Source organism: Methanosarcina sp. KYL-1 (assembly GCF_024372725.1).
Lineage (GTDB): Archaea > Halobacteriota > Methanosarcinia > Methanosarcinales > Methanosarcinaceae > Methanosarcina.
Genome location: NZ_VOUA01000028.1, coordinates 1 through 53347, shown reverse-complemented (window position 1 = coordinate 53347; position 53347 = coordinate 1). Strand labels below are relative to the sequence as shown.

Below are 53347 nucleotides of genomic sequence, written 5' to 3'. Positions count from 1 at the left end.
AATACGTGGCAAAGAAGCTCAATGTAGACACAATGGACCTCTCGGACGAACACGTTATGCGCGAACTCCGTGAGGAGCTTGACATCGGCGTGATCACTTCCGTGCCGGGAGCTGCAAAGGGCATTGCTGCAAAGATGAACATAGAAAAGCTTCTCGACATCAACATCAACTCCTGCGACCTCTTCAGGAAACAGACTGCTTAAAAGCCGACTGCTTAAAAGCCGACTGCTTAAAAACAGGCTGATTGAAAAAGGCTGATTGAAAAAGGCTGATTGAAAGCTTTTTGAAAAAAGTATTCGTGGAGATTACTTTCAAAGAGTATTGTTTTTTAAAACGGTGTCGGGTACTGGAATATTTCCAGGGACCGGGCCCATTTTATATTCATTTTTTGAACAATCCTGGTTTAAAAACTAAAAGTATAAAAAAGGTGATTTTTATGGACGAAGATACCCATCCTCCCTATTCGCAGGTAGACTGGCAGCACGGGTCGGAATGCAGCCGGGCGAGCTGCGACCCGAAAGAACTGGAACGGAGTATTGACTGGAAACAGGGCCTGGCAATAGCACTTGGTGTGCCGCTGCTGATCCTGCCTTCCATAGGCTATTTTACCAGTTATGTCTGGGCTTTTTCTATTATTGTCTGGGTCCTGACCATCTTCCTGGGATTTTTCCAGAACTTTGCATTCGGGGAGCTTGCAACCGTTTTCCCGAAGGCTTCGGGGCTGCCAGGCTATACGCAAACGGTTTTTGGCTCGAATTCCGACAAAAACAATAGAGGGAAATTCAAGTTCGGAAAATTCATCGGTGGTTTCAGTGCCTGGAGCTACTGGTTCGGCTGGAGCCCGGTGCTTGCGATCTATGCAATCCTCATAGGGAGTTACCTGCACGGCCTGATCCCCTCTTTTTCCGCCATTCCCGAGACCCTGCTCTCCCTTACGGTCGGGGCAGTGATTTTCGGATCCCTTGCCGTTATAAACTCAAAAGGGCTCAAGAACGGGGCAACGGCCGGATATATCCTTGCAGTGGTGTCCCTTGTTCCCCTTCTGGCAATCACCGTTGCCCCCTTCCTTACGGGAGACTTCCACCTGGCCAACATTACCGGTTCCTGGTTCCCGACTGACTGGACCTGGGACATGAAACATATCCTGATCCTCTTCGGGATTTTCGCAATGGCCGAATGGAGCGCCTGCGCCTGGGAAACCGCAGCAATCTACGGGCCCGAGTATAAGAACCCCAACACCGACACCCCAAAAGCCCTGCTGGTCTGCGGGGGGATCTGCCTTGTGCTCTATGTGCTGGTCCAGACCTCGGTTATCGGGACCCTGGGAGTCGAAGGCGTACTTGCCGAACCGGTCTCCCCGATGCTTCCGATTGCCAACATGACGCTGGGCAGCCTTGGGGCCTCGATTTCAATCATCATGCTGATAGGGGCAATGCTCCTGATCATCCAGACCGCCTTCCTCTCCTCAGCAAGGTCGATCTACTCGATGTCAGTTGAAGGCAACCTCCCTTCAGTCCTTAGCAAACTGAACTCCCACGGGCACCCCATGAACGCAATGCTTGCAGATGCCATGTTCAACATGTTCCTGATCCTGCTCGGGACCCCAACGGCAATCCTGGCGGCTTCCGCAATAGGGTACATCTTTGCAAACGGGATCAGCCTCTATACCTACGTCAAGGTGAGAAATGACCCCGAACTCTCAAAGCTCGAAAGGCCTTTCAAAGCCCCCCGCGGCTGGAAAAACGTAGCCCTGGCAACCGCATTCCTGAACATCCCCTTCTTCCTGATAGGAATCATCTACCTCAACAGCCTCGAACTCGGCTGGGCAACGACCGGCGTAGGCTTCTTCGTGCTCTGCCTCTACATCCCCCTCTGGTTCTATTCCCAGAGAGAAGCAAAAGCAAAAAGCAGGGTAGAAAAAGGAGTCTCAGAAAAAGAAGCTGTTCTTGCCGAAATTAGCGCCTGATTTTCTACAAGGAAAGTTTCTACAAGGAGAGCTCTGGCGCGGAGGGTTTCTGCGCGAAGAATTTCAGCCGAAGAGGTCCGAAAATGTCCCCGGAAAGTTCCACCAGTCCAGAGGGACAGGTCCGGACCCCGAATTTGTGTCCCGGATCACAAAGTGCTCCGGGCTTCTTTCTGTTCTACATCTTTGCTTTTATTTTTTGTGCCCTGGAAAATTCCGGTTTCCTCCATGTGTCCTCCATTAAACTGTTGATATTTTCGAAGTATCCTTAGATGGCATCTCTTATTCTTTAAGTGGAGAAAACCTGAATATTACAGAGAAATACTCCGCCTGGCCTGAGAGCCTGAAAGCTTGGAAAGTACTTCCATTGACCCCGAAAACCGGTTTTAATCCTGGCTTTATGGGATACCCCCGCCAGCTTGCCTGGCGGCGCCTCCCCAAAAGAAATGAAAAAGATACTTAAAAGCGAATATTTTTCGAAAAGACATGGGATGATGAGTTTATTATTCCAGCCCATATCCTATTTCAATTCAGCATCCACTTCCACACCGGCTTAACCACTATTTTCCTATTCTCTTTCCCACCCCAACCCTCACATTCCAGCTCCAGAACCTCTTCATCAGCCAGGGTCAGGATAAGCCCCTCTCCAAGCCCGTACTCCTTCATCGCCCCCAGAAGCCCTGCAAGCTCCCTTTCCCTGACAGCAGGGTTCCCGAAATAAGTCGAGACCTGGATCACCTCTGTGATCTTCGCAGCTCCTGCTTCCCTGACCACGAAGTCGCATTCCTTCCGGTCCCTGAAATAGGATACCTCTTTCCTCCGCCTGAGCAGTTCCAGAAACACCAGGTTCTCAAACCTCAGCCCCAGGCTGTCCGGGTAATTGGAAGCCACTGCTTTAAAGAAACCCGTGTCTCCGGCATAGACCTTGCGGGAAGCCGCCTTTTCTGCCGCCCCTGGTCCCACTGCCATCCCTGATCCCTCTTTTTCCGGCGAATGGTTGAGCATCGGGACCCGGTACAGCAAAAAAGCCTCCTCCAGATAGTCCAGGTAGCGCCTGACAGTCCCCTCACTCCCGATCCCGCTCACTCTTTTCAGCGTTTCGAAAGAATACTCCGAAGCCACGTTTGAAATAAGGAACACTGCAAGCTCCCTTAACCCCCCGGGATCCTCAATGTCATACCGGGCAATGACCTCTTTTTGAAGAATTTCTTCAAAATATTTCCCTGCAAGTCCGGCATCATCATTTTTGATTACAGCCGGAAAACCGCCGTTTTCGAAATAACGGAGGAACAGGGAGAAGATTCCATCTTCCCCGGACGGGTCCAGGGAGTCAGAGGAGCCCGGTGAATCCGGGGGGTTAGGGGAGTTAGGGGGGTTAGGGGGGTTAGGGGAGTTAGGGAAGTCAAGGTAAGGTATTTCGATTCCTTTCAGGCGCAGGGATTCTTTAAAGGAGAAGGGAAGAAGCTTGAGCTGCCTGGCCCGGTCCTGAAGGAAGGTTCCGTTTTCGGAGTTAAGGAAATTTGAGTTAGAGCCGGTAACAAAAACCTTTATGCCGTCTTCATAAAGGTTGTCCAGCCACCTCTCCCAGAGCCTGATATGCTGGATTTCTTCCAGAAAATAGTAGACCTGCTTTTCTCCATTCTCTTCACTCTCTTCAATCTCTTTTCCAAAATTTCCGTAAAGCTCTGAAACAATATCCAAAATGTCCTGAAAATTCCAAATATCCTTAACATCCCGAATATCCTGAATATTCCGGAGTTCTAAATCTTCCTGCCGGATGTCTTCAAAGTTAATGTAAACTTTTATCCCATCCACCCTGTCCGCTATCCACTTAAGAAAAGAAGTTTTCCCGCAGCCTCTGATCCCGCAGATCATGACTGTCTCGTTGCCCTCCAGGTGGGAGTCTATTTTCAGGTCGCGGGGGATAATGTCCTGTTCCTTTTGAAAGAAGGACTGCTGGGAGAGGATTATGCGGAGGAGTTCGGGCTTTTGCATTGTATCCACGTGGAATTCAGAATTATGTGGAAAAATGTTCACACATTATAAAACGATGTTCTTCAACCTATACTTTTCACCAGGTACAGAGTATCAACAAAAGGCCCCCGGGCATTTTTTATGACCCTGTCCGTTGAAAAACCTTTTTTTTCGTAAAGTGCCAGAGCAGAATGGTTCGTTGACCAGGTGCAGACGTACATTCGTTCCATTCCGGCAGACTGCATCTGTTCTTCCAGCAGGGATATGAGTTTTGAGGCTATCCCCAGGTTTCGGAACTCCGGGTTCACTGCAACAAAAGAGATGTATGCATTATTTTCCCCTTCCCACTGCCGCTCGTAACTGATGAGGCCTGCGATCCTGTCAGGTCCTGCGGTTCTGTCCGGGTGGGAGACTGACACCGGGCCGGGCTCTGAATTTGAGCTGCCTTCCGCTATGAGGAAGTTCGCATCGGGTTTTGCGAGGGAATTTTCGATCCTTCCGTCAATTCCTCCGGGCCTTTCGGAAAGGGGCGGATAAAACTCCGGGTCCACGAGTTCTATGAAGGCCTGGATTTGAGGGTGGTCTTCTATTTCTGCTTCCCGAAAGAAGATGTCAATACGTTCTTTTTCAGTATTCATGTTATTCCCGTGAGACGTGAGTACAGGCACTTTTGCAAGAAACGTTCATAAGCATTTCGTCTGTTCCCATGATCGGATGGAAACTTCATTTCGCGCTTTTTCCTTACTTCTTCGGCCAGTGCTATGCCCTGACAGAGGGGACTCCGGCTCAGGTATAAAAATCAGATCGAAATTTATATATATAAATAAGTAGGAAAGAAGCTATCGTATTCTTTCGATTTAATGGAAGATGCGGGGTTCTTCGCCTTGTGTATCCACAATAAACCTTCCACAACAAACAAACCGGTAAAATTTATAACACAAAGCTGCGAAGAACCCAAAAAACGTCTCTTTAAAGCTTCCCTTTAAAGCTTCCCTTTAAACATTCCTTTCTTTTGCAACTCAGCATTTAAGCTCAAAGCCCAGACTTTAAAGCCCAAACTTTAAAGCCACCCAGCAGAGAAAACGTTCAAGCGTTAATGCTGACCCGGGTAAATTGGTTAGGATTTTTTTATTCTGTAAATTTATATATATTAGATATAGGAAATAAGATGTTGTATTCCGAATATAAAGGAATGCAGGAAGAGTTCTTCGCCTTATCACCCGACCATCGCTCCGCCCTGGCTAATGGAGGAGTCTTTCCGGTAATGGGCGAGGGACAGGAAAGGAAAAAACGGCCATCAGGCACTCTGAGTGATAGAAGAGTGAACATAAGAGTGGACATGCCTCACATGATCCTGCAGACCTGATGGGGCCGGGAGGAAAGGCAAAACAAAAAGGACGTGAAGCAAAACGGAATCTTTTCCTGAACGATGCCTCAGCATGCGGTACAACAAAAGATGTCTCCCAACAGTACAGCAAGTTCAAAGATCCCGGACTTTCAGCCCTGCTTCATAAATTTTTTCTGAACCATTCGGGTTGAAAACCGACCTGCTTTTGCCTTTATTGTATTTGCTTTTTCGACCTTTCCACTTCATTCTTTTTTTCATTCCAAAACCCGAAAAGGGACCGGTTTTACAGACTCTCCGGAGAGGGGGCGAGTAACACGTAACTTTATAAAATGTCGTTTTTATAAAAAACTATATATATCTGAAATATCTATGAGCCTTCGTGTTTCTGCTGTGCAGGAATACGAAAGGTTCTTTCACTCATATCCTGAATATTCACACCCCCTGGCGTAACTGAGAGTGTGTCAGTTCTGGCTATGGGCAAAGAACTGGGAAAGAAAAACAGGCATAAGCTTAATGCTTTTTGTGGTAGAGAAGCAAAAGCCGGAACTTGCCTGCGGGAAGAAAAATAGAAAGGAAAGCAAACGAAAACATTTCTTCAACGATGCCTCATAGGCTGTGCAGCACCTTTGATGCCTCAAAGCTGGCAAGCCTTTCAAAAAAGAAGAGTTTGCTTTCAGCGGTACTATTTTTCAGACCTTTCCCATTTCTTTTCCATATCTTGCATAGTTCCAGTTAGATAACTATATTCCCATTTTCCCAACTTTTCTCATCTCCTGCGACTTTTAGCCCTCATCTCCTGTGACTTTTAACCCCCGTAACTATTTTTCGTCTCTTACAACTCCTCGTTTCCTTTATTATTTCAGGAGTTAAATTCAAAAATTCTATATGCAATGAGCCGGAATCAATCGAACGGAATACTAAAAATTACAGAGTGTGCAATAATATTTTATCCTGTCAAAAAGGATTTTGTAAAGTCAAGCTAAATTGAGTTCATAAAAATTCAAATGTGGAAAAAATATTTATAACAATAAAAGCCAATCTTGTTTGTATTTCCGGGCGCGGAAATACAAAGGAAAGTTCTTCGTCATATCGTAACGATCATCACTCCACCCTGGCGTTTAAAGAGTGGGTCGTTTCTTTTGATTGGCGAAGAAGATTAAAAGAAATTGGGCAATTGGTGTATAAGAAAGTGGTAGATAAGGCCCCATAGGCCTTATTGGATGCGGTGGAAAGGTAAACTGAAGGAAGTTTGGAGTAATTCTGTATCCTGAAGCCTCAAGTGTCGTATAGCGAATGCCTCAAATGTTTATGCGGCTCTAATGGATACGCGCTTTCAGCCTCTGGAATCCGGCACTCAAGGAATAAGAGGTATGAAAAGTGGTTTGCATCCTGCTTTTCAGTGATTTAGAACCTTTCCACCTTTACCCGCCAACCTCGCTTCACACCGTTTATATAAAAAGAAGAAACTGCAGACAGCCTAAAAAAACTTGAGCTTTTCACTGCAGTTTTTCACTATGGTTTTTCACTATGGTTTTTCACTATGGTTTTTTACTATGGTTTTTCACTATGGTTTTTCACTATAGTTTTTCACCGGTTCTTCAACCAAGTTTTTCTCTAGACCATTCCGCAACGGCTCCGGACCATAACTTGAGCCTGTCCGGGGTGCTGAGAGAAGGAGTACCGCAGCCTAACATACTTGCTTTTGCTCCCCCATCGAGTCCCTTCCGGGTTTCTGCAATGATCTGTTCTTCCGTGCCTTCAACCATCATGAGAGGGGTTACGTTCCCGGCCACGGGCACATCTCCTGCGATCTCGACAACTTCCCTCATATCCACGGCCTGTTCAACGCTCAGGCAGTTTGCCCCGGTGGAGGCCATGCCTTCGATAATTGGTATGGTGTTTCCGCAGATGTGCAGTTCCCAGGGACAGCCGAGACAGTGAATGAAATCCCCGAGTTCCTTTTCCGCAGGCACGCCTACACGGTAGTAGAAATCGGGAATGACCAGGTTGGGGGAAGCCGAAGCATCGGAGTAATAAAGGGCGTCAGCCCCGGAATCGATGCAGGCCCCGGCATAAAGCCGGTTGATCTCAAGCGCTATGGAAAACCACTCGACAATCTCGTCCATGAGCTTTTCGTCATCCAGGCACCTGTAACTCATCTCGGAGAGTTTTTCTACCCCCATAAGGTAGCCTGCAAGAGTGACAGGCCCCACGAGGAAAGGTGTAACCGCAACATCGGGAAACTTTGCTTTCGCAAGCTTTGTTGCCTTGAGAGTGGTCCGGACGTATGGGTCATTCAGGAACCTTTCGCATTTCACGTCCTCAGGCCTTTTGAAAAAACCTTTGACCGAGGGCTGGATAGTGATCCTTCCCATATTGACCTCAAGCCCGAGGGCAACAGCCTCCACAAACATGCCAAAAGGCACGACAATATTATCCATTCCGGCATCCGTATGCATCATGCCGGCCACATCGACCATCATTTCCGCATTGCTGTGGTATTCGGGCCAGAACCCCCCGCTTCGATTTATGTATTCCGCAACCATGCAGGACCCCGTAATCACGGGAAACCTGTCCACGGGCTTCCTTTCAAGCATTGCAAGGACTCTTTCCCTGGATGTCATTTCGACAGACACGTTTTAACTCTCCTTTTCAATATATTCAACAATTATACAAGCAATATATATTTAATTCGTTTTTTTCAAAGTTGAAAGCGAGCCTGAAAACTCACGGAAATCCATAAATCCGTAACCCAGTTAACTTTCCATCCTTTCTTTTGACCATTATTTTATCCGGTTTTCGATCCCTTTTTTAGATCCCTTATTACTCCCTTATTACTCCCTTATTACTCCCTTACTACTCCCATATTCCCCGGAATACTGCAAACCTTAACTGCGAATTAAACCGTACCTTAAAAAAACGATAAATAAGTTGGATGTAGAGAATACTTAACTTAACCGGTAAAAGAACCAATAACAGGATCTAGAAAATTTTCCAGAGAACCACCCGGAAAATTAGCCCGAGAACTATCCAGGAGATATTTATGAAACAGTCACCTGTCATTTTAAGCATATTATCCCTATGCCTGCTTTCCCTGCTGGCCCTGTCGGCAAGCCCCGCTGCAGCCGAGTTGATCCAGGAAGCCTCTGAAATCCCCTACCAGGTCAACAACTCTGACCGCATAGCAATCGGAACGGTCAGCGATATCGAACCGCATTACGACTACACCATCTTCACAATCACAGTAGAAGAATGGCTCTACAACCCCCTGCCCACCGAAACCATCAAAGTCCGAACCGAAACCGGCACAGGCGTCTGGACCGAAGACCAGGCCGAGTTCGAGGAAAATGAAGAAGTGCTCCTCATGCTGAGGGACATAGACCTGGAGGACCGGCTCTTCAAATTGTCCGTGGAGTTCCCCGGAAAGCACCCGGTGTCCGACAGGGATGCCGTGATTGAGGAACTGAAGGTGCAGGGGAAGTGGCAGGAAGGAAATGAGGCCGACGAAGATGGGGTTGAAGGCGAATCGGAAGGAGAAGAAAAAGATGGAGAGGAGGTTCCATCCCCGGAATCGGAAAACGCTCCTTTCATTGGCCCCTTATGGGTGCTTGCAGTGGTTTTAGGGGCGGTTTTCGTGCATGGGAGAAGGGGATGAAACCGGGTTTTTAGAGGGGATGAACTTAAGCCAAAGCAACCGTATTAGCCTTCTCAACCCTGTCCTGGTCCTGAGTCTTCATCGTTCTGGCAGCTATGAGAGGGCGCCATGCGTTGAGTGCCGGGTCGGCTGGAATGACTTCAAGTTTCATATAAGGTGCCTTGGGAACGCACTTCATGCATCGAGTCTCGATACCTTGTTGCACCAGCCGGGTGCAGGTGAACAGCTCTTGTCCGCGGCTGTCGATTGCACTTACGCACAGCTCGCAGTCAACGTCCTGTTCCATCTCCGTTTCGATGCACAGACAACGGCCCGTTAACTTGTAGGCGAGCGGCCCGTGAGGTGTGGAAACACTGCCCTCACCTTCTTCCAGCACCTTGCCGCAGAGGCACCACTGGTAGTCTATCGGGAAGGCCATCAGTCTGGGCCAGGCTTCGAACATGCCACACCATCGAACCGGACTAGAGCGGCAGACCGAGCAGTCCGGCCTAATGAACTCGGTCACTTCCCCGCGCTCTATCACCCACCAGCGGGCTGCGATGTCGAGCCTGGGCACTGGTGTATCGTAGGTAACCCAGCTCAGTTGCAACGCGCCTCCAGCGGTTAAAGACCTCCAGGCCCGTGCTTTTGCGTAACGACCATCCGTAGTCCGTACGCCGAATACAACCTCATCGTGCTCGACAAATGGAGTGGACGGAGGATAGGTGAACGGGATGAGCGTCAGGGGAATCTCACGGCTCAGGAGCGGGAGATTCGAGACCTGCACCGGTGTGAGTGAACTGAAAGAAGTCCCTATGACACTCAAGCCGGTAGGGCCGTTTGCGGATAGGCCGCGGGAAGGGTTCCAAACCAGGTCGGTTTCAGGGAGAACGCTGCTGCGGATAGTGCCGGTGTCGAGATCGACATTGAAACCGGTGGACGACAGATGTGACCCCTGGTTTTTCACGGGGACGGAAAGAGACCGGGTAATCGAGCATCGAAGCTCCATATCATCGAGAACCACTGTACTGAGCGTCAACCCGCCTCCGATAGGACCGAGAGGAATTGCCGGCAGGCCGCCAAGGGAATCGCCGATACCACCGCCAACCAGGTTGTCGATGATGCCTTCGGCCACCGCCTCTACGATGGCCAGCACAATTGCAGTCACGATGGTACCGATGATTCCTCCAAAAAGGGCGCCGAGCCCCAGGGTCAGCAGCCACACCCACCACTCGAGGTCGACGTTGGTGTCGACTGTGGGCGTAGTGGCCGTAACGCTTAATGAGCCGTCGACCAGTGCGATATCGATAAAGAAAGTAAAGTTGGACATGGCCGACCAACCCGTACCGGAATCCCTGGCCTGACCGTTCACACGAATGCGGTTCCCTTCTACGCGCGCCTCCAGTTGGGTAAGCGTTCCCTGACCACCTGGTGCAGGAATACTCCTGTTCAGCCGGAGTGGAGTGTCAAAATCAGTCACCGGCCGGCCGAGAGACGCTGCTAAACGCGGGCGCATCACGCGAGCCAAAAGCCAGAAGTTGCTCATCATGACAAGAGACTGGCTGCCTGCCGGAATGAAGCTGGTCGTGACCCCATTAATGTTGCCCCCGGAGTCATTAGCCATGCGCACGCCGAAGGTGATACAGTCACGGTCGGTGGCTGTGGTATCGTTGACAGTTGTGACGTCGATATCGAAGATCGTGGTAGGATCGGTGTCGTTCACAACCGGAATCGGCGGTGTTAAATCTATTCGGCCTACGCCTGTTTGAAGTTGCTGAAGTATGATGCCTGCCATCATGTTCTGCACCTGCTCAAGCGTCAGACCGGTGACATCCAGCACCGGAGTCAGTATTGCTTGCGAGGCCGTATCAAAAGCCACCATGACAGTTGGCGCCCCGTTATTAAAGTCCATCGTGGCAATCTGGTTCGAGCCCTGGGTGATCATCTCGATTCTGTCGACGATGGTAATTGTGCCACCTAGTGGCGCTAGAGTGAGCGTTATCGGTGCGGTGACCCGGAATTGCGAATTTGCGAAAGGAACGGTCAGGCCCATGGAAGGCCGGGGACGGTCCAGGTCGGCGACGGGAGTGTTGAAGTTCATGTCAAACGTTCCGACGACGCCGCTTCTGTCGACCGGGGCGCTCATGGATGGTGGTAAAACATCGCCTGCAAGGAAGGCTGTGGCAAGCTGGTTATTCAGCTCATTTTCAGAGACCTGAACGAGCAGGTCAAAACCGGATGTTCGATCGAGTGCCATTCTTTCACTCCTTTCTCCTAGGTCTGCAACTGCAATTATTTTCGCTTTCGCCATCTTTAAATATTGGTCTAAGTGCAAGCTCGTCCACACGACCCTTAGGGTCTGCCGAGGCATAAAAGTCCGTAACCTTAACCCCTGGAGGGACGACACTGGACTCCTCTACCATGCTGTGGGCTCTTTTGAGCAGTTTTTGATCCGAGCGGGTCAGTTTGACTCCCGCTTTGATTAGGCTCTCGACCGGCTGTTCCATGTATAGTTTAGCGTTTGCCTCATCCTGGGCGAGCCAGTTGATGACCATTTTGTCGGCCTCGGCCAGTTTAACGGCAAGGCTCTCCGGCAGGGCAACAGGCTGGATGTCACGGCGTGATGCTCCTTGCCGGGGCTGGCAACTAGGAATACGCGGGGTTAAATGGATATCATGCCCCGGAACTATGCGAATGTTGATTTTCGCATCGTAACCTTGCGGCACCCTGACCAAGACCATTTCGCCCCCATCACTCGTTTCTGCCTTGACCGCCGATTCACATGTTGCTTTTTTCACTTCTATAATTTTGTCCATATGTTCGCCTCATCTGGTTTGACATACTTCGCCAAGTATTGACTAAAACTAACAGTAACCATTACAACGCATTTAATAGATAACAAAATATAATAATGCATCAATAAAATAGTTGAAGAAAATATATTTCGAACAATAGTTCCTAATATATCAAATCCCGGACCTAAACCGGCACAGATGCCCGGATTGAAGCCCAGCTCTTCACCGTCTTCGTGGGCTTTCCCGGAAAGCGCCCGGTGTCCGACAGGGATGCTGTGATTGAGGAACTGAAAGTGCAGGGGAAGTGGCAGGGAGGAGATGAGCCAGACGATGATGGTACTGCAGGCGAGCCGGAAGAAGGAGGAGAAGATATGGGTTCAGATACTGAATCAGAAAGCGCTCCTTTCGTTGGCCTGGTGTGGGGGATTGCAACGGTTGCAGGGGCGGTTTTTGTGCTTGGGAGAAGGGAATAAAAACGGGGTTTTTAGAAAGAGTTACGAGTACCGGACTTAAACCGGAGCAACCATATTAGCCTTCTTGAACCTGTCTTGTTCCGGGCACATGCCCGGTCTTTTCCTGATAAAAAAGGAGATCATGCAAAAAGAGAAGTTGACAAAAAACCATTTGAAATCGGATGAAAGCAGAAAAATAAACCGAATTTTTTCTATCAAAATCGTGGCTCTTCGTTGTTTTGTGTGTGAAGCCATCACAAAAACAAATATGGGCTTGAAGTGAAAATCACCTAATCCATAGAGAATGACGAAGAGCCAAAATCGTTTTTCCAGAAAATAGAGCCTGCCTTCGGCAGGTTAACGTAATTAGAGATAGATATTTTCATATCTTACTCTCGGCAGGTCGACATTTAAATTCTAATAATTTTGATGATTGCGATTTTGAAATGATGCTCTATAATTATGTGTAGTTTTTCGGTTTACATATGTCTAATTATTAAGCTCTCATACTAAACTTTAATGAAAAAATGATTTAGTGTTTATATATGTCTTGGGAGTTGAGCCACAGGTTAACTATCTTTAAACCTAATATATAGTTAGCTAATGTTCAAAAACGGCATCAAGAAAAATATTCTAATTTCTTATGTCGACCTGCCGAACGTAGGATAGAGAAAACGGTTAAATTATTTGCATTTGACTGGAAATGATACGTTTCAGAGGTTGTGTAAACTAATTTTCATTTGTCTAAAAATTTAGTGTAGTTTTGCACAGACGCACTTCGCGCGGACAATAACGACGGGAATACAATATTCAGCAGCCCCTGAAAAGAGTTTGAAAAGATTAGTTAAAAGCGGCCCCGAAAAAGAATACGAAAATAGAGAGTTAAAAACCAACCCGAAAAAATAGTCTGAAAAGATTTTTTAAAAACCTGCCTCTATTTTCAAATCTCGCAAATCTCAATTAATTCTCGCCAACTTAAGATTCTATTTTCAGATTCGGTTCACGTAAGGGTCCTCAAATCAAGCCCTTCAGGCCAGCCCTCCAAAGTCAATAGTAACTTTGCTATAATTTATACCAGGTAGTGAATGTGGTAATCTAAAAACACATCATGAAATTTCGATTACTTATGCGGATTTGTCATTAGAATTAATGGTAAGAAATCTTGTGTCCAAAAGGTATATTTTGAACCCGAATATATATATGTATGTTTATAAAAATCGTTTTTTTCCAGTGAACATATATTTAATCTGAATAAATTATGAAGGGGGAAACCAAGTACGTCAGAAGAAATTTCGGTAAAACCGTCCATGCGCAGAGACGGAACGAAAGAAGGAGAAGTAGTCAGTTTTGAAGCTGTTGTCCAAAGCAAGACGGGGAAATCCATGTTTGAAGCGGAGCAATACCTGACCCCGGAAAATATCGAGAGCTTTATTCCCGAAGGGGGAGTCGCCGAGGAAGCAGCGCACATACTCCAGGACCTGGGGTTCAGGATCCTACATGTAGGAGTATTCAGCATCAGTGGGGAAGCCCCCCGACATCTTTGGGAGAGCACCTTTGGAACGGAAGTAGAGAGTGTTACTGAGATAATAAACGAGAACCACCCCGATAGAGGGAAAAGGACCTATCTTTATCATAAAGGAGGGGCGCCATTCAAAATCCCTGAGAAGCTATCCAAACTCGTGGAGAGGGTTTATCCGCAAAAACCTCCGAACTTCTATGAGTCACCTCTGCCACCCAGCGTACCCTACCACTATCTGGATGTCCCCGGAGACGTGTCCCTTGTCCTCCGGGCCGGAAAGGTAAACCGGGAAGGAATTACCGGAAAAGGAGTGATGGTAGCAATGCCGGACACCGGATTTTATGCCCACGAGTTTTATAAATGGCGGGGGTACAGCTATAACCGAACAATAGCCGAAGACGCAGTGGACCTGGAAAGTGACGACTACGGCCACGGGACCGCGGAAGCAGCAAACATATTTTCATCGGCCCCCGATATTGACTTCGTGGGTGTCAAGATGGGCCCGAATGCGACCCTGGGTTTCAAGAAAGCCATGGACCTCAACCCGGCAATCATCACCTGCAGCTGGGGCTGGAGCATCCAGAAAGGCCCTCTGCCAAACACCTTAAAGCCCCTTGAAGCCGCGGTAATTTATGCGGTAAAGAACCTGGGAATAACCGTCGTCTTTTCGGCAGGAAACGGCCAATATGGTTTCCCGGGCCAGATGCCGGAGGTCATATCTGCCGGGGGGGTCTATGCCCACAAGAACCTCGCAGGCGAGGACCTGGAACTTGAAGCCTCCAACTATTCTTCAAGCTTCACCAGCAACGTATATCCCGGCAGGAAAGTTCCAGACGTCTGTGGCCTGGTGGGAATGACGCCCAGAGGCATTTACATAATGCTGCCTCTGCAGCCGGGCTGTTCTATCGACCAGGGACTTGCCGGGGGAACCTATCCGAACGGGGATATGACACAACCTAAAGACGGCTGGGCCGTAATAAGCGGTACAAGTGCTGCAGCTCCCCAGATAGCAGGAGTGTGCGCCCTGCTAAAACAGGTTCAACCCGGCCTTTCGCCCGCCCTGGTAAAAGAAATTCTGGTCGCCTCCGCAAGGGACGTGAAAAAAGGTTCGAGTCAGATGGGGGACAGGGCCGGAAAAGGCTTTGACAGTGCAACAGGGGCCGGACTTGTGGATGCCTACGCTGCCTACAAACTCGCCCGCTCCGTTCAGATAAGGTCACGTTTCACCATCCCACCGCCGGCGTGAGGAATCCCAAATGATTTAAAAAAATAAAGGTGTGCACATGCAAGAGTGCCGGTTTCTCTGGCTCTCTTTCCTGCCCATTTTTAAAACCTGAATCTATTTTTAAAAATACTCAGGAGGTTCAGGGAATAAGACCTCTTTAATAAGGGGCCTGAAATCCTCTGGGATTGTAGGAACTGTAAGCGGCCTGTAATACTCCATTTTTGCCGAGTTACTGAGGTCGGGGATCACGGCTCGGGATGTTTTTTCAAGCTTCATGTTAAAAAAGATTTCAAATTGCTCCGGGGTGCCTCCAATTGTAATCGTTTCCCCGATGGAAACAATATTAAACCCGGCTTCCTGAAGCTTGATGCCAATAATCTCTTTCTCTTTTATCGGGATTACTTCAGCAGTCAACATTTCAGTCACATATCCCCACAGATTCCACCTGGCTACAGGGTCAAAAATAAGCCTACTAAGCAGGATACCCCATCTTCAACAGTTCCGATCTGCCGGAATTAGCAGGTGGAAGTAGTTGATATTTACCCTATTGACCAATATGGTCTTCAATAGATTTTCATTGGCTTTGCCGGAATAAGTATCTAATCGTTGATCACTTCACATGTTTTCAGGACATCTATTTTATGACCACGGTTTAGAGGTAACAGAAATCTATTTGCCTTCGGTTAAGATACGAATGGTTACAAACGTGTTATTTTTATTATAATTTCCGTCAACTACAAAATTGGAAATCAATATGTGGTTAGAAACAAGTAGAGGGCGCTCGTAAAAGAGCGAGACAAAACGGCTTGAATACGCCATTACGGCAGTATCGGATAAGAATAACAAAACAAACCATAAACGCAGAATCAAAAAAGAAGAAGCGATTAAAAGACATATAGACCAACCGTTTTCTCAAATCCCGCAAATCCCGCACATCTCAATCAATTCCTTCGCCCACTTCAACTTCATCTTCTTAATCGGGTTAACCCCCGGATCTTCAAAATCAAACCCCGCAAGCCTGACGCTCCCTGCACCAAATTCCTTTGCAACAAAGACGCAACGGTCTCCGTCACTGAACCCGCCGAAATTGTACACCTTATCAAAGGGCTCAGCCTGGGTCGTGGCTATAAAGCGCTTGAAACGGGGCACGTATTTTTCAAGCTTATCCATGTTGTCCCCGTGGGCGTGGATGAGGACGAGAGCGCCCTTTTCGCAGGCGAGGATCTCTTTTTCTATATCGGCTTCGGAATTGCCGTCAAGGTCGGTGCAGATGACTTCAGGAACCCTGCCGAGGTCCGTAAGGACGGCGGCGGCTCCGTCAGCTGCAATTATTACAAAAGAGGAGAGGTCGAGTTCCGAAAGCTCTGTCCTGAGTCTGGGAGCGTTTCCGCAGACAAGGACGGGCTTTTTGGAAATTGCGGCTTCGAGTTCGGAGAGACTGGCCGTGTTTGAGTCGGTCAGCATTTGGGATAGGAAGCGGGCTGCCTTTTCATCACCGGTGCGGTCGAAGCCGAAATCGTCCAGGATTCGCTCGTAGATCGGTTCCCAGGCAGCAAAGTCCAGATTAATCACTCTCCAATTTGCTAATTTCCTTCGGTTGCTCAATTTTCCATTTTGCTGTTAATTGCTGTTAGTTACTTATTCTTTCAGTTGCCTGATCCCGTTCAGGCCTTTGCGATTCCGATCTTCATGGCAATGCCTTCGACTTCCCAGTCTTTAACGAGGTCTCCGGTGATGTCGTCTTCGTTGGAGATCTCGAGGAAGCTTGCCCGGACTTCTTCTGCGAGGAGTTCGCCAAGGGAGTCGACCAGGTCAAGGACCCTGTCGTCATCGATCTGGACCAGGGCTATGATGTTTTCGTCTACCACGAGGTCGAGTTCCTTCCTCATGTCCTGGATCCTGCGGATGACTTCCCTGGTGAAGCCTTCGGCTTCGAGTTCGGGGGTCAGGTTGGCGTCCACGTAGACCAGGCCTGCGTCGGATTCGGAACTGGCTGTGCCTTCGGGGAGGGTTTCGTTGAAGTTTGCCATTCCGGGGGTTACGGTCACCGTGCTGCCGTCGGCAAGGGTGAGGGCGTATTCGCCGGCTTCGGCAAAGGCCTTCTTCAGGGTTACACCGTCGACTTCCTTGAGGGCAGGGACGACTTTTCCGGCGTCCTTCTTGAAGACGGGGCCGATCTTGCCGGGGTCGGGGATTACTTCGAGGCCCAGTTCGTCCCAGCTCTCTCCGACTCCGGTCAGGACGATGTCCTTGGAGTTGGTCTGGTCCATCAGGACGGAGCGGAGCATCTTGACTGCTGCTGCGGCTGCTTCGGTTTCCGGGCTTACGACAATCCGGGAAATCGGCCACCTGAGTTTCCTTCCGACCTTCTGGCGGGCGTTTGATGCGGCTTCCACGATGGAGCGGGCGGTGTCCATGGCAGCTTCGAGTTCGGGGTCAAGGTAAGCCTCGTTGACTTTGGGCCAGTCGGCCATGTGGACGGACTCGAGGGCATTCGGGTCTGCATTCCTTATCAGGTTCTGGTACATCTCTTCGGCCAGGAAGGGCATGAAGGGAGAAATCAGCTTTGTGAGGGTCACGTAGACTTCGTAAAGCACACAGTATGCTGCAAGCTTGTCCGGGTCGTCCGCTTCGGTCCAGGTCCTCGGGCGGATGAGCTGGATGTACCAGCGGGAAAGGTCTTCGAGCGTGAACTCAAGGATCTCACGGACCGCCTTGTGGAGCAGGTACCCGCTCATGGCTTCGTCCACGGCCTTGATCAGGGACTGTGCCCTTGAAAGGATCCACCTGTCTTCTTCCCTGAGGGCATCTTTAACGGAGTCCAGGGACACCTTCATGGGGTCGAATTCGTCCAGGGCCATGTAGGGCAGCGGGAAACGGAAAACGTTCCAGAGGATGTTTATGGACCTGTTGACGGTTGCGACCTCTTCCCAGTTGAACTTAAGGTCTTCCCAGGGAGCGCTTGCGGAAAGCACGTAGGCCCTTAGGGTGTCGGCTCCGAACCTGTCGATTACTTCCTGCGGGGTGATGACGTTTCCAAGGCTCTTGGACATCTTCTTTCCTGCCCCGTCAAGGGTAAACCCGTGCATGAGCACGCTCTTGTAAGGGGCGCGCCCGAAGTTCACCATGCTGGCGCCCAGCTGAGAGTAGAACCAGCCGCGTGTCTGGTCGTGCCCTTCGGTGATGAAGTCGGCGGGCCACCATTCGTCAAAAGCTTCCCGGCTCTGGGGGAACTTAAGGGTTGCCCAGGAAGCGACTGCCGAATCGAACCAGACATCAAAGACGTCTTCCACACGCTTTTTCTCCCCACCGCACTCACAGGGGATGACCACTTCGTCCACGTAGGGGCGGTGCAGTTCGATTTCTCCTCCGGCGTTGCTTGACTTTTCAATGAGTTCTCCCTTGGTCCCGATGACTTCGAGCTTGCCGCATTTCCGGCATTTCCAGACCGGGACCGGGATTCCCCAGTAGCGCTGCCTGGAGATGCACCAGTCCCTTGCGCCTTCCACCCAGGTCCTGAAGCGGGCCGAGCCTGCCCAGTCGGGGTACCAGTCAACAGCATCGATTTCCTCGAGCATTTTTTCCTTGAGATCGGTAATCTTGAGGAACCACTGTTCGGTTGCCAGGTAGATGATCGGGGTCTTGCAGCGCCAGCAGTGCCCGTACCTGTGGGCCACGGTCCCCTCGGCAAGGAGCCTGTCGCGCTCCAGGAGGTCCTCGATGACAACAGCATTTGCGTCCCTTATGTTCATGCCTGCATACTTGCCGGCTTCCTCGGTGTAGGAACCGTTCGGGCCTACGGGACAGAAAATCGGCAGGCCGTTTTTGACCCCGACATTGAAGTCGTCCATCCCGTGCCCGGGGGCAATGTGCACACAGCCGGTGTTTTCTGCGGTTACGTATTCGGCCTCGTAGACATTGTGCTTGAATTCAGCCTGGCGCGGGACCAGGTCCGCAAGGGGGCTCTCGTATTCCAGGCCCGCGACGTCTTCTCCTAGCATGGTCTCAAGGATTTCGTAGTCCGTGTACCTGCCCTTCCGAAGCACGTTCTCAATAAGAGGGGTTGCTGCGATCAGGATTTCTTCCTTTCCGTCCTGGCGGACTGCCCTGAACTTCGCGTATTCGAAGGACGGGTGGACAGCAACTGCGATGTTTGAGGGGATGGTCCAGGGGGTTGTGGTCCAGATCACTATGAAGGTGTTTTCCTCTCCCTTTACCTTGAACTTGACATAGATGGACGGGTCGGTCCTGTCCGCGTACTCGACTTCAGAGTCGGCAATCGCGGTTTCGCAGCGGGGGCACCAGTTGACCACACGCTTGCCCACGTCAAGCAGGTCCTTTTCCTCGGCCTGTTTTAGGGTCCACCAGGCAGCTTCGATATACTCGTCCTTGAGGGTCATGTAGGGGTCTTCCCACTGCAACCAGGCCCCGAGCCTCTCGAACTGCTCGGTCATTGCCTGCTTCTGGTTTATGGCAAACTCCTTACATTTCTCGATGAAATTCCCTACCCCGAAACTCTCGATGTCCTTCTTGGACTTAAAGCCCAGAACGCCCTCTACCTTGACCTCAATTGGCAGCCCGTGCATGTCCCAGCCAGGGCGCTCCATGATGTAGCGGTTGTTCATGGAATAATAGCGGAGAATGGAGTCCTTAATAATCTTGTTCCAGGCAGTCCCCAGGTGAATGTGCCCTGTGGTGTAGGGTGGGCCGTCTACGAAGAAAAGCCTCTTTCCGGTCTTGCGGTGCTCCCGGGTCTTCCGATACGCATCGCTTTCGTCCCATAACTGCATTACCTTTTGCTCGATTTGGTCTGCATCGTATTTGGCAGTAATTTCTTTTATCATGTGGGGGTCTCCCTGTGAACGATAAATTTAAGGTATAAGGTTAGTAAGCCGCCGGGCCAGCCGCCGGGCCAGCCACCGAGTCAAGCTTTTGAGTTAATAAGCTGCCTGGTCAGCCGCTGAGTTAAGCTTTTGAGTTAGTAAGCTGCCGGTTAATCTGCTCTCTTCGGAGAGAGAAAGGGCATTCTAACGTATTGACAGGCATATGAACGGCTGAGGTTAAACTAATATCTAACGAGTAAACGAACCCGCCCTGACATAACCAGCTTATTCAGCCTGCATAATCCGTTTATTCAGCACAGTTTATCCAGTAATTACGGCACTCAATTTAAGCTTTATTATATACCCGGTAAAAAGGCCTGCTGAACGCCGCAAATCCGGCTTCGGGCCGGTCCTTTATGTTAGAAATTTTAAGGATGTTGATGCCTGGATGTTGATGCCTGGATGTTGATACTCTGGTGTTTCCTTATTAATCGGTTGAGATGATTCCGGCAGGGCCGTAAATAGTAATACTGAGTTTCTTTCCCCCCGCCGCACGTGTCCGGGACCATGCATCAGGGACCTGCCTGCCAGCCAGGAAAGAATAAAGCAAACAAAACCAGATATGATTCGATGAAAAGAACCGGAATACTCCGGAGAAACACACCGCCTGACCCGAAAAGTACTTTCCTTGAACCTGGCAACCGTCTTTCGGTCCGGGCGATAGAGGAATCCTTCGTCAGCTTGCCTGGGAAATACTTGCATAGACCCCGAAAACAGTTTTCAAGCCAGGCGATAGAGTAATCCCCCGCCAGTTTACCTGGGAAGCACTTGCATAACCCAAAAACAGTTTTTCAGTCCAATTGAAAGAAGGATTACCCCGCCAGCTTGTCTGGCGGCGCCTCTCCAAAAAGAAATGAATAAGAGATTTAAAAGAGAATATTCTCAGGCTGTATTCGCTTCTGCTTTTTGAACCCTTGCCGTTTTTTTGAGCGCTTTTACTTTTTTCGTTTTTGTAGAATTTTTTCTCAAATTATGAGTGTCATTGAAAATGTATGTCGAATCAGAGTGTAGAACTCCGTCAGCTGTTTATTTTGCAATCATTTATTTTCAGGTCGGGGGGTCAGTCATTGATCAAATTGGAAAAACGCAAACATCAACCATGCTCCATGTTTATTCATAAGTGCGCAGAGTTCGAGTGCTTACGGTTTTTAGTAACTCACCCCACGACCTATTTTCAGTGATTTTGGAAAACGCCGCTTTCTTCTAAAGCTGTGAGGGCCCCGGGAACGATCAAGGATAAAGACCTAACCTGAAATCTGGGTTGAGACCGATCACAAACAAGGGCCATTTCAAGAAACATAACAGGATTTCTACGGAGCCCCTTTTTGGTTATCCCGTAGATTTCACAGTCACCGGGATGACCTTTTTAGTTATTCCAATGTACTTATTCAGTCAGCGGGAATAAGGAGTTCGCAGATCCAGGCTTTTGTGAATTCAGGCTTTTGTGGATTCGGGGTTTTGTGGATTTGGGGTTTTGTGGATTCGAGAGTTTGTGGATTCGGGAGTTTGTGAATTTATGATTTTCCAGGGGAAAAACAGTACAAGATAATATAAATATAATTGAATTATTAACATTGGATAAAAATATAGACAGATTTATGTACAGCATCAAAAATAACTTGCTGAGAGATCAGGACGCGAGGGTTTGAATGGAAGACGTAATCAAACAACTTGGAAGCCAGGCCGCATTAGCAAAAAACATGAGTTTGTCCCTGAAAAAAATTGGCAAACCGGAAGAGAATCCCTCCAGGCGTTTGAGCATCCTGAAAGATGAAGTGAAAAAGATGGACAGGTACATGGAAAACTGCCTGTTTGACCCTTCTTTTAAGGCCAGGATAAATGCGGAACTTGCAGCTTTCAAAAAGGAGATTTCAGACCTTGAAACCCGGGTGAAGGCGGATTTCGGGCGAAAGCTGGCCGAAAACCTGGGAGAACACGGTTTTTCCCTGGAAGGGCATTACCCGCGGCTCAGGACTTCCCTCTATACCTTTGTGGTAAAACTGGATGCAAATAAGGTGGACATTTACTACGGGCCCGAATTTGAGAAAATGGAAACGGTTAAGGCAAGCCCTGAAGTGGTTGCAGCAAAGCTGCTGGACCTTGATAGGGCCGTAACCGGGAGAGCCTTCGATGACGAAGAGTTCCTGGGCAAGCTGCTTGAGGCTTACAGGATCTGCCTGCTCCGGAGTAACAGGAGTAATGATTCCGAAATCCCGGTTTCCGAACTCATATCGGCTTATTCTTTTGTAACCCAGGACCAGAAATTCCTGCAAAACCCCCTGAAGAAATATTATGGTGAGTACAGCCGCATAATGTTCAGTTATGACCTCTTCCGTTTGAAGAAGCGGAAGACCGAAGGTTTCGAACTCAGGCTGATTACCGCAACCAGGGCGGAAACCCAGAAAAAGTCGGCATTCCTCTGGATCCCTCCGCGTTCCGGGAAAGGGCTTGGCGAGTCCGTATCCAGGATAAAGTTCAGGGAAACCGAATAAAGTTCAGAGAGACAGAATTATTTCGGGGAAACCGGGTGATTTCATAAAAACCGAAGAATTTCAGGGAAAAAGAAGAATTTTGCATTAGCTCACATCACCTGGCCTCAGGACTGAATGCACGGGAGCAAAAAAATGTCTGGTGAAATAGAATTTGGAAGTCTCGACAGGACCTTAGCGAAGCGCATCATCAACGAGGTGGGAGGGACCGGACAGCCTCCCCTGTACGGGTACCAGTTTTTTACGGCCGGCCTGGACAGGTACATGGAAACCATCGAAGCCGAGTACCTGAAAGACTACATAAAATGCGGAGGCAGCTCTTTTAAGATGGTCGTCGGCGCCTACGGAGGCGGAAAGACCCATTTTCTGTATAACGTGCTGGGAAAAGCCTGGGAACACAATTACATCACTTCCTACATCGAACTGAGTTCCAACTCCGCTCCTTTCCACAAGTTGGAAGAGGTATACAGGGCCGTTGTCTCCAACCTGATCTACCCCCAGGAACCCGCTGCCCTCCTGAACGAGCCTGAAAAAGGAATAGAGGCTGTTTTGAGGAAATGGCACAGGGAGTCCATGAGCGGCCTGGCCCTGATCCCCGTCCACAGGCTGGACGCCGAGGTAGAAAGCTACCTCCGGAGCCTCGGCCCCTTTGAAAGCACCAGCTTCCAGAATGCAATTAAGAACGCCTTCCTTGCACTTTACCGGAAAAATGAAGACCTTTTTGACCTCATCGTGCAGTGGCTGAAAGGAGAAAACCCCTCTTCAGCCCGGCTTGGCGAACTTCACATATACGAAAAAATTGACAGGTCTACTGCCTTCAGGATGCTGCGCTGCCTGGTCCAGTGGGTCCTGAAACTCGGGTATTCGGGGCTTGTGGTCCTCCTGGACGAAGCCGAACAGACCCCCAGCATGAGCACAAGAGAGCGGAGTACTCTGCTGCAAAACCTCAGGGAACTTGTGGACGCCTGCAGCCGGGGAGCCCTGAAAGGGACCATGGTCTTTTATGCCGTACCTGACGAGGGTTTTCTTGAAGGCAGGACCCACGTCTACGAAGCCCTCAACCAGCGCCTCTCAACCACCTTTGAAGGGGAAATCAACCCCACAGGCGTCAGGATCGACCTTGAAAACCTCTCAAAAGACCCCGTAGACCTCCTAAGGGAAATCGGGGCAAAGCTGGCTAAAATCTATGAAGTCGCATATGCCGTAAAGTTCGACGAAGTCGAACTGGAAAAAGCAATCCGCGAAGCAGCTGAAAAGGCCGACCAGGAGAGCTACGGGGAAATTGCCTACAACCGCCTCTTTGTCCAGCTTATCGTCCCCTCCTTCCATGCCCTGAGAACAAAAAGCAGGGAAAGTGAGGGAGAAAATAAGCAAAGTTAATAAGCAAAGTTAAAGCGTCCGTTAAATTTTGAAAAAAATCAACCCCAAAATTCTGAAAAATAAACTCCAAAATTCTGAAAAATAAACTCCATAAAATTATGGGAAAATCAACCCTGAAATTTTGAAAAATCAAACTTTAAATTTTAAGCTTTTAACATTACGACCATTCGGGTGGTGCCGTGGCCAGAAAAAAACTTTTCGGACTTGAGAAATTCATTGACTTTGGAAAAATCACTGAGACCCTTAGCAAACTGAGCCGATGGATTTTTAGGGGCTCTTCGAAGGCAGAAGCTGAGAGGGAAACAAAAATCGCCCCTGAAGCAAAAAAGATCCCTGAAGTAAAAGGGGGAGCAAAACCAAAGGTTGGGCAGAAAGTTGAGTCCTTTAAAGAAACAATTGAAACCCTATCTGTCCCCCTCCCTTCGGAGACAAGCCTTCTGGACTCGGAAGGCTGCGCAGCAGAAAAAATCAGCTTCCCTACGAAAACTGCTTTACGCCCGACCGCATCTTCTGGAATGAGCTTCCAGAACCTGAAAGCAGCTTCGGACCTTTTTGGAGTCCCGGACCTGACAGAAACCTCTGATTCTACGGAAAAACCTGAACCAAAAGCAACTCCCGACCTGTTTGGGATCTCGGACCTGCTGAAAGCCGCCGACCAGGTGGGTAACAAGGAGCCGGATAAAAGAGAGCCCGAAGAAGTAAAGGGCATGATACAGGTAAAGGACCCGGTAAAGGTAAAAGATCCGGTAGAGGTAAAAGACACAATACAGGAAAAGGACACTTTACAGGCAAAAGACCCGATAAAAGCAAAAGACCCGATAAAAGCAAAAGACCCGGAAAAAGTAAAAGATACAGTACGGATAAAGGACCCGGTAAAGGTAAAAGACTCAGTAGAAGAGGGTTTATCAAAAGAAATCCCTGCAGATAATACGGGTACAGCCGGAGTTCCGGATTCCGGAGACAAAGGGACTGCCATAAAAGTGGACTTAGAAGAAATCACGGGCTCCGTAGAAACCCTGAAACTCCCTGAGCTTACAAATTCCGGGGAACTTATAGAGCCTCTGAAAGAGCCTCTAAAAGCAGGCCCCAAAGAGGCTCCGAAACCTGGGGCATCAGATCCCAAAAAGACAGAGAAAGCAGAGGACTCAAAGAGCCAGCAAAAACCCCCGGTCCTGGCAGAGATCCTGGACCTGCTGAATACCCCGGATACCATAAAAGGCAAAGCGCCGGAAGGAGCTGAGGAAACAGAGGTAAAGAAAAGTTCTGCAGGAATTTCCGATTTACTTGCTTCCATAAGTTTGATTGACACTCTCACAGGCCCCGAAGAAGAAAACCGGAACCAATCAGGAAATCCTTCTGAAAGTACTTCTCCATCAGGAAACCCTTCTCTACCAGGAAACCCTTCTCTATCAGGAAATCATTCCCTGCCAGGAAGTTTTTCCGGGCGGGATTTCCGACAAAAACCCGGAAAATCAGGCAATTCAAACCCTGACCAGCTTCTGAAATCGATTGCTGAAATTACAGGCGAAGCCAGGGAAATTCACCTTATGGGAACAGGTGGTTCCGGGGATATGGGAAAAGAAAATATTTCCGGAGCCTGGAGGGAGGCGGGAAAGGTAAACCCTTATGTGGAGCCTGTTGAGCCGGTAGTTGCAGCCCGCAGGATCATTGAGTCCCTCCGCCTGGGAGGAGTGCCTCCGTCCCAGGTTGAAAAGTTTTCGGTAGGCAGGGAAAAAGAATTCCTTGAGGCCTGCAGATGGCTGGACTCAGGCAAGGGCTCCCTGGTAGTCACCGGGGAGTACGGGAGCGGAAAAACCCATTTCCTGGAACTGGTCTCGGAAACCGCACTCAGTAAAAATTGGGGAGTTGCCAGGATCGAAATCGATGAGCAGGAATCACCCTTCCACAAGCCGCATAAACTGTACGAAAGTTTCGTGAACAATTTCCGCTGCACGGAAAACGGGGCCGTACTGAATTTCAGGGCCTTCCTGAAACGCCTTATGAGCCGCCTGAACGAGGAAGGAAATTCGAAAGTAGAGAAACTCCGGGCCCACCCGTATCTCGGCAGGCTGCTGCAGGCCTGGAATGCCGGAGAGGACAGGGAGTGGCTTTTAGAATGGATCGAAGGGAGAAGGGAAGCCCCGGCAGGTTTTCCTGCCCTTTACGAGCACCAGACCGCAGCAAACATTTACAGCAACCTGCTCAGCGGGTTCGGCTGGGCTGCGAAAAATGTCCTGGGGCTAAAAGGGATCCTGGTCCTTTTTGATGAAGCAGAAACCCTTGACCCCTACTGGTATACGGGTTACGAATTCGACAAAGCTCTCAACACCTTCAGGGGCCTCGTCCTGGTTAGCAATTCCGACGCTTCCCTCCTGGATGACCTTCCGGACGTTGAAAACAAGGGGACGAAAAGCGGCCTGATCTACAGCAAGATGACGCAGCAGCCCGTCCCGTATCTCTGGGAGAGGGAACCGGGCCTGAAACTCATCTTTTCTTTCGTGCCGGAAATGCTGGAATCCCTGGAACCGTACTCAAAAATGGCCTCTCTTTTAGAAGGCCTGGACAGGATAGAACTTGAGACCCTGGACGAGCTTTCCCTGCAGGCCCTGCTAGGGAACATAGAAAAAATCTACTTCGAAGCCTACGGTTTTTCGGTTGAAAGAGACCTTTTTTCCTATCTCCCCCTTGAAAGGCCCAGGGCATTTGTCAAAGCTGCCGTGGAAGGGCTTGACCTCCTGCGCTACCATCCCGAAAGCATTCCGGATGATGTCCTCAGATAAAGAAGGAGCTGAAGCCCTGAATATGAATGAGAATCCGGAAACCGGCCCTGCAGGAAATGTGCAGGCCGGAACTGAAAAGGTGGAAAACCAGGACTTGAAGAGGCGCCTGAGACGGACATGGAGCACTTTTTTCGGGCAGGCAGGAAGCCTGCTTGCGGCCCAGAAAATGGCGGTCCTGCCTGTGCTTGAGGGAAAAAATGCGCTTATCGTTTCTCCTGCAGCCGGCGGGATTCCCGAAGCTGTCCTGGCCCCCCTGTGTGAAAAGCTCCTTGAGGAAGGGAAAAGGGGACTTGCCGTGCTTTACCTTGTGCCCACAGGAGCGCTTGCAGGTGAAATCTTTAACATGCTCCGCGAGCAGAATGCACGGCCCGGCCTGCGTGTCTCGAAAAAAACAGGGACCCGGCCGGACATAAATGAAGAAAACCCCCCGGACATCCTCATAACAACCCCCGAGTCCCTGGACTCCCTGCTCTGCAGGCATCCGGGGGTTTTTGAAGAATTGCAGGCTGTAGTGCTTGATGAAATCCACAGTATCGACGGAAGCTGCAGGGGAGACCAGGTCCGCCTCCTCCTCGAGCGCCTGAGGGAGATTGCGGGAAAGTTTTCCGTCTATGCCTTTTCAGCCGTTTCAGGGGACGCGATACAGCCTGGGGAAAGGTACATGGACGATTTCCAGGTCCTCCGGGCTGGAGGGGAAAGGGAAGTAAATGCGGCATATACGGCTTCATTTGAGGAAATCTTTGAACTCTCAAGGGAAAGGCAGCTGAAAAAAGTGCTCGTTTTTTGCAACACCCGGGAGAAAGCAGAGGAAATTGCAGCCCTTCTCGGGAAACTCCCGGGCCCTTCCAAAGTCGTTGTCCACCACGAAGGCCTCTCGAAATGGGAAAGGGACGAGGCCGAGAATTTTATGAAAAATTCCGTAAGAGGGACCTGCGTTTCAGCCATGCCCCCGGAGATAGGGATAGAGGCAGGCGACCTCGACGCCATAGTTTTTGGCGGGGTTCCCCCTGACCTGTCTTCGTTCGTGCAAAGGATAGGGACTGCCGGGAGGAGGACAGGCTTCGTGAACGTATTTTTCCTGTGTGACAGCCGGTTAAAAACCCTGTTCGAACTCCTGCTGGATTATACAAAACAGGCCCACCTTGAAGGCAGCGTTTACTCCCCGGACCTGTCCGTTGCAGTCCAGCAAATTTTCTCGGTCCTGTACTCAAGCCCCAGGGGAGTGAATGAAGACTACCTGTACGGGCTGTTTAACAACTTCTGTGCGTACGAAGACCTGAAAAGCATTATAGAAGAGCTGCTGGCAGCCGGCCTGGTAAGCTCCAGAAACAGGAAAATCTATGCCTCGGAATTCATCATGAACCTCGGAGAGGAAGGAACACTTCATTCCAATATCTCTCCTGTGCGGACCATTGAAGCCGTAAACGCCCGGACAGGAAAAGAAATCGGAGAAGTTCAGCTCCCGGTCAACTGCATAAGGGACGGCCAGGCTTTCACCCTTGAAGGGAAATTCTGGGAGATCGTTGAAATGGAAGACAGCAAAGCCTACGTCAAAAAATCGACGGTAAAAGGCGTATTTAACAGCCTCAGGACCGCATCCCGGATGGGGGCCTTTTTTGAGTATTTACCCGAAAAAATTCAGAAATCTGAACTTGAAAAATGGCAGGAAGTTTGAGACGCCAGAATAAGCCGTTTCGAGCTTTTCCGAGCCACTTTCGAGCTTCAGGAAAAAGCAGTCTTCAGGAAAAAGCATCTGCATAACAAAAAAAGCACTTCAAGTTAAAAGCATCCGCACGAAAAGGACAGTAACCAAGAATATAAACAGCCCTATGAGAAATTGGAATACAAGATATTCACTTTTATCCATGCCTTACTCCAAAATTGCAGAAGGTTTCCAGGCTACCAGGTTGGGCTTCCTGTATCCGGAGTTAAATTTTAAAAGGAAGGTTTCCCTTCCTTAAGTAGAGATTTCAGCGAGGTGCAGCATGCATATGCACGGATTTGGGAATCAACACCCTGTCTATTACATGGATAACCCCATTCGAGCACTCGATATCCGGCTGGGTTACCTGGGCGTCCCCGACCTTCACCCCATGTGTGATGTCGATTTTGAGTTCCTCCCCTTGCAGGGTTTTGACTGACTTAAGCTTCACAATATCACGGGACATGGCCTGCCCTGAAGCTACATGATAGAGCAAAACCTGCTTCAAGCTCTCTTTATCCTTGAGGAGGCTGTCTATGGTCCCGCTGGGAAGCTTTGAGAAAGCCTCATCTGTCGGGGCGCAAACCGTAAAAGGCCCTTCAATGCTCAAGGTTTCGACAAGGTCTGCGGCCTTTATCGCCTGAACAAGGGTATTGAACGCTCCCGCCTGAATCGCTGTTTCTACTATATTTTTCATATTTCCCACTCCATTTTACCTTGAATTTACTGGTCATAGCCAGGTACCGAACGATTTTAACTGACCGTAAATCAAAGCTTTGAAGATTTTAAGGAACCTTGAGTGAATAAGGAACCTTGAGCTGTTGGTTAGAAACGTTGGGATCTAGCTATAACCGTAATCCTGTTAAAGGTTCATTTCAGGATTTTCCACATGGCGGCAATACTCTCGATATTGATGTGGGTATAACCCTCTTCTTTTATGTTCCACTTGAGGCTCAGGACTCCGTCCTTGCACTCAGCAGCAATCCCACGATATGTATTTCTTCCGCCAATGTCGATTTCTACTTCCTTTCCAAGATAATACTTCTCAATGAATTCCTGTTTAATCCTATCACCCCCTGATGCTACAACCCCCATGAGATCACGTCAGGACTTAGGGAGTTATATTCCGTATCAAATATAATATCAACCCAGATATATATTGTAAAAACAAAGTTCCTGCTAATAGATTCCGAGGAGAGTTTCTGAGGAGAGTTTCTGAGAAGAGTTTCTGAGAAGAGTTTCTGAGAATAGCTTCACACCGAAACAAAACATGAAGTCCCCTTTAAGGGGGACTCAGAAACTATTCTCATATTCCGGCTCTACGGAAAGTTTATCAAAGAAAGGAATTCCTGCTTCCGCATACCACATATCAAGGAAGCTCAACATGTGATATTTAATGAAGGTGGCAAAGGGCACGTTCAGCAGGAGCAGGACTATGAATACCAGCAGCAGTTCTACCAGGACAAAAGGGATCAGGAGCACCCAGAGCAGAGGGCCGGATAGGAAGGCCGAGAAGAGGAAATAGAGGACCCCGTCAAGGATAAGGAAGACCAGCCCGAAAGCCAGCATAAGTAGCACGACAAGGATTACGGCAAGGATGGCAACTCCTATCCCCAGAACAAACCTGACAATCCAGTAGACCAGGACTTCCTGCCAGCTTTTCCTGAAATTCCCGAAGACCAGCTTGAAAGCCGAAAGTATCCCGGTCTCCCGGTAAATGGATACGGGAATTGCAAGGCCCAAAAAGGAATTGATCGCCGACCCGAGCAGGGCAAGCACCGCAATTACGCCGATGAACCAGAAAATTCCCCCGACCAGGACGGGCCAGGAAAAATCCTGAGAGCTTTCAAGCATTCTGAGAAAGAGGGGCAACAGGGCTATCCCGAAGAGAACAAGGAAAACAAGCCCCAGGGCGAAGCGGATAAGCAGGAGGTAAAACCCTTTATTCAGGAATTTTCGCGAATATGCCCAGAAATATACTTCGTTTCTCACCAGGGCCTCCACAAATACAAACTCCATTACGCTGGATACATAGGAAAAAAACAGGGCGATTAGCAAAAGGATAACTATTCCCGCAATCAAAAACCCGGCAATTTCGGGAAACTGCATCTGGGCCGGGTCAAACCCGTTCGCATCAAAAGGCAGTTCCGGCATCCTGTCCGGGCCTATCCCGGGATAAGTGTCTCCGAAATCTTCGGAACTCATCCGGTAGTTCGTGCCCGAGCCCCCGTAATTGGAGCTTACCCCGCCAAGCAGAAAGATGATGAGCGCAAGTTTTGCCCATTTCCAGAAGTCAAAAGGTTCAAAAAGAGCTTTTCTTGTCCTTGAAAAAGCCCTGTCAACCGCATCTATGCTATACCAGCCCATAATAAGAACTCTTTTTCGGGCAATAAGTAAGTATCATATGCACAAAATTTTGACAGTTTGCCAATCGTTAGCAGTTGATTACAGCCATTCCAATTGCAGCCTTTTCAGTTAAAGCCTTCCGGGTTACAACTTTTTCTTCATGCAGATGTGTTCGATCCCCGATTCAGGGAAGGTGTCCCCGTAAGATACAAAACCGAGTTTCCCGTAAAAGCCCACAGCATGGGTCTGGGCATGAATATGGACTTCTCCTGCCTTTAACTCCGCGGCCTTTTCCAGAAGTTTTTCGACCACGAGTTTGCCGACCTGCTTTCCCCGGTATTCCTTAAGGACGGAAATCCTGCCCATGAGCCAGGTTTCTTCATCCCGGACAAGCCTGCCTGTTGCTATTGGCCTGGTATTCTCATACACTATAACGTGGTGGGAACTTAAGTCCGCCTCGTCGATCTCCTCTTCTTCGGGAACTTCCTGCTCCTTAATGAAGACCTCCCTGCGAACCTGGTAGGCATCCTCCAGGGCTTCTGCACAGTTCCCGTCGGTCCATCTGACCCTGAGCAGGGGACCTGTTTCTTGTTCATGTCCTGGTTCGAACTTCTGAACTTCTTCCCTGTTATTTTTGCAGCCTGACATCCCAGGGAAAAAAACCCGGCGGAATAAATACTTTTTCAATATAATATCCGGGAGGGGCAGAAATCAGATTCCGGGGAGTAAACTGAAAACTTCAAAAGGACCTGACGTAAAAAATAAACACAAAAGAAGATTTAATTTGAAGTTGATGTACCAAAAACACAGGATAAGAAACACAGGATAAAAAAACACGGAATAGAAAACACGGAATAGAAAACACGGAATAGAAAACACGGAATAGAAAACACAGAATAAAAAACACAGAATAAAAAATATAGAACAAAAAATATAGAACAAAAAAAAGAATAAAAGTTAATTTTAAAATAAAAACACGGAACGGGCCCGCCGCGATTCGAACACGAGTCAATGGGTGTCTTCGTAAGCGACTTACTTCGAAGCCCATTAGGATATCCTGGCTACCCCACGGGCCCGCGGTGCAGCAGTAGTGATAGGATCTATCCATATTAAAGGTTTCTCTTAAAATATAAGAAAAGGGAGAGAAAATGGAGTAAAAGGGGAGAAAAGGGGTGTAAGAAGAGAAATCGCGGCAGGAAAAGGGGACAGGAAAGAGAGCCGGAAAGGCCTCAAAGCCTGGTGGAATAACTTTACAACAGGGAAATTATAGAATTAAACTAATTTATATGCGGCCAACTTATTATGAATAAATAAAAATTAGATGATTAATATAATGTTAGGCAAATCAACAAAGTTAAATAGGAAGATTATTTTTAATTAAATTAGGGAAGTGTATTTAAATATTTACTTATAGTTTGACATACCTAGTAGGAAGGCAGACGATTCGGTTTCTGTGAAGGGTGCGGGAAGAATGAAAGGCCAATGTGTAAGGTGAAAGGGTGTAAAAATGGAAAGGGTTTCAACAGGTATTGATGAGCTGGACAGAAAACTAAGCGGGGGTTATCCCATGAACAAAGTAACCCTGATCACTGGCATAGCCGGGAGCGGAAAGACCATCTTCGGTATTCATTTCCTTTACCGGGCCTGTCTCGAAGGCAGGAAATGCATGATGATCGCAACCGAAGAAACCCCTGAAGACCTCCTGCACCAGGCAGAGTTTCTGGGGCGTGACCTTAAACCTTACTATGAAAGCGGACAGTTCATCATCGAAAAGCTCTTTGAGGAACGCTCGGAAAAAATAGGGAGTACCAGATACGGGTTCAAGCCCGAAAGTTTTGATATCGAACTGCCTACACTCATAGAACTTGTGCCTGAAGGCATTGAATGCCTTGTCATCGATAATATAGGAGTGTTTGCCATCCGGATCCAGGCAAGGAGGTTCAGGGACCAGTTTGACGGACTGAGCTACCTTCTGAGGAAAAAAGGCTGCACAACCCTTTTCATAATGGATGAAGCCGCACATAATATGACCCACCAGCTTGCGGAGTATTCGGTTTACGGGTCTATCCGTCTTCTGGTAAAAGAAAACTCTTATTTAGGAAAAATGGAACGCTACCTGAACATCCCCAAGATGCGCAGCACAGCCGTCTCTCCCGAGATGTCAGTTTTTGAGATCACGTCGGATGGGATCAAAGTCCAGGGGCCAGGAGGAGGAAGTCTTGTCGAGTGAAGAAAGCAAACCGAAGGTCCTCATTGTCGACGACCTGCCGGAAAATGTAGAACTGATGGAAGCCTATCTCATGTCGGAGCCCTATGAGGTCATTCCCTCACACAGCGGAAAAGAAGCTCTCCAGCTGGCAAAAGAAGCAAAACCCGACATTATCCTCCTGGACGTTATGATGCCTGAAATTGATGGGTACGAAGTTTGCAAACTGCTCAAAAGCGGCCCTGAGACCCGTTTCATCCCGGTCCTGATGCTTACAGCCCTCTCGGAGCTCGAAGACCGGATAAGAGGCATCGAGGTAGGAGCTGATGATTTTCTTACGAAACCCATAAACAGGCTGGAACTCAAAACCAGGGTTAAATCCCTGCTCCGGGTCAAGAGCCTCCACGACCAGCTAGTGGCCGAACGCGACAGCCTGGAAATAAAGAACAGGGTCCAGAATATCCTGACCGCAATCATTCCCACCCTTCTCCAGGAAGTTTCCCCCGACCAGAAGAAAATAATTATCAACCAGATGACAGGAATGGTTGAAAAGACCCTCTTTGACATGTACCGCTTTGAGAACGGGAAGATGGACATATCCAGCGCAAGTAAGGTATGTGCTGACATTATGAACCAGCTTGGAGGGAATTTTACTGCGAAAAACGGAGATAATGAAGCTATTTACGTCATCAAAGGAACCAGGTGCCCCTGGAGGGGGGAAGAAGCCCGCAAAAACCCTATTTTGTGCACCCTTACCAGGAAAATCTTTTCGAGCATAGCTCTGAAGGTTGAACCCCACTGCGACCTGGAAGCGATGAAAACCATAGGGAACAGGAACGACTGCTGTGAGTTCCTCTTAAAAACACTCTGAATGCCCCTCATGCTCGGAAAACTGAAATTTTTGCTCTCTACTTTAGAAAAAGTCTAATATAAGAGAGCATTAAATAATAATATTTATGAGCCTCCCAGCTTCCCTGAATCTAGAAAGCCTGAGGGAAAAAATACTTCAAAGTATCCGGGTTTACCTGCCTGAAATGACAACAATTTCCGGGGAAAACCTGTTCTTTGGGGGCATTAACTGTAAAAAAGAGAAATCCTGCTATTTTGAAGAAGCTCAACCCTTTTTTGATGCTCTTGAAGAGATGGTCTTTGTTTTTGGAAAGGGAGGAAGGCTACTTTATGCGAGCAGGGCAGCAATGAAACTGGGTTATGAAAGGGAAGAACTGGAAGCTATGGATTTTTCCTTCCTGTGCGGGTCCGGGCTCCCGGACCGGGCAGAGATTATTAACCCGGATGCTATTAATCCGGATGTTATTAACCCGGAGATAGAGAAAACTTCCCGGTCCCTCTTTACAAAAGGCGGAAAAGAAATTCCCGTAAGTATCAGTCTCTCGGAGGGGAGATGGGAAGAGAAAACGGTTTTTTTTGCAGTTGCCAGGGAAGTGAAAGATTTAAAGGAAGAAGGAGCAGGAATCCGGAACCTGGGCCGGGAAAGACAAATTATCCTTGATGCCCTGAATGAGGGCCTGGTTTTAATCGATACAGGCTACCTCCTGCTCTGGGCCAACAGGGCTGTTTTTGAAAAAATGAGACTGGGGAGCCCTGAAAACTATAAAGAGATTCTCAGCAACTTAATAGGCAAACCCTGTTATGAAGTCCTGCATGGTTTTGAGAGCAGGTGCACATTCTGTCCTGCAGCTGAAGTGTTTAAAACTCTAAAGCCCAGATCAGTCGATTTTTCAACCCCTGATGGGAGAAAATGGCATGTGAAGTCCAGCCCCCTTAAAAACCGGGAAGGAAAAATTATAGGGGCAATTGAGACCAGGTACGAGATAACCCACCAGGCAGAGATGGAAGAAATAAATAAACACGCTTTGGAACAGCTAGAAAGGAACATGAAACAGTTTGCTTTTCTCCTTGACAGTATAAGGAATCCCCTGACTGTGATCCGGCTGCTTGCAGAACTGGAAAAATCCGAAAATTCAATAAAATCCCTGAAGCAAATAGAAAAAATAGAACATATTCTCAACAAACTTGACACAGAGTGGAAAAATTCAGAAGAACTGGAAGACAGCCTGAAAGGTCCACAAAATCCTTGAAAAAAGGTTTAAGGGCAGGGTTGCCCCTGAGAAAGGACATCTGTTATACACTGGAGGAGTTCGGTATACTTGACAGGTTTTGAGAGAACTCTGCAGGCCCCTGCACTGAGCATCTGGTCCCCTCTACAAGATCCGTAAGCAGTTAGCCCTACTATTTTTGCTCCGGGATTTATTCCAACAATTTCTCGGGTGGCTTCAATCCCATCCATTTCAGGCATCATTATATCCATCAGGACAATGTCAGGGTTCTGTTTTCTAAATTTCTCGACGGCTTTTACCCCGTTATTAGCGTCTTCGACATCGAAGTCCGCCAAAACCTCCTTCAGAAGCTCTATTAGATCTTCGTTATCGTCGACGAGCAGAATTTTTTTCACCAATATCAATACTCCTGTCCGTTCCAAAAACCCTCACATAACAAACAACTAAAAATATTTAATGATAAATATTATGTTGTCATGTTTACATAATCGGTATTCTATAAAATATTTATACGATATAAAGTTAGTAAACTAATATACAAATATATTCAATCAACTATTATTATAATAATATAGAAATATGCCTGATATAAAGAACTGATATATTTTTGGAAGTTCTGAAAGTTAGAGGCCCGGAACCCGTTGAAATACACTTTAAAATTAATTAAATCCTCAAAGTTAATGAAATCCTCAAAGTTAATGAAATCCTCAAAGTTAATGAAATCCTCAAAGTTAATGAAATCCTCAAAGTTAATGAAATCCTCAAAGTTAATGAAAAAATTTATAGTTCACTTTCCAAAACCATCAAATGATTTATTAACCGGTTTTAATCATCCATAAGTTCCAGCTCACTTATTACCAACTAAATAAAAATTAGAGGAAGTTGACCATACTCACTACCGGATAAACCGATTCCTGCCTAATAGACAGCTTCCCGGCTAAAAAATCCTGATACCGCAGAGTTCAGGAAACTAAAACTTAACTGGAAATATACCAATAATTAAAGAGGAAGAGAAACTTGGTCTCTTATGAAAAACATACGGAAAACTTTGAATCCGCCCTGCTGTCAATTGACAGGATAGCTGCCAGGAAGCTTATAGGCGGAGAGGTTAAATTCAGTTCTCCTTTTGAAATTATTGAAAAAATAATTGCTCCGGCCCTGGAAAGAATCGGGAGCAAATGGGAAAGTGGAGAGATTGCCCTTGCCCAGAACTATATGGCCTGCAAAATCTCCGAAGAAATCGTAGAAAGCATTCTTCCCGCTGAAGCCCCTGAAAGGGCTCGCAACCCGAAAATCGGAGTAGCAACCCTGGGAGACCACCATCTTTTAGGAAAACGCATGGTAATATCTTTTCTCAGGTCCCTCGGGTTTAAAGTTGTTGATTTCGGCACGGACGAACCTGCCGTCCTGATCAAAAAACTGGATGAAGAAGAAATAGACATCCTTCTGGTTTCGATTTTAATGCTCAACCTGACCCTTAAGGTAAAGGAACTGAGGGCTCTTATAGACAGCAGAAAGCTGAAAACAAAAATTATTGCCGGAGGAGCCCCCTTTCAGCTCGACCCTCAGCTGTACCTTGAGATAGGTGCGGATGCCATGGCCATAAACTCTTCAGACATCGTAAAGCACATAAACGGATGGAGATGTGCCTCCCTTCCGGCAGAGGAGAAGTTCTTATGAAAGAAGAGATGAGCCCCATGGAACGTGTGCTCAGCACACTTTCGTTTGAAGAGCCTGACCACGTTCCTTTTTTCCTTCTACTTACCGTACAGGGAGCAAGGGAAGTCGGGGTGAGCATCAAGGAGTACTATTCAAACCCCGAATACGTTGCACGGGCACAGCTTAGAATGCAGGAGCGCTACGGGCACGACTGCCTGTATTCTTTTTATTACGCAGCCCTGGAACTGGAAGCCTGGGGAGGGAAAGCAATATTTTATGAGGACGGCCCGACAAACGCCGGAAGGCCAGTAATCAGCAGTTTTGAAGAAATAGAAAGCCTGGAGGCTCCCTCTGTCCCCGACACCCGGAAACTCCAGAAAGTATTGGAGACTACTGCAATCCTGAAAGAAAACGTCGGGGATGAGATTCCTATCATAGGCGTTGTCATGTCCCCCTTTTCCCTGCCTGTCATGCAGCTTGGCTTTTCCAGCTACCTTGACCTGATCTACGAAGCTCCCGAACATTTTGAAGCCCTGATGCAGGCAAATGAAGATTTTTGCGTTGAATGGGCAAATGCCCAGCTCGAAGCCGGGGCAACGGCTATCTGTTACTTTGACCCCGTATCCTCAACCACAATCATGCCCCGGGAAATGTACCTTAAAACCGGATTTGAAGTTGCAAAAAGGACCCTTGCAAAAATCAAGGGCCCAACGGGAACCCATATGGCTTCCGGAAGATCCCTTCCCATCCTTGGAGACCTGATCAAAACCGGAACTTCGATAGTAGGGACAAGCACCCTTGAAGACCTGGCCGAAGTGAAAAAAGCCTGTGAAAAACAGGTAACTGTTATGGGAAACCTGAACGCAATCGAGATGTGCAGGTGGACCCCCGAAACAGCCGAAAGTGCGGTAAGGACTGCCATTTCAAAAGCAGCTTCAGGTGGAGGCTTTATCCTGTCAGATAACCACGGGGAAATCCCCTGGCAGGTCCCGCACGAAGTCCTTATGGACCTCTCAAAAGCAGTAAAAAAATGGGGGCGGTACCCGGGGGAAAAAACTAATGAGTAAAGGACTCTGCCTGCTTGTCCCGAAAGCCTTGATAGCTGAATCAAAAGCCGCACTTGAAAACATCGACGTAAAAGGGCTGAATCTTCCCGGCATCCTTTCCTGCGAAACGGAAAACTCAGACGGTAAAACCCTGTTTGAACTTCTGGAGACGCGAGGAGAGGAATATGAGGAATTCCTCGTGCTCTGCCCCGGAAACGAACCCGAAATTCCTGAAGAGTGGAAAGGAAGGGTTCATATCCACAGGCTGGGTTCTTGCGCAGAAGCCCTGCTAGGGCCCTCGGCGGTCCGGAGGTATCTCAGGGAAGGGGCCTATCCTGCTCTTCCTTCCCAACTGGAACCCCTTATTCCCTTTCCGGAGATAAAAGAAGCGGAAAGGAATGCCGATTACACCCCTTTCCCGGCATCCGAAATCCTTCTGTTGAATTCCGGCTTCTGCCCTGAAATAGAGCAAAAGGCCCGGGAACTTTCGAAGGTTTCGGGGCTGGCCTGCACAATCCTGGATGTGGACCTTGATTATTTTCAGCTGTTTCTTGCAAATTTGTTGTATTCCTGCAGCGCTGCCAGCCTTGAGAAAGAAAAGAAGAAGGCAGAAGCAAAAAGTGCCTCTTATGCTGTCGCTTTTGAAGTCCTCGGACAGCTGCTGGAAGCAAAAGATGAAAGCGAAGCTATCGACGGGATAAGTGAAATATTCAACCTGCTCTTTGCCCCGGGAAAAATTACATACTTTTCCCTAAAAGAAGGGAAGGTCCTTGAAAAGCAGCAGTACGGCCCGAAAACCGGAGAGGAAGAAACCGGGGCTGTCTGTGAAAAAAACATCCCAGAGGACAAAGGGGAGAAAAGAGAGAAAATCAAAGCCGGGTTCTGGAAAGAAATCGACACAACCTTCCTTGAATCAGAGAACTGCTGTCTTAGAGACAGGAAAGGATTTTCGGTCAAGATCCGGGATAAAGGTGAGGTGATCGGGGTCCTGAAGGCAGAAGAAATCCTGTTTCCCGAATACGTTAACAGGTACCTGAGCCTTGCTGTGGACATTGCAGCAGTTTGCGGACTTGTTATTTCAAATTCCCGGAAGTACCATGAAGTCATAAGCTCCAGAAAAATGCTGGAACAGTATTCCGACGTTCTCAAGGTTATAAACAGAATTATAAGGCACGACGTAAGCAATGAACTTAATGTGATTTCCATGTCCCTGGAACTCTTCCAGATGAAAGGAGAAGAGCGCTATGTTTCAAAAGCCCTGAAAGCCACTGAAAGAAGTGCCGACATAATAAATAAAATGAGGGAAATGGAGAACCTTGTTTCCAGAGGAGGAAGGCTTAATCCCTGCAATATTCAAGCAGTTATCAGGGAGCTGATTGAAAATTACCCCGTGGAATTCAAGGTGGAAGGCTCATGCAGGCCCCTTGTTGACGAAGCTTTTCCGTCCCTGATGGACAACATCATAAGAAATGCCATCATCCACGGCAAAACAGACCGGATTGATATCTCTATCAAAAATGAAGGCAATTTCTGCGTGATACGCATTGCTGATTACGGAAAGGGGATCCCGGAAGAGTTTAAAGAAAAGATTTTTGAAGAGGGATTCAAATTCGGAGAAACCGGAAATAGCGGTCTCGGGCTCTACATCGTCAAAAAAATAGTAGACCGCTACGAAGGGAGCATTACTGTTGAGGACAACAGGCCCTCAGGGACGATATTTGTAATGAAACTGAGATCTATTCAAAAAGGGAAAAAACAATCAGTAAATTAAACCCTAACAGTAAATTAATCCCTAACAGTAAATTAATCCCTTATACAGATCTCCTTTTTTGCATATTCTGGAAATCTTATACTGACTCCTCTATCTTACATTGCCTGGAAATCTTATACTGACCCCTCTGTATTTTAGGGATGCAGTCTCAGGAGGACTCCGCCTCTGGCAAAGAGACAGATCCGGAAATGCCTGTTAAATTCCGGCTGCCTCTCCTGTCCCCACTCACCTCATGCCATTTATGATTCTTATCCCTTCAGGGGTAATGTCAAAAAGGGAATACTTAACCGGAAGTGGCTTATTCCTCATTTTTTCAATGTAGAGGTACTGCCTGGTCCTTCCCGCACTGAGGTTTTCCTGCACCGTAAGCCTGATCAGCCCGAAAACCATATACCCTGTAAGCCTGTGGGTCAGCTCGTAGGAATCCTCATCCATAATGAAAAGGCTCGTGCAACCGTTTTTCATGAGGATGATGCTGATGGAACTGAACTGGTCAGCAAATTCCCTTATATCGTGATCAATAGCCATCACGCCGATATTGTCAATGACGACCACATCGACTTCGGAGGACATGGAGGTCAGGTATTCGATGATGTCCATATCCACGGCACATAATCCCTTTCCAAATTTTGAGACACTTTTAAGCTTGTTTATCTTGTCCTCGAAGATATTCCTGATACCAAGCTGTCCGTTCTTCAGGAAAGGTTCCAGATCGATGCCAAGGCTTCTGGACTGACTTATGACGTCCTCTGTGAGTTCCCTGGTCAGGACCATCATGCATTTCCTGCCCTCCACACAATTCCTGTGCAGGAAGTGAAGCCCCAGTATCGTTTTTCCCGAACCAGGCGGGCCTGTTATCATTATGCTTTTTCCTTTCGGATACCCGCCATCTGTCAGCACGTCCAGCCCTTCTATCCCGGTAGGTAAGCTTTCCATTTTATCACATCGTTAAAATATCATATTTTTAGAACATAGTATTTTTAGAACATAGTATCTGTCAAATATTATATTTTTAAGACATTATATCCTGAAAGTAATACATTTTTTGAATGTTGATCTGTTTTCATTTACATCTTTAAAGCAGATATATTCATTCCTCAAAACCAGAAGATCATTTAAGGTACTCTTCCTTAAACTCGGAGACCTGTTTATTGCTCCCGACAACAGCAATCACGTCTCCCTCCCGGATTATTGTCTTTTTTGTGATGTCGGTCATCACAAGCCCTCTGCGCTCAAGGGCTATAACGGTGCACCCGATTTTGTTTTCAAGGTCCAGGTCCCCAATCGATTTCCTGTCCAGGGACGAACCTTTTTCCACGCGGTGTTTTTCGATCTCTATGCCTTCGTAGAGCATGATATCTTCATCGATCCTGCAGGATTTCCCCACACAGTTTGCAGTCATTTTGGCCAGCATCTGGCCTGCCACGATGGAAAGGGAACCTACATAATCCGCCCCGGCCTTGTAAATCTTGTCAATGGACTTTACGGAGTTAGCCCTGGCCACAATGGTGGACTCCGGGTTCAGGCTCCTTGCGATAAGGGTCGCAAAAATGACATTAGTGTCGTCATTAAGGGCCACAAAAATAAAGGAAGCGGTCTTTACCCCGGAGGCGATAAGTACCTCCTCATCCGCACCGTTGCCTACGATGTGCTCGAAGTCCACAGATTCGAAAACCCTTTCTTCCGAGTCCACAACAACAAAGCGAAAAGGCCATTCTCTGAGCACTTTTACTATACTTTTCCCTACATCCCCATATCCGAGTACGACCAGATGCCCCTTTGTTTCCATTTTCCTCTCCCGAGTCCCGAATTTTTCCGGATTTCTTAGTGCAGATCCTTTTTGAATAACTTATGCATTCTCTGTATTCAGTTTCGGTTTATGCAGTTTCTGTTTATTTTCATGACTTCGAAATTAATGGATCAGATTAATGGGTCAATTTCTTCAGCTTGGAAAGCTGTTCAGGGGTGCCCACTGCCAGCAGGACGGAATTTCCCCGGATTACGTCGTCTTCTTTAGGGTCAAAGGAGAGGCTTCCGCTTTTCCAGATACCCACGATCCGGGCGCCGGTCACGTGCTGGCTGGAGACCTCCCTTAAGGTCTTGCCTATCAGGGGGCTTTTGAGGTAGATGGGAAACTCGGTTATGTGGACCCCTTCAAAGATTTCCGTAGCCCCCGTAACCCTGCTTACTAGCCTGTCCATGGCTTTTCTCCCGATGAACTGCCCGAACATGGATTTTGGGGAAACAACAGTATCGGCGCCTGCGTATTTGAGGTATTTGGAATTGGAACGGTCCTCGACTATGGCTATGATACTCAGGTGGGCAAACTCGCGGGCCGTAAGCACGATGTTTGCGTTTCTTTCATCGGACTTGTTTGCAATAAGGAGCCGGGCTTTATCGACGCTGGCATTAATAAGGGTCTGTTTATCGCTGGGATTTCCCGAAATGCAGGGGATGTCCTTATACACAAGTTCCCTGACCAGTTCCACATCATCATCAACGATTACGAACATGATCTCCTGCTCGGCCAGCTCGTCGATAAGAGTTTCTACCAGCTGGTTATACCCGCAGATGATAATGTGTTCTTTCATGCCCGAAGGAGCCTTCCGGGGCATCCTGAACTTGATCGTCCTGTCCATCCAGGGCATTACGATATAGGACAGCAGAAAACCCGAAATCATGATGATCCCGACCACCTGCACGATCACTGAAAAAAGCCTTCCGATCTGGGAATGAAAGACAACATCCCCGTAGCCCACCGTTGCAATGGTGGAGGTGGCCCAGTAAATAGCCGTGATCGCGTTTGCATTTTCGGGCTGGTTTTCCCAGATCATCAGGTACTCAAAGAGGAGGATGTAGATGAGGACCATGAGCAAAGTCGCAAACCTGTATGCTGCATGGGGCCTCCTGTGCATAATTCTACGGAACTTTGCCCTGCCGCCGGGTTTTCTTGAAAGGTAGGACAACATCTCTACATCCCCTGGTTTTTTATCCCCTGGTTTTTTATCCCCTTATTTTTTCTTATATAGTAAGCGGGAATATCTTATAATAATATCTTATACCCGTTCTTACTTTATCCCGCTTACTGTATCCCGTTCTTACCGTATACCCTTTCTCAATGGCGTACCTTAACAGGCCCTCTCCTTTAAACCCACTGCCCTACGAAAGGCCCGAAGATCATGAAGATAAACGAAAGCAATATCAGCATTGAAAAGCTTGCCGAAATTGAATTCGAGACCTTTGCAGAGACTGCTTCGTTTCTGGTAAACCGGTATACCAGGGAATAGGTATAGTCCTTGAAAACGTGCCCCCCGTCCAGGGGTACGGCAGGCAGGCAGTTGAAGAGCCCCACGTAGAAGTTCAGCCAGCCTATCCATAGCAGGGAATTTGCAATCCAGAAGATCCCGACTCCCAGGGGTTCGGCCCAGCCCACGGGCTGGTAGAACTGGGCTATGGTCCCGGAAAAGCCACGGAAACCTTCTCCTGCAAACCCATAGATCGGAAGCCCGAGCAGGATCAGCCAGCCTGCTATGTTCGTAAGCATGGAAGGGATCTGCTTCAGGGCATCAAGATAAAACTTTGACTGGGGCATCCAGAGGGAAACACCAAGCTTCGGGCATTCCACAACTCCGTTTTGCCCATAGCTTACCCCAAGGAAACCCTGTCCGCTTCCTGAGTAATGCGGGGCCAGCTTTACATCAAGGACAACCGTGCCGTTCTCCGTAAGGGTGCCGGAATAATTTTCAGAAGGCTGGAGCTCCACTTTCACTGTCTGGTTTGCCCGGGTGCTTTCCATGTATTCAACGAAATCAGCTGCGCTGTGCATTTCCCTGCCATCGATACGGAGCATGACCATCCCGGGCTCGAAACCTGCAGCCTCAGCCGGGCTTTCCGGTACAACCCCGCCCACGAGCACGCCGCTAATGTAGCCTTCGGGAAGGGACACTGTTTCTACTTCATGTACCGAGGCAACTCCGTCCTGAAGCGCATGGATACTCACCGTATCCCCGGGTTTTACGGTCTCCAGGTATGAAAGGACCTCCATTGCGTTTGTAATGTTCGTGTCATCTATCTGTATGATGACCATGTTCTCCTGGATCCCGGCAAGGCCGGCCGGAGAATTTTCGCTTACACCGACAACCATGGCATCGCTCAGGGGGGCAATTGCCCCGAGCACCGGCCCGAAGAAAAGCAGGAAGGCAACAAAGGCAACAAAGAAATTGGCCATAACCCCGGCTGCCAGGATCCTGGCCCTCTGGTTCCGTGTTGCGGTTTTTACAGGCCCTGCTTCTTCCTCAACTTTAAGAGCCTTCGGCTCTGTCCTTTGCAGCTCTGTCCTTTGTTTTTCTTCCCGCTCCCATTCTTCAATTTCCTCGATGGTGGCGGTAAGGGGAGGCTCTTCTTCTTTTTCTACTGCTCTTTCCTTCTTTCCGAAGAGCTGTTCATCGTCAGGTTCCGCAAAGCCTCCTATGGGGACAAGCGCGAGCAGTATACCCATTGACTTGACCCGGACACCTTCTACCCTGCAGAGGATCGCATGGGAAAACTCATGCACGACCAGGGTCACTATGAGGGCGATTACTCCCCAGGTAAAGGGTATGAACTCGTTTAAGCCGGGGATCAGCAGGATGTTCCTTGGGGCGTTGTACCTGCTGGGTTCGGGAACATTGTTGTTCAGGAAAGAAGTGTACATCGCAATGTCCGAGAGGACAATAATCAGGAACATGGCGATCATGCCCGCGAACATAAGCCAGATCCCGAGGTTTGCAAAAACCCGCCAGTAGAACCGCGGGCGGGCCAGGATGTCCAGCAGTTTGAGCCCTTTTGTGGTCCTGATCATCAGGATGGGAAAAGGACCGAAAGTGCTTATATTATACTTTTCCAGAATACCCCGCCTATCGAGAATGGAGACGAGGAACCAGTACAGTAAAAAAATGCCCAATGCAATGCTTGTGCCACTCAAGGAAATTCTCCGAAAATATTCAGCTGACTGATTTTGAATGTTGAGATGAATGCTGCTGTCTTAAAAAGGTAGCGTTCATTAATGCCGTACAATTTAATGTTATATCAAACCGTTTTATTATATTATGTTATAGGCCAGACCTTGATACAGTACTGGCGGCTTCATTATTAACAGGGGCCTGTAAATTAATACATGATAATTATATAAAAATCCATATGTAATTATAGATATAAACGCTCAGCCCTATTCAGATTATTTTTTAGAATCGACGTCCTTTTTTATAATTCGCGCCATTCTATTACAGAGTAAATGAGGCTTACTGGTTAAAAATTGTTTCCAATCAATATTTTTGATATGAACTGTCTGTTAACATCACCTGACAATTTATTATGGAGGGTTTCTGTCGAATGCTTGGGATCGTATACATAACAGCCGGAGATATGAAGAACGCATCTGAAATTGCAAGGGAATTGGTCTCAAAAAGACTCGCAGCCTGCGTGAACATGTTCCCGATTTCCTCTGTCTACATGTGGGAAGGAAAGATCGAGGAAGGAAACGAAATCGCCATGATCGTGAAAACCGACATCTCACGCTTCGAGGAGATATGCAAAGTTGTAAAGGCTCTTCATACTTACGAACTGCCTGCCATAGAGTTCTGGGAAATCGAAGGTGAGCCGGAGTACCTTGACTGGGTGCAGGTAAACAGTTCGGGAGAAGAGGCCCCATAAGCTAAGGGTGAAGAAATTTCGGCTAAAAACGGGAAGAACAGTAAGGAAAAGTAGTAAGGAAAAGTAGTAAGGAAAAGTAGTAAGGAAAAGTAGTAAGGAAAAGTAGTAAGGAAAAGTAGTAAGGAAAAGTAGTAAGGAAAAGTAGTAAAGAACAAAGTTAAGAAAGAATATTGCGGAAGTGAATTAAGGAGAAACTCCGTTTTCTCCTCGGAGAACCTGCAAAAAAGGAAAAAAGCTCTCGAATTAAGTGTCCACAGGATTACCTTTATATGTTAGTTCCATCCTTACCATATTGTTTTCATAAGCGCGGGAGTAACCAAGCGGTCAACGGTGGCAGACTCAAGATATAATCAGGAAGACTAGATATTATTTAGACAAAAAAAGAAATTCAACAACATGCGGGAGTAACCAAGCGGTCAACGGTGTGCGACTCAAGATCGTATCGCGCAGGCGTTCAGGGGTTCGAATCCCTTCTCCCGCACTAAACAACCCGATTGTGTGATTCAATTTTTTTATTTGCCGCAGGATACACCATTCCTAAATCATCGTTCACAAATGGGAAAATGAACTTATATCACAGTTCTCATGATAGGGAGAGAAAAAGAATTAATTAATAATCTTCAAAAATCCCCTATACTAACTAATAATAAAGTAAGATATACATATATATATATCTATATCCACTCCTTTTAATATGTATATATGATATTTTTAGATTGATTTTTTCTTTAATATTTTCTCATAATCAGCACGTGACACCATAATTTTTAATAATTTTTAATTTAGACAGTTGAGTGGATTTCGGGCAACGTTCTCACAATTTTTTAGATGGGGGGGGGGTTATGTACGAAAAAAAGAAACTTGGTTTCACGCTTGCAAATTCTATTATGAGTTGGCAATTACTTAGAAATTAAAGAGAAAATCTAAGGAATTACTTAAAACTTGATAACGTCTCTTGATATTGATTACTTAAAACTTACTTATGTGAAAAACCGGCTAATGCTATCGATTACTTAAAAAATTGACCGAAAAAGTGAAAACCTATAGAAAATTTCAAAAAAAAACTTTCTGGAAAATGGTTAAGTAATTAAGTAATCAGTAACGGGCGGCTGAAAAGTTTTAAGTAATGATTACTTAAAGTTTTAAGTAATCGTCATCAAGAGGCTTGAAAAATGGCAAAAAAAGTTTTGCCGCGAGATACCAATTCACTCAGCTTTCCTCCGATTGTCCAATCTTCTTTCAACTTCTTTAAGAGTGTAAATTTGAAACAGCGTATTTTTAGGTCTGCCGTCCTCGTCAATCGCTCTGTGTAACAAACAATACCCCTGGTGGTCCGATGCAATTATTCTATTAGCACGGAGAATATTTCCCTCCCGATACAAGCGACGATTTAAATCCGCCACTCCTTGATTGGGGATGTGCTTCCGATATTTCACAACTTTTCTTAGCAGGGCTTCATTTTCTGGAGTATTCTCTTTTTTGCAAAGATTACGGGTCTTCATATATGCACTTGTATAAGGACCTTCTAAATCGCACACTGTCCCTGTTTCAGGGTTCCATTTTTTAATAAATTCAAGAGCTTGTGATAAAGGCATGTCTGCGCCCCCCTCCCCACAGTTTTCTTTTCTATATAAATCCCAAGATTTTGTAAATGTGTCAATCGCGTCCTTACATGCAGGTTTGTTATACAAATATCTCAATATGTATGACTTGCTTTTGGATTTAGGGAAATTTTTGTCGTGAATTATGTCGCGGGCCAAGTCTCCAATAGGTGAACTTTCATTTTCAAATTTCTTAATCCAATCTTTATACACTGTAATTTTCACCGGCTTCCACCTTCTTCTTACCTCTTTCAAAGTCACTGTGAATTTTCCTGTTTTAGGTCAATGTCCCCAAGGGCTGAATATTCATAGTTCTCAACATCCACGCCTTTTAACAAAAGTAAATGTTTTCAGCATTGTTATATACATTTTACTGCTTAAATTTTATCAGTTCACTGTAAAAAAGCAGGCTTTCAGATTTCCCCTACAAACGGTTTTCTTCAAAGGATGCTTATGATTTGATTCATAGGTCTTTTAAATTCGCTTCTTAAGGCTTCTCGTGGGTTGCCCTTATCCTGTATAGTTCCCCGTCCTGTGAAATGTGCAAGGAATATACTTGATAACAGGACTTTCCCCGGAGATCATGACCACAACTGCACGATGATCCAGGTTAAAAAGGAAGATGGATCTTTCTAGGAGATCCAATCAGATGAAGAAAGGAAGGGAAACTTCCCATCTTTTCAAAATAAAACTTTTCCGAAAACGCTTGAGTAATTGAGTAATCAGTATCATGCGGCTTAAAAAATAGGTAAAAAAAGTTTTAAGTAATCTTTGTAAAATATAAAAACACATAAGAAAGAAGTAGAGGACCTCTTAAAGCCCTCTGAAATATGCAAGCGCAAGCCGGACAGCTTCCGGGTAATCTTCCGGCTTAATCTCTTCCCCGAACTTCTCCAGGACCGCAGCTTCTGCCCTATCAATCGCTCCAGCCGTTTCCAGGATTGAGCAGCATATGCCGCTCGGGGCATCTGTTCCCCGTAAACCACGTGGGTACCATTCGCCTAGGTGTTTCAGGGCCGCCGCTTCGATTGCCGCAAGGTCCACGTTTTCAAGGATCATAAGGGGGCTTGTGAACTTCTCCGCGCTCATGCCACCACTTCCACCGCAAGCCAGGGCATCCCGGCTTTAATCGTGTCTATTTCGCTTTCTCTTATCCAGCTTCCCGGATAGATGAAGCCGGGATCTTCCACGCCTAAAAGAAAGATACCACAGGGTTCCACGTCCACAACATCAAGGACTCCCGGAAGGTCCGGAGCTCTTGAGAGTGTGAGCTTTTGCGCTCCTTTCCTCACGCTATCCCCTCACATGTCATAGACTCCCCGCAGGGCTGCATAATTTCCCCACAGTTTGACGTTCTTCTGCCTGCCATACATTCCCCTTTCCCAATCGAAAAGGGCTTTAAATCGCATCTAAACAGCATTTTCACACTTCCTTTATGAAAGGCAAAAACGCCCACCAGGGAATAATAAAAAAGTGGTCGCTTCCGTTTTTCGTCGCTCTTCCGTTTTTCCCCTGCGTCAACTCCAATTTAAAAGGTCGCTCGTTACTTCGATTACATGCCCGCCGGGGCTCTGTTTTTAGGTCGCTCTCCTGTTTCCCGGGTCAAACTCCACTGTACCGGTTTCCCGGTTTCCGCCTTCATTTCGTCGGGATATAGCATCCATAAATCCGCAAGTGTTGCGGGTCTTTCACATTCGATTTTTAGCTTCCCTTCTTCTTCCATGGCCTTGAATTGCGTCAGGTCTTCCGTAGTGGTCGCCGCTGTGACTCCGCAGACATCCAGCCCGAGGAAAAACAGGTTTCCAGCTTCAAGGGCTTCAATTTTTCCGACTAATTCTTCCACGTCTTCACCTCCTGTATCAGGGGGATTCAGCCCCCTTCCACAAATAACAGTATATACCTCATCCTATATATCATTATCTATTATTAATTAATAGATAACAGATATAAGTTTAAATACTATTAGTAACATACTGTTATGTGTAAGCATATAACAGTAATAGAGGTTTCAAGGATGTTTAAATCAGGCGAAAGGGTAAAGTTCGGCAACGTAGGAGGAAAAGGTAACGTGATTTCCGAGGGAACTTTTGAAACGTTGGTAAAATTCGATGACGGGGACATTTGCAAAGTGGATTCAGCTTTTCTTTTTCCGGTCTCCGAATAATCTTTTTTCTTTTTTTGATTGCTGTTAACAGATTACTTTTAATAGAGAACAGGTTATTTATGGACAATATGGAAAGAACTGAGAATGGCGCCAGGTTCGCGCAGGAATGGAGCGATGAGGATTTTATCAACGCAGTTGAAGAAGCCTTAAGGAAAGCCACTGTTTCAGTTAATGAAGTGAAAGATATCCTCGGCTGTAGCTCTCAGACTGCAAAGGCCCGGCTGCTAAAATTGAAAGAAGAAGGTAAATTGGAAGGGGAATTAAAGGGCAAGGCTTGGGGGTTCAGGCTGCCAGATCAGGAAAGAGATTAAGATGTCAGCTAAAACCGAAAAGAGAGACGTTGCAAGAATAAAAGAGTTGATCGAACATACAGAACAATTGCAAAAAGAACAGGAAGAAATAAACGCCGAAATAAAAGGGCTGCTTCGTAAAAAGTACCCTTCTATCTCGCCAGGGGATATGGAAGTTTTTAAATGGTTGTTGGATGCCGTGAAGTTAAAGGATCACATATACGAAAAATACTACAGCAAAGACGTCAAGCGAGCTAATTTCTCAATATGCAAGACGATGTTCAAAGGAGATTTAATAATATATGACAAGGAAGAAGCTGTAAAAGCAGGTAGAGACCCAAGAGAAGCTGAACTAGATGAACGACATGTACTATGCGTAAACAAGGAAAAAGGTTACACCATGGAAAAACAGTAATTTGGAAGTGGTCCCCAGGGACTGCCGGGGGGTCCCCAGGGAAAGCCGGAAATATACTTTTTGCTCATCTCTCATTAGATTTCAGCACTTCTATATATGTATTTGATGATATATAAATTTTGTAGGCTTACTCACTTACTAAAGTTGTTCGGAGCAGTTCAACTTTAGTAAAAGGCGATCTGGCTTTTGTCGTCTGTCCATGCCATTTTAGCGAATATGGCGTGGTGTGGACTCACAATCCCCATCGAAGTTTCTTTTAGTTCTCCTGGGGCGACGTCACCAAGATAATCTTTTGTGAGGACTTCACCCCTAATCACCAAGGCTCGGTCACCGTAGTAGGTATTTGTGGTATTCTGTGTATCCACATACACGGGAGTGGGGGAATCAAGCGCCATCACTGCCGCTTCATACACATAGGCGAGGTTATATTCGTCTTCTGGGATATAGCTTAAATATATCCCACTGTCCGCCGTCCCATCGAAACGATTGGGTTTTACATAGTCACCGTCGAGTACGATAACACCGCAATATACATCCTTTGCAGTACCATTACCAACATTTTTGACTTTGATGTTTAGATTTCCATCAATCTGTGTTACGGACATTATTTTTAGTTCAGGGACACCAAGCGGTTCTTCTGTGACATCTTCCACGTTTTCTAATTCTTCCACGGTTTGATTTACGGCACTCTCGGGGTCCGCCAACGCGCCGTTCTGATCGCCAGACGAAGAGGTACACCCGGAAAAGAAAAGAATTGGCGTGATGACTAAAAGAATACTTATCACTTTTGATATTTTTAGATCCAAAGAATCACACCCACTGTCATGATAACAGTTCAATCTTTCAAACGTTTTTATTTTTTATAGATATTTCAAGTGATTTCTTCAAAGTGTCTTTAATTTTTCGATTTTTTTCTAGGTGTTCCATTTGCTAAGAGTATTTTATTAAATTCTTCAAAACTCTCCACTTAATCGTATAAAAACCATGTTTTATACCATCTCGCCTTTTCCGTAGAGTCCCCCGCCATTACATCACACTAGTTCGTCCCGCCTGTTCTATTTTCCTAGTAAGTTCTTTTATATCGGCAACATTATTTATTACAGTGGTTTCGATTTCTATTTTTCGGGGTTCCTCTTTGAGGGTCTTCACGATGTCTAATTTTGTTTCCTGTACTCTATCCGTGATCTGTTTTAGGATGTCAGATATTTTCCCGAGTTCTATGCTGTCCTGTTTCCCCTGCGTAGGCGCTGCTGGGGTCACTGCTGCCATTGTTACGGCTGTCTGCTCGGCTCCTGTGGTTGTCGTTGGTTGCCCGGCTGAACCATACCACCCGGCAAGACCCGCGTTTTTGGCTGCATCTACTCCCATAATCATTTCATATGAAGCCCGTTTCCCTGCGTAATCTGGGATATTCCCACCGGTTCCACCTGCTCCGGCTGCATCCGGGGGGGTTGTGCTGTAAAGAGTATCAAGTGCGCTTTTTTGCTCCTTGATCCCTGCGGTTACTCCCTGATTGGCCTGCCGTATGGCTTCGGCTTTTTCGTGCCAATTATCCAACGCTTCCCCAATTTTCCCGCCCAGGTCGCCGCCCAGAGGTTCCAGAAATTCAAATAATGAAGCAAATCCTTCGGTAACTTTTGCTATGGTTTCCTTTACCTTTTCCAGTTTCTCCGCCAAATAATCCTTAATGACTATACCTGCCTTTTTCACAACATCAAGCCCTATGGTTAGGGTATCCTTAAAAAACGTTATTCCGGTTGTGACCGTCCCGAATTTCTTTTCTAAAATGTAAAGCCCGCCTGCAAGGGCTATCACGGGTAAGCCCACAGTAGAAAGCAGGGGGATAACTGCTCCAAGTGCCGGTATAATTGTGGCTGTCATTGCTCCGGCTGCCACTCCCCACGCTGCCGAAAGTCCCGCCACTACAAATGGGAGGGGGATAAGTACGGCTGCCAAGCCTGCCAGGACCGCGCCTGCCTGAAGTATCCGGGCGTCCATCCCGGCAATTCCCGCGGTTACGTCCCTGACACTCGCGGCAAATGATTTTATCTTTTCAAATGCGCTATTTTCCCCGAATTTTCCGAGTTGCTGATTCCATCCCAGGGCAGAAAGGGAAGCTTTCGTGATGTTGTCCTTTATGTTTGACCAGATCCCGGTCATGTTTTGTGAAAGCTGATCCATGGCACCCGCGTACTTCTCATTCCAGATAGCCAGAATAGTACTTTGGACCATGGCCCGGTTATTTCTATCAACTACCTGCAGGGTTTGATTTCCCGCCTTATCCGTGTAGGTTAAAGCCGTTCTTCCAACATCTCCGAGAGACGCGCCCAGGGCTTCCGCGTTGCTCTTTGTGAGTTCAACGGCTTTGATACCAAACTCTTTCATGCGTTCAAATTCGCCCGTTTGTGCATCTGCCAGGGCTTCAACTCCCTGCATCAGGGGTTTCCCCATGCCCGCCGAGGCATCCCCTACGGTCCTTAGAGTGTCCTCCCAGGCTATTCCATAGGCTTGTAATTTGACCGCCGCGTCCATGATCCCTGGAAGCTCAAAGGGGGTTTTATCGTTAAACTGCTGGAGCTGGGAAAGGGCTTTCCCCGCCCGGACTTCATCGCCGTACAAATTAGTTAACACGGTTCTGTAGTCTTCGATATCCTCGCCCCCTTTGGTCATAACTGCACCCAAAGCCAGGATAGGGGCAGATATTTTGAGGGATAAGCTTTTTGAAGTGTCCACAAGGGAAGCATTCAGGGTCTTAAAGTCCGAGGTTGTCTTTTTTGCATTCGCTCTGAGCTTTTCAAGTGCCCCTCCTGCCTTTGAAACGTCAGTATTTAGGGTTGAGTTTATCCCCAATTTTATTCTAATGTTTCCGACTTCTACCAATATCTAGCACTTCCTCTATAGTTTAGAGAATAATTATGTTTTCAACTACTTTCTATTATGTTATTAATAGTCTATTTACTTTTGTATTCACAAAAAAGAGAATCGGGGAAAGGGTTTAATCTTCTCCGCAATCTGCATCTATAAAGTTTAGAATCCGGGTTCCAGGATGTGATCGGCGGTACTCTTCAATTTCAGGGGTGTTATCTTCCCCTTCGTCATGATGGAATATTTTAATCAGGGGTTCCAGGGTTGCCCGGGTCACTTTGTATGCCTGTTTGAGTTGTTCTATTTCGCGCCTTAATTGTGCTGCTGTGGCCATCACACCACCGCCTGAGCAAGAAGGTAAGGGCCTTCCCAGATCCCCAGGGTTTCCCCGTCTTTAGCAGGAAGGCAGATATACACGGCATCAGGAAGCCCGCTTAAATCGGGGCTTCCTCTCAGGGGATCATAAATTATAATGGGGTCTATTCCAGGGTTCTGCCTGTCCACAAGCTTCCGGAGTTCGATTAACTCCCTTTTCAACTGTGATAGGGTAGCGGTCACTGTATCGCCTCTATCCCGGGGTGCCAGGGTTGCCCGGGGTTCTGCTGCTGCTTAAGGATCAGTTCCCGGAGTTCTATTACTTCCTTTTCCAGATCTGATAACTCGATTTCCTTTAGCACATCATTGATTAAACGCATAGCCACGAGGCGAGTTTTTATATATTGTATTTTTATCATATCGCCTTCCTGCGGTCTAAAACGCTTACCTTTCAATCTATCTTTAAGTTCTGCATCTAAATCGGCAATGTCCCTTAACAGTCGATTTCTAGAGATAACAAAATCATCGTTTCCGGCTCTTCCGTTCATGTTTTCCCACGTGATACTTAAATTTGCTCGGCTCTTATCCGTCGATTGCTGTATTTATATATAGTCCCCGATTACTTTTATCCTGCCTTCGGCAGGTTAACGTAATTAGAGATAGATATTTTCATATTTCTCTCCCATGAGCCTCAGTATCTTCCAGTGAATATCCTCCATATTCAATATTTCTGACTCTATTTCTTCTTCATTATGA

At 47.3% G+C, this 53347-nt stretch carries 45 protein-coding genes, 2 tRNA genes and 1 pseudogene; 21 read left to right on the top strand and 27 right to left on the bottom strand.

Annotated features, from left to right (window positions below):
* Nucleotides 1-203 (top strand): annotated as a pseudogene (locus FTO70_RS15020) ([dimethylamine--corrinoid protein] Co-methyltransferase); the annotation flags it as partial.
* Nucleotides 204-436: 233 nt separating this feature from the next.
* Nucleotides 437-1966: an APC family permease gene (locus tag FTO70_RS15015; protein WP_255336575.1), complete on the top strand. Its 1530-nt coding sequence runs from the start codon at nt 437-439 to the stop codon at nt 1964-1966.
* 522 nt (nt 1967-2488) lie between these two features.
* Here the strand turns inward: FTO70_RS15015 and FTO70_RS15010 are convergent.
* Both FTO70_RS15010 and FTO70_RS15005 read right to left on the bottom strand, forming a co-directional pair.
* Nucleotides 2489-3958 (bottom strand): ATP-binding protein, encoded by a 1470-nt coding sequence (locus tag FTO70_RS15010; RefSeq protein ID WP_255336579.1) that lies wholly within the window; start codon nt 3956-3958, stop codon nt 2489-2491.
* 62 nt (nt 3959-4020) lie between these two features.
* Nucleotides 4021-4575 carry a GNAT family N-acetyltransferase gene (locus tag FTO70_RS15005; RefSeq protein WP_255336574.1) on the bottom strand — a complete coding sequence of 185 codons (555 nt, stop codon included), beginning with the start codon at nt 4573-4575 and terminating at the stop codon, nt 4021-4023.
* A 533-nt stretch (nt 4576-5108) separates the two neighbouring features.
* Here FTO70_RS15005 and FTO70_RS15000 point away from each other — a divergent pair.
* A complete protein-coding gene (locus tag FTO70_RS15000; RefSeq protein WP_255336573.1) occupies nt 5109-5303 on the top strand; it encodes a hypothetical protein in 195 nt (64 codons plus the stop codon).
* A gap of 1580 nt (nt 5304-6883) precedes the next feature.
* Here the strand turns inward: FTO70_RS15000 and FTO70_RS14995 are convergent.
* Entirely contained in the window at nt 6884-7921 is a 1038-nt protein-coding gene (locus FTO70_RS14995; protein WP_255336572.1) for a uroporphyrinogen decarboxylase family protein, read from the bottom strand.
* A gap of 407 nt (nt 7922-8328) precedes the next feature.
* Between FTO70_RS14995 and FTO70_RS14990 the strand changes: the two genes are divergently transcribed.
* Complete coding sequence (locus FTO70_RS14990) at nt 8329-8940, top strand: hypothetical protein (RefSeq protein WP_255336571.1); 612 nt, start codon at nt 8329-8331, stop codon at nt 8938-8940.
* Nucleotides 8941-8965: 25 nt separating this feature from the next.
* On the opposite strand, the gene FTO70_RS14985 is transcribed toward FTO70_RS14990, so the two are convergent.
* Together FTO70_RS14985 and FTO70_RS14980 are read right to left on the bottom strand one after the other, a co-directional pair.
* Nucleotides 8966-11176 carry a hypothetical protein gene (locus FTO70_RS14985; protein ID WP_255336570.1) on the bottom strand — a complete coding sequence of 737 codons (2211 nt, stop codon included), beginning with the start codon at nt 11174-11176 and terminating at the stop codon, nt 8966-8968.
* A 4-nt stretch (nt 11177-11180) separates the two neighbouring features.
* A complete protein-coding gene (locus tag FTO70_RS14980) occupies nt 11181-11735 on the bottom strand; it encodes a hypothetical protein (RefSeq protein WP_255336569.1) in 555 nt (184 codons plus the stop codon).
* Nucleotides 11736-11971: 236 nt separating this feature from the next.
* On the opposite strand from FTO70_RS14980, the gene FTO70_RS14975 reads away from it, so the two are divergent.
* Together FTO70_RS14975 and FTO70_RS14970 are read left to right on the top strand one after the other, a co-directional pair.
* Nucleotides 11972-12187, top strand: a complete 216-nt coding sequence (locus FTO70_RS14975) for a hypothetical protein (protein ID WP_255336568.1) — start codon at nt 11972-11974, stop codon at nt 12185-12187.
* 1286 nt (nt 12188-13473) lie between these two features.
* Complete coding sequence (locus FTO70_RS14970) at nt 13474-14931, top strand: S8 family serine peptidase (RefSeq protein WP_255336567.1); 1458 nt, start codon at nt 13474-13476, stop codon at nt 14929-14931.
* 99 nt (nt 14932-15030) lie between these two features.
* Here the strand turns inward: FTO70_RS14970 and FTO70_RS14965 are convergent, their stop codons facing one another.
* The 3 genes from FTO70_RS14965 to ileS form a co-directional block, all read right to left on the bottom strand.
* On the bottom strand, nt 15031-15336 hold the full coding sequence (locus tag FTO70_RS14965; protein WP_255336566.1) for a hypothetical protein: 306 nt from the start codon (nt 15334-15336) through the stop codon (nt 15031-15033).
* A 486-nt stretch (nt 15337-15822) separates the two neighbouring features.
* Nucleotides 15823-16473: a 6-hydroxymethylpterin diphosphokinase MptE-like protein gene (locus tag FTO70_RS14960; RefSeq protein WP_255336578.1), complete on the bottom strand. Its 651-nt coding sequence runs from the start codon at nt 16471-16473 to the stop codon at nt 15823-15825.
* Nucleotides 16474-16574: 101 nt separating this feature from the next.
* Nucleotides 16575-19754, bottom strand: coding sequence for an isoleucine--tRNA ligase (gene ileS / locus FTO70_RS14955; protein WP_255336565.1), 3180 nt, complete (start codon nt 19752-19754; stop codon nt 16575-16577).
* A gap of 1688 nt (nt 19755-21442) precedes the next feature.
* On the opposite strand from ileS, the gene FTO70_RS14950 reads away from it, so the two are divergent.
* The 4 genes from FTO70_RS14950 to FTO70_RS14935 all read left to right on the top strand — a co-directional run bounded on the left by FTO70_RS14950 (nt 21443) and on the right by FTO70_RS14935 (nt 28117).
* A complete protein-coding gene (locus FTO70_RS14950) occupies nt 21443-22285 on the top strand; it encodes a hypothetical protein (protein WP_255336564.1) in 843 nt (280 codons plus the stop codon).
* A gap of 132 nt (nt 22286-22417) precedes the next feature.
* A complete protein-coding gene (locus FTO70_RS14945; protein WP_255336563.1) occupies nt 22418-23662 on the top strand; it encodes a BREX system ATP-binding domain-containing protein in 1245 nt (414 codons plus the stop codon).
* Nucleotides 23663-23841: 179 nt separating this feature from the next.
* A complete protein-coding gene (locus FTO70_RS18075) occupies nt 23842-26442 on the top strand; it encodes a BREX system ATP-binding domain-containing protein (protein WP_255336562.1) in 2601 nt (866 codons plus the stop codon).
* Entirely contained in the window at nt 26390-28117 is a 1728-nt protein-coding gene (locus FTO70_RS14935; protein ID WP_255336561.1) for a DEAD/DEAH box helicase, read from the top strand. The genes FTO70_RS18075 and FTO70_RS14935 overlap by 53 nt, the downstream gene beginning before the upstream one ends.
* 295 nt (nt 28118-28412) lie before the next feature.
* Here the strand turns inward: FTO70_RS14935 and FTO70_RS14930 are convergent, their stop codons facing one another.
* From FTO70_RS14930 to FTO70_RS14910, 5 genes are all read right to left on the bottom strand, one after another.
* On the bottom strand, nt 28413-28841 hold the full coding sequence (locus FTO70_RS14930) for a fasciclin domain-containing protein (RefSeq protein ID WP_255336560.1): 429 nt from the start codon (nt 28839-28841) through the stop codon (nt 28413-28415).
* Between the two features lie 173 nt (nt 28842-29014).
* Entirely contained in the window at nt 29015-29209 is a 195-nt protein-coding gene (locus FTO70_RS14925; RefSeq protein WP_255336577.1) for an MM0924 family protein, read from the bottom strand.
* Between the two features lie 228 nt (nt 29210-29437).
* The gene (locus FTO70_RS14920) at nt 29438-30511 is read right to left on the bottom strand and encodes a hypothetical protein (RefSeq protein ID WP_255336559.1); all 1074 of its coding nucleotides are present in this window, start codon (nt 30509-30511) and stop codon (nt 29438-29440) included.
* A gap of 123 nt (nt 30512-30634) precedes the next feature.
* Complete coding sequence (locus FTO70_RS14915; protein ID WP_255336558.1) at nt 30635-31138, bottom strand: GNAT family N-acetyltransferase; 504 nt, start codon at nt 31136-31138, stop codon at nt 30635-30637.
* 334 nt (nt 31139-31472) lie between these two features.
* A tRNA-Arg gene (locus tag FTO70_RS14910) sits at nt 31473-31566 on the bottom strand.
* A 431-nt stretch (nt 31567-31997) separates the two neighbouring features.
* Here FTO70_RS14910 and FTO70_RS14905 point away from each other — a divergent pair.
* The 3 genes from FTO70_RS14905 to FTO70_RS14895 all read left to right on the top strand — a co-directional run bounded on the left by FTO70_RS14905 (nt 31998) and on the right by FTO70_RS14895 (nt 34795).
* Nucleotides 31998-32720, top strand: a complete 723-nt coding sequence (locus FTO70_RS14905) for an ATPase domain-containing protein (RefSeq protein ID WP_255336557.1) — start codon at nt 31998-32000, stop codon at nt 32718-32720.
* A complete protein-coding gene (locus FTO70_RS14900; protein ID WP_255336556.1) occupies nt 32710-33567 on the top strand; it encodes a methanogen output domain 1-containing protein in 858 nt (285 codons plus the stop codon). Before FTO70_RS14905 ends, FTO70_RS14900 begins: the two co-directional genes overlap by 11 nt.
* Nucleotides 33568-33730: 163 nt before the next feature.
* Entirely contained in the window at nt 33731-34795 is a 1065-nt protein-coding gene (locus FTO70_RS14895; protein ID WP_255336555.1) for a PAS domain-containing protein, read from the top strand.
* Nucleotides 34796-34803: 8 nt separating this feature from the next.
* Here the strand turns inward: FTO70_RS14895 and FTO70_RS14890 are convergent, their stop codons facing one another.
* Complete coding sequence (locus FTO70_RS14890; protein WP_255336576.1) at nt 34804-35169, bottom strand: response regulator; 366 nt, start codon at nt 35167-35169, stop codon at nt 34804-34806.
* A 622-nt stretch (nt 35170-35791) separates the two neighbouring features.
* Between FTO70_RS14890 and FTO70_RS14885 the strand changes: the two genes are divergently transcribed.
* Genes FTO70_RS14885 through FTO70_RS14875 form a run of 3 tightly spaced genes read left to right on the top strand, consistent with a single transcriptional unit; the run spans nt 35792 to nt 39250 of the window.
* A complete protein-coding gene (locus FTO70_RS14885; protein ID WP_255336554.1) occupies nt 35792-36454 on the top strand; it encodes a B12-binding domain-containing protein in 663 nt (220 codons plus the stop codon).
* Nucleotides 36451-37500: a uroporphyrinogen decarboxylase family protein gene (locus tag FTO70_RS14880; RefSeq protein WP_255336553.1), complete on the top strand. Its 1050-nt coding sequence runs from the start codon at nt 36451-36453 to the stop codon at nt 37498-37500. The genes FTO70_RS14885 and FTO70_RS14880 overlap by 4 nt, the downstream gene beginning before the upstream one ends.
* Nucleotides 37493-39250 (top strand): sensor histidine kinase KdpD, encoded by a 1758-nt coding sequence (locus FTO70_RS14875; RefSeq protein WP_255336552.1) that lies wholly within the window; start codon nt 37493-37495, stop codon nt 39248-39250. The genes FTO70_RS14880 and FTO70_RS14875 overlap by 8 nt, the downstream gene beginning before the upstream one ends.
* A gap of 225 nt (nt 39251-39475) precedes the next feature.
* On the opposite strand, the gene FTO70_RS14870 is transcribed toward FTO70_RS14875, so the two are convergent.
* From FTO70_RS14870 to FTO70_RS14855, 4 genes are all read right to left on the bottom strand, one after another.
* Entirely contained in the window at nt 39476-40186 is a 711-nt protein-coding gene (locus FTO70_RS14870) for an RAD55 family ATPase (RefSeq protein ID WP_255336551.1), read from the bottom strand.
* 175 nt (nt 40187-40361) lie between these two features.
* On the bottom strand, nt 40362-41039 hold the full coding sequence (locus tag FTO70_RS14865; protein WP_255336550.1) for a TrkA family potassium uptake protein: 678 nt from the start codon (nt 41037-41039) through the stop codon (nt 40362-40364).
* Nucleotides 41040-41175: 136 nt separating this feature from the next.
* Nucleotides 41176-42219 carry a TrkA family potassium uptake protein gene (locus FTO70_RS14860; protein WP_255336549.1) on the bottom strand — a complete coding sequence of 348 codons (1044 nt, stop codon included), beginning with the start codon at nt 42217-42219 and terminating at the stop codon, nt 41176-41178.
* Nucleotides 42220-42395: 176 nt separating this feature from the next.
* Nucleotides 42396-44213, bottom strand: a complete 1818-nt coding sequence (locus tag FTO70_RS14855; protein ID WP_255336548.1) for a site-2 protease family protein — start codon at nt 44211-44213, stop codon at nt 42396-42398.
* Between the two features lie 407 nt (nt 44214-44620).
* Here FTO70_RS14855 and cutA point away from each other — a divergent pair, with 407 nt between their 5' ends.
* The gene (gene cutA / locus FTO70_RS14850; RefSeq protein WP_255336547.1) at nt 44621-44941 is read left to right on the top strand and encodes a divalent-cation tolerance protein CutA; all 321 of its coding nucleotides are present in this window, start codon (nt 44621-44623) and stop codon (nt 44939-44941) included.
* 398 nt (nt 44942-45339) lie between these two features.
* Nucleotides 45340-45422 (top strand) — tRNA-Leu (locus FTO70_RS14845).
* Between the two features lie 724 nt (nt 45423-46146).
* Here the strand turns inward: FTO70_RS14845 and FTO70_RS14840 are convergent.
* From FTO70_RS14840 to FTO70_RS14825, 4 genes are all read right to left on the bottom strand, one after another.
* Nucleotides 46147-46803, bottom strand: coding sequence for a sterile alpha motif-like domain-containing protein (locus FTO70_RS14840; protein ID WP_255336546.1), 657 nt, complete (start codon nt 46801-46803; stop codon nt 46147-46149).
* A gap of 552 nt (nt 46804-47355) precedes the next feature.
* Nucleotides 47356-47631, bottom strand: coding sequence for a hypothetical protein (locus tag FTO70_RS14835; protein ID WP_255336545.1), 276 nt, complete (start codon nt 47629-47631; stop codon nt 47356-47358).
* A complete protein-coding gene (locus tag FTO70_RS14830; RefSeq protein WP_255336544.1) occupies nt 47628-47834 on the bottom strand; it encodes a hypothetical protein in 207 nt (68 codons plus the stop codon). Before FTO70_RS14830 ends, FTO70_RS14835 begins: the two co-directional genes overlap by 4 nt.
* Before the next feature lie 260 nt (nt 47835-48094).
* Nucleotides 48095-48385, bottom strand: coding sequence for a hypothetical protein (locus tag FTO70_RS14825; RefSeq protein ID WP_255336543.1), 291 nt, complete (start codon nt 48383-48385; stop codon nt 48095-48097).
* Between the two features lie 171 nt (nt 48386-48556).
* Between FTO70_RS14825 and FTO70_RS14820 the strand changes: the two genes are divergently transcribed.
* From FTO70_RS14820 to FTO70_RS14810, 3 genes are read left to right on the top strand one after another with little or no spacing between them, the layout of a single operon-like run.
* Nucleotides 48557-48706, top strand: coding sequence for a hypothetical protein (locus FTO70_RS14820; RefSeq protein ID WP_255336542.1), 150 nt, complete (start codon nt 48557-48559; stop codon nt 48704-48706).
* A gap of 59 nt (nt 48707-48765) precedes the next feature.
* The gene (locus FTO70_RS14815; RefSeq protein WP_255336541.1) at nt 48766-49017 is read left to right on the top strand and encodes a hypothetical protein; all 252 of its coding nucleotides are present in this window, start codon (nt 48766-48768) and stop codon (nt 49015-49017) included.
* Nucleotide 49018: 1 nt separating this feature from the next.
* Nucleotides 49019-49411, top strand: a complete 393-nt coding sequence (locus FTO70_RS14810) for a hypothetical protein (RefSeq protein ID WP_255336540.1) — start codon at nt 49019-49021, stop codon at nt 49409-49411.
* Between the two features lie 164 nt (nt 49412-49575).
* Here FTO70_RS14810 and FTO70_RS14805 read toward each other — a convergent pair whose 3' ends face one another.
* The 5 genes from FTO70_RS14805 to FTO70_RS14785 all read right to left on the bottom strand — a co-directional run bounded on the left by FTO70_RS14805 (nt 49576) and on the right by FTO70_RS14785 (nt 53139).
* Nucleotides 49576-50217, bottom strand: a complete 642-nt coding sequence (locus FTO70_RS14805; protein ID WP_255336539.1) for a hypothetical protein — start codon at nt 50215-50217, stop codon at nt 49576-49578.
* A 220-nt stretch (nt 50218-50437) separates the two neighbouring features.
* On the bottom strand, nt 50438-52291 hold the full coding sequence (locus FTO70_RS14800) for a hypothetical protein (protein WP_255336538.1): 1854 nt from the start codon (nt 52289-52291) through the stop codon (nt 50438-50440).
* Between the two features lie 115 nt (nt 52292-52406).
* Complete coding sequence (locus tag FTO70_RS14795; RefSeq protein ID WP_255336537.1) at nt 52407-52610, bottom strand: hypothetical protein; 204 nt, start codon at nt 52608-52610, stop codon at nt 52407-52409.
* Nucleotides 52610-52834 carry a hypothetical protein gene (locus FTO70_RS14790; protein WP_255336536.1) on the bottom strand — a complete coding sequence of 75 codons (225 nt, stop codon included), beginning with the start codon at nt 52832-52834 and terminating at the stop codon, nt 52610-52612. Before FTO70_RS14790 ends, FTO70_RS14795 begins: the two co-directional genes overlap by 1 nt.
* Nucleotides 52831-53139, bottom strand: coding sequence for a hypothetical protein (locus FTO70_RS14785; RefSeq protein WP_255336535.1), 309 nt, complete (start codon nt 53137-53139; stop codon nt 52831-52833). The genes FTO70_RS14790 and FTO70_RS14785 overlap by 4 nt, the downstream gene beginning before the upstream one ends.
* Between the last annotated feature and the right edge of the window lie 208 nt (nt 53140-53347).

What these genes read in the sequence shown, in the direction of transcription:
- FTO70_RS15015 (WP_255336575.1), top strand. Translation starts at nt 437, where the DNA reads ATGGACGAAGATACCCATCCTCCCTATTCGCAGGTAGACTGGCAGCAC.
- FTO70_RS15010 (WP_255336579.1), bottom strand. Translation starts at nt 3,958, where the DNA reads ATGCAAAAGCCCGAACTCCTCCGCATAATCCTCTCCCAGCAGTCCTTC.
- FTO70_RS15005 (WP_255336574.1), bottom strand. Translation starts at nt 4,575, where the DNA reads ATGAATACTGAAAAAGAACGTATTGACATCTTCTTTCGGGAAGCAGAA.
- FTO70_RS14990 (WP_255336571.1), top strand. Translation starts at nt 8,329, where the DNA reads ATGAAACAGTCACCTGTCATTTTAAGCATATTATCCCTATGCCTGCTT.
- FTO70_RS14985 (WP_255336570.1), bottom strand. Translation starts at nt 11,176, where the DNA reads ATGGCACTCGATCGAACATCCGGTTTTGACCTGCTCGTTCAGGTCTCT.
- FTO70_RS14980 (WP_255336569.1), bottom strand. Translation starts at nt 11,735, where the DNA reads ATGGACAAAATTATAGAAGTGAAAAAAGCAACATGTGAATCGGCGGTC.
- FTO70_RS14970 (WP_255336567.1), top strand. Translation starts at nt 13,474, where the DNA reads ATGCGCAGAGACGGAACGAAAGAAGGAGAAGTAGTCAGTTTTGAAGCT.
- ileS (WP_255336565.1), bottom strand. Translation starts at nt 19,754, where the DNA reads ATGATAAAAGAAATTACTGCCAAATACGATGCAGACCAAATCGAGCAA.
- FTO70_RS14950 (WP_255336564.1), top strand. Translation starts at nt 21,443, where the DNA reads ATGGAAGACGTAATCAAACAACTTGGAAGCCAGGCCGCATTAGCAAAA.
- FTO70_RS14945 (WP_255336563.1), top strand. Translation starts at nt 22,418, where the DNA reads ATGTCTGGTGAAATAGAATTTGGAAGTCTCGACAGGACCTTAGCGAAG.
- FTO70_RS14930 (WP_255336560.1), bottom strand. Translation starts at nt 28,841, where the DNA reads ATGAAAAATATAGTAGAAACAGCGATTCAGGCGGGAGCGTTCAATACC.
- FTO70_RS14920 (WP_255336559.1), bottom strand. Translation starts at nt 30,511, where the DNA reads ATGGGCTGGTATAGCATAGATGCGGTTGACAGGGCTTTTTCAAGGACA.
- FTO70_RS14915 (WP_255336558.1), bottom strand. Translation starts at nt 31,138, where the DNA reads ATGTCAGGCTGCAAAAATAACAGGGAAGAAGTTCAGAAGTTCGAACCA.
- FTO70_RS14905 (WP_255336557.1), top strand. Translation starts at nt 31,998, where the DNA reads ATGGAAAGGGTTTCAACAGGTATTGATGAGCTGGACAGAAAACTAAGC.
- FTO70_RS14895 (WP_255336555.1), top strand. Translation starts at nt 33,731, where the DNA reads ATGACAACAATTTCCGGGGAAAACCTGTTCTTTGGGGGCATTAACTGT.
- FTO70_RS14880 (WP_255336553.1), top strand. Translation starts at nt 36,451, where the DNA reads ATGAAAGAAGAGATGAGCCCCATGGAACGTGTGCTCAGCACACTTTCG.
- FTO70_RS14875 (WP_255336552.1), top strand. Translation starts at nt 37,493, where the DNA reads ATGAGTAAAGGACTCTGCCTGCTTGTCCCGAAAGCCTTGATAGCTGAA.
- FTO70_RS14870 (WP_255336551.1), bottom strand. Translation starts at nt 40,186, where the DNA reads ATGGAAAGCTTACCTACCGGGATAGAAGGGCTGGACGTGCTGACAGAT.
- FTO70_RS14865 (WP_255336550.1), bottom strand. Translation starts at nt 41,039, where the DNA reads ATGGAAACAAAGGGGCATCTGGTCGTACTCGGATATGGGGATGTAGGG.
- FTO70_RS14860 (WP_255336549.1), bottom strand. Translation starts at nt 42,219, where the DNA reads ATGTTGTCCTACCTTTCAAGAAAACCCGGCGGCAGGGCAAAGTTCCGT.
- cutA (WP_255336547.1), top strand. Translation starts at nt 44,621, where the DNA reads ATGCTTGGGATCGTATACATAACAGCCGGAGATATGAAGAACGCATCT.
- FTO70_RS14835 (WP_255336545.1), bottom strand. Translation starts at nt 47,631, where the DNA reads ATGAGCGCGGAGAAGTTCACAAGCCCCCTTATGATCCTTGAAAACGTG.
- FTO70_RS14820 (WP_255336542.1), top strand. Translation starts at nt 48,557, where the DNA reads ATGTTTAAATCAGGCGAAAGGGTAAAGTTCGGCAACGTAGGAGGAAAA.
- FTO70_RS14815 (WP_255336541.1), top strand. Translation starts at nt 48,766, where the DNA reads ATGGACAATATGGAAAGAACTGAGAATGGCGCCAGGTTCGCGCAGGAA.
- FTO70_RS14810 (WP_255336540.1), top strand. Translation starts at nt 49,019, where the DNA reads ATGTCAGCTAAAACCGAAAAGAGAGACGTTGCAAGAATAAAAGAGTTG.
- FTO70_RS14795 (WP_255336537.1), bottom strand. Translation starts at nt 52,610, where the DNA reads ATGGCCACAGCAGCACAATTAAGGCGCGAAATAGAACAACTCAAACAG.
- FTO70_RS14785 (WP_255336535.1), bottom strand. Translation starts at nt 53,139, where the DNA reads ATGAACGGAAGAGCCGGAAACGATGATTTTGTTATCTCTAGAAATCGA.